The sequence below is a fragment of the Ureibacillus massiliensis 4400831 = CIP 108448 = CCUG 49529 genome (assembly GCF_000772965.1).
Lineage (GTDB): Bacteria > Bacillota > Bacilli > Bacillales_A > Planococcaceae > Ureibacillus > Ureibacillus massiliensis.
Window position 1 is genome coordinate 1 of record NZ_JPVQ01000018.1, and the last position, 57,671, is coordinate 57,671.

At 33.7% G+C, this 57,671-nt stretch carries 49 protein-coding genes, 1 other RNA gene and 1 pseudogene (1 of these 51 running past the window's edge); 19 read left to right on the plus strand and 32 right to left on the minus strand.

Translation table 11 applies throughout. The features are described from left to right. Positions 1–32: 32 nt before the first annotated feature. Positions 33–887: a helix-turn-helix transcriptional regulator gene (locus CD30_RS10695; RefSeq protein ID WP_036176593.1), complete on the minus strand. Its 855-nt coding sequence runs from the start codon at positions 885–887 to the stop codon at positions 33–35. 29 nt (positions 888–916) lie between these two features. Between CD30_RS10695 and CD30_RS20785 the strand changes: the two are divergent. Further along, a pseudogene (locus CD30_RS20785) lies at positions 917–1,465 on the plus strand (sigma factor-like helix-turn-helix DNA-binding protein); the annotation flags it as partial. On the opposite strand, the gene CD30_RS10700 reads toward CD30_RS20785, so the two are convergent. The 4 genes from CD30_RS10700 to CD30_RS10715 all read right to left on the minus strand — a co-directional run bounded on the left by CD30_RS10700 (position 1,460) and on the right by CD30_RS10715 (position 5,497). Continuing rightward, positions 1,460–1,840: an ATP-binding protein gene (locus CD30_RS10700; RefSeq protein WP_084077819.1), complete on the minus strand. Its 381-nt coding sequence runs from the start codon at positions 1,838–1,840 to the stop codon at positions 1,460–1,462. The pseudogene CD30_RS20785 and the gene CD30_RS10700 sit on opposite strands and share 6 nt — an antisense overlap. Then, entirely contained in the window at positions 1,833–3,263 is a 1,431-nt protein-coding gene (gene istA / locus CD30_RS10705; RefSeq protein ID WP_036176596.1) for an IS21 family transposase, read from the minus strand. The genes CD30_RS10700 and istA overlap by 8 nt, the downstream gene beginning before the upstream one ends. 182 nt (positions 3,264–3,445) lie before the next feature. Then, positions 3,446–4,624, minus strand: coding sequence for a site-specific integrase (locus CD30_RS10710; RefSeq protein ID WP_036176598.1), 1,179 nt, complete (start codon positions 4,622–4,624; stop codon positions 3,446–3,448). A gap of 33 nt (positions 4,625–4,657) precedes the next feature. Next, a complete protein-coding gene (locus CD30_RS10715; protein WP_036176601.1) occupies positions 4,658–5,497 on the minus strand; it encodes a tyrosine-type recombinase/integrase in 840 nt (279 codons plus the stop codon). Between the two features lie 293 nt (positions 5,498–5,790). Between CD30_RS10715 and CD30_RS10720 the strand changes: the two genes are divergently transcribed. Next, complete coding sequence (locus CD30_RS10720) at positions 5,791–7,971, plus strand: DNA topoisomerase III (protein WP_036176604.1); 2,181 nt, start codon at positions 5,791–5,793, stop codon at positions 7,969–7,971. A gap of 255 nt (positions 7,972–8,226) precedes the next feature. Here the strand turns inward: CD30_RS10720 and CD30_RS10725 are convergent, their stop codons facing one another. After that, a complete protein-coding gene (locus tag CD30_RS10725; RefSeq protein ID WP_052126155.1) occupies positions 8,227–9,183 on the minus strand; it encodes a DNA topoisomerase in 957 nt (318 codons plus the stop codon). 231 nt (positions 9,184–9,414) lie between these two features. Here CD30_RS10725 and CD30_RS10730 point away from each other — a divergent pair, with 231 nt between their 5' ends. After that, positions 9,415–9,813 carry a hypothetical protein gene (locus CD30_RS10730; protein WP_036176607.1) on the plus strand — a complete coding sequence of 133 codons (399 nt, stop codon included), beginning with the start codon at positions 9,415–9,417 and terminating at the stop codon, positions 9,811–9,813. A 140-nt stretch (positions 9,814–9,953) separates the two neighbouring features. On the opposite strand, the gene CD30_RS10735 is transcribed toward CD30_RS10730, so the two are convergent. Continuing rightward, positions 9,954–11,540, minus strand: coding sequence for a sensor domain-containing diguanylate cyclase (locus CD30_RS10735; protein WP_036176610.1), 1,587 nt, complete (start codon positions 11,538–11,540; stop codon positions 9,954–9,956). 340 nt (positions 11,541–11,880) lie between these two features. On the opposite strand from CD30_RS10735, the gene CD30_RS10740 reads away from it, so the two are divergent. Then, on the plus strand, positions 11,881–12,783 hold the full coding sequence (locus CD30_RS10740; protein ID WP_036176612.1) for a DMT family transporter: 903 nt from the start codon (positions 11,881–11,883) through the stop codon (positions 12,781–12,783). 42 nt (positions 12,784–12,825) lie between these two features. Here the strand turns inward: CD30_RS10740 and CD30_RS10745 are convergent, their stop codons facing one another. From CD30_RS10745 to CD30_RS10755, 3 genes are read right to left on the minus strand one after another with little or no spacing between them, the layout of a single operon-like run. Then, positions 12,826–13,938 carry a conserved virulence factor C family protein gene (locus CD30_RS10745; RefSeq protein ID WP_036176614.1) on the minus strand — a complete coding sequence of 371 codons (1,113 nt, stop codon included), beginning with the start codon at positions 13,936–13,938 and terminating at the stop codon, positions 12,826–12,828. A gap of 11 nt (positions 13,939–13,949) precedes the next feature. Then, positions 13,950–15,836: an ABC-F family ATP-binding cassette domain-containing protein gene (locus CD30_RS10750; RefSeq protein WP_036176616.1), complete on the minus strand. Its 1,887-nt coding sequence runs from the start codon at positions 15,834–15,836 to the stop codon at positions 13,950–13,952. Beyond that, positions 15,833–16,462, minus strand: coding sequence for an HD domain-containing protein (locus tag CD30_RS10755; protein ID WP_036176618.1), 630 nt, complete (start codon positions 16,460–16,462; stop codon positions 15,833–15,835). Before CD30_RS10755 ends, CD30_RS10750 begins: the two co-directional genes overlap by 4 nt. Before the next feature lie 135 nt (positions 16,463–16,597). Between CD30_RS10755 and CD30_RS19805 the strand changes: the two genes are divergently transcribed. The 4 genes from CD30_RS19805 (at position 16,598) to CD30_RS10775 (ending at position 18,710) form a co-directional block, all read left to right on the plus strand. Then, positions 16,598–16,966: a DoxX family protein gene (locus tag CD30_RS19805; RefSeq protein ID WP_235802050.1), complete on the plus strand. Its 369-nt coding sequence runs from the start codon at positions 16,598–16,600 to the stop codon at positions 16,964–16,966. A gap of 128 nt (positions 16,967–17,094) precedes the next feature. Then, complete coding sequence (locus tag CD30_RS10765) at positions 17,095–17,667, plus strand: hypothetical protein (protein ID WP_036176622.1); 573 nt, start codon at positions 17,095–17,097, stop codon at positions 17,665–17,667. A gap of 122 nt (positions 17,668–17,789) precedes the next feature. After that, a complete protein-coding gene (locus CD30_RS10770) occupies positions 17,790–18,302 on the plus strand; it encodes a GNAT family N-acetyltransferase (protein WP_052126157.1) in 513 nt (170 codons plus the stop codon). A 207-nt stretch (positions 18,303–18,509) separates the two neighbouring features. Then, positions 18,510–18,710 (plus strand): cold-shock protein, encoded by a 201-nt coding sequence (locus CD30_RS10775; protein WP_036176626.1) that lies wholly within the window; start codon positions 18,510–18,512, stop codon positions 18,708–18,710. Between the two features lie 25 nt (positions 18,711–18,735). Here CD30_RS10775 and CD30_RS10780 read toward each other — a convergent pair whose 3' ends face one another. The 4 genes from CD30_RS10780 to CD30_RS10795 all read right to left on the minus strand — a co-directional run bounded on the left by CD30_RS10780 (position 18,736) and on the right by CD30_RS10795 (position 21,752). Continuing rightward, a complete protein-coding gene (locus tag CD30_RS10780; protein ID WP_036176629.1) occupies positions 18,736–19,491 on the minus strand; it encodes a VOC family protein in 756 nt (251 codons plus the stop codon). A gap of 38 nt (positions 19,492–19,529) precedes the next feature. Next, the gene (locus CD30_RS10785; RefSeq protein WP_036176632.1) at positions 19,530–20,045 is read right to left on the minus strand and encodes a YbaK/EbsC family protein; all 516 of its coding nucleotides are present in this window, start codon (positions 20,043–20,045) and stop codon (positions 19,530–19,532) included. Positions 20,046–20,146: 101 nt separating this feature from the next. After that, positions 20,147–20,821, minus strand: a complete 675-nt coding sequence (locus CD30_RS10790) for a phosphopantothenoylcysteine decarboxylase domain-containing protein (RefSeq protein WP_036176634.1) — start codon at positions 20,819–20,821, stop codon at positions 20,147–20,149. A gap of 28 nt (positions 20,822–20,849) precedes the next feature. After that, positions 20,850–21,752: a LysR family transcriptional regulator gene (locus CD30_RS10795; RefSeq protein WP_036176636.1), complete on the minus strand. Its 903-nt coding sequence runs from the start codon at positions 21,750–21,752 to the stop codon at positions 20,850–20,852. Between the two features lie 122 nt (positions 21,753–21,874). Between CD30_RS10795 and CD30_RS10800 the strand changes: the two genes are divergently transcribed. Further along, positions 21,875–22,774, plus strand: coding sequence for a DMT family transporter (locus CD30_RS10800; protein WP_036176638.1), 900 nt, complete (start codon positions 21,875–21,877; stop codon positions 22,772–22,774). Between the two features lie 275 nt (positions 22,775–23,049). Here the strand turns inward: CD30_RS10800 and CD30_RS10805 are convergent, their stop codons facing one another. Then, positions 23,050–23,244, minus strand: coding sequence for a zinc-finger domain-containing protein (locus CD30_RS10805; RefSeq protein ID WP_036176640.1), 195 nt, complete (start codon positions 23,242–23,244; stop codon positions 23,050–23,052). 159 nt (positions 23,245–23,403) lie between these two features. On the opposite strand from CD30_RS10805, the gene CD30_RS10810 reads away from it, so the two are divergent. After that, positions 23,404–23,802, plus strand: coding sequence for a ribonuclease HI family protein (locus CD30_RS10810; protein ID WP_036176642.1), 399 nt, complete (start codon positions 23,404–23,406; stop codon positions 23,800–23,802). Positions 23,803–24,001: 199 nt separating this feature from the next. Here the strand turns inward: CD30_RS10810 and coaW are convergent, their stop codons facing one another. Further along, on the minus strand, positions 24,002–24,832 hold the full coding sequence (gene coaW, locus CD30_RS10815; protein ID WP_036176644.1) for a type II pantothenate kinase: 831 nt from the start codon (positions 24,830–24,832) through the stop codon (positions 24,002–24,004). A 133-nt stretch (positions 24,833–24,965) separates the two neighbouring features. Then, complete coding sequence (locus CD30_RS10820; RefSeq protein WP_036176647.1) at positions 24,966–26,027, minus strand: 3'-5' exonuclease; 1,062 nt, start codon at positions 26,025–26,027, stop codon at positions 24,966–24,968. 219 nt (positions 26,028–26,246) lie between these two features. Here CD30_RS10820 and CD30_RS10825 point away from each other — a divergent pair, with 219 nt between their 5' ends. Then, positions 26,247–27,074: a squalene/phytoene synthase family protein gene (locus CD30_RS10825; RefSeq protein ID WP_036176650.1), complete on the plus strand. Its 828-nt coding sequence runs from the start codon at positions 26,247–26,249 to the stop codon at positions 27,072–27,074. A 145-nt stretch (positions 27,075–27,219) separates the two neighbouring features. Here CD30_RS10825 and CD30_RS10830 read toward each other — a convergent pair whose 3' ends face one another. Together CD30_RS10830 and CD30_RS10835 are read right to left on the minus strand one after the other, a co-directional pair. Then, complete coding sequence (locus CD30_RS10830; RefSeq protein ID WP_036176653.1) at positions 27,220–28,551, minus strand: D-serine ammonia-lyase; 1,332 nt, start codon at positions 28,549–28,551, stop codon at positions 27,220–27,222. Further along, positions 28,544–29,014 carry a YaiI/YqxD family protein gene (locus CD30_RS10835; protein WP_036176656.1) on the minus strand — a complete coding sequence of 157 codons (471 nt, stop codon included), beginning with the start codon at positions 29,012–29,014 and terminating at the stop codon, positions 28,544–28,546. Before CD30_RS10835 ends, CD30_RS10830 begins: the two co-directional genes overlap by 8 nt. A 161-nt stretch (positions 29,015–29,175) precedes the next feature. On the opposite strand from CD30_RS10835, the gene gdhA reads away from it, so the two are divergent. Together gdhA and pepF are read left to right on the plus strand one after the other, a co-directional pair. After that, on the plus strand, positions 29,176–30,549 hold the full coding sequence (gene gdhA / locus CD30_RS10840) for an NADP-specific glutamate dehydrogenase (protein ID WP_036176659.1): 1,374 nt from the start codon (positions 29,176–29,178) through the stop codon (positions 30,547–30,549). A gap of 136 nt (positions 30,550–30,685) precedes the next feature. Continuing rightward, complete coding sequence (pepF, locus tag CD30_RS10845) at positions 30,686–32,476, plus strand: oligoendopeptidase F (RefSeq protein ID WP_235802049.1); 1,791 nt, start codon at positions 30,686–30,688, stop codon at positions 32,474–32,476. A gap of 701 nt (positions 32,477–33,177) precedes the next feature. Here the strand turns inward: pepF and CD30_RS10850 are convergent. From CD30_RS10850 to CD30_RS10865, 4 genes are all read right to left on the minus strand, one after another. After that, positions 33,178–34,389 (minus strand): NAD(P)-dependent malic enzyme, encoded by a 1,212-nt coding sequence (locus tag CD30_RS10850; RefSeq protein WP_036176665.1) that lies wholly within the window; start codon positions 34,387–34,389, stop codon positions 33,178–33,180. A 473-nt stretch (positions 34,390–34,862) separates the two neighbouring features. Beyond that, a complete protein-coding gene (locus tag CD30_RS10855) occupies positions 34,863–35,861 on the minus strand; it encodes a stalk domain-containing protein (RefSeq protein ID WP_036176668.1) in 999 nt (332 codons plus the stop codon). 132 nt (positions 35,862–35,993) lie between these two features. Then, entirely contained in the window at positions 35,994–36,803 is an 810-nt protein-coding gene (locus tag CD30_RS10860; protein ID WP_036176672.1) for a sulfurtransferase, read from the minus strand. Between the two features lie 2 nt (positions 36,804–36,805). Then, complete coding sequence (locus tag CD30_RS10865; protein ID WP_036176675.1) at positions 36,806–40,426, minus strand: dynamin family protein; 3,621 nt, start codon at positions 40,424–40,426, stop codon at positions 36,806–36,808. A 461-nt stretch (positions 40,427–40,887) separates the two neighbouring features. Here CD30_RS10865 and CD30_RS10870 point away from each other — a divergent pair, with 461 nt between their 5' ends. The 4 genes from CD30_RS10870 (at position 40,888) to CD30_RS10880 (ending at position 43,889) form a co-directional block, all read left to right on the plus strand. After that, on the plus strand, positions 40,888–41,343 hold the full coding sequence (locus tag CD30_RS10870; RefSeq protein WP_036176678.1) for a chemotaxis protein CheX: 456 nt from the start codon (positions 40,888–40,890) through the stop codon (positions 41,341–41,343). A 202-nt stretch (positions 41,344–41,545) separates the two neighbouring features. Beyond that, positions 41,546–41,668 carry a hypothetical protein gene (locus CD30_RS20640; RefSeq protein ID WP_256464887.1) on the plus strand — a complete coding sequence of 41 codons (123 nt, stop codon included), beginning with the start codon at positions 41,546–41,548 and terminating at the stop codon, positions 41,666–41,668. A 33-nt stretch (positions 41,669–41,701) separates the two neighbouring features. Beyond that, the gene (locus CD30_RS10875; RefSeq protein ID WP_036176681.1) at positions 41,702–42,178 is read left to right on the plus strand and encodes a cytochrome c oxidase subunit II; all 477 of its coding nucleotides are present in this window, start codon (positions 41,702–41,704) and stop codon (positions 42,176–42,178) included. 1 nt (position 42,179) lies between these two features. Then, entirely contained in the window at positions 42,180–43,889 is a 1,710-nt protein-coding gene (locus CD30_RS10880) for a b(o/a)3-type cytochrome-c oxidase subunit 1 (protein WP_036176684.1), read from the plus strand. A gap of 252 nt (positions 43,890–44,141) precedes the next feature. Here CD30_RS10880 and CD30_RS10885 read toward each other — a convergent pair whose 3' ends face one another. The 9 genes from CD30_RS10885 to CD30_RS10920 form a co-directional block, all read right to left on the minus strand. Beyond that, entirely contained in the window at positions 44,142–46,034 is a 1,893-nt protein-coding gene (locus CD30_RS10885; protein WP_036176687.1) for an ATP-dependent DNA helicase, read from the minus strand. 104 nt (positions 46,035–46,138) lie between these two features. Further along, positions 46,139–47,275 carry a THUMP domain-containing class I SAM-dependent RNA methyltransferase gene (locus CD30_RS10890; RefSeq protein WP_036176690.1) on the minus strand — a complete coding sequence of 379 codons (1,137 nt, stop codon included), beginning with the start codon at positions 47,273–47,275 and terminating at the stop codon, positions 46,139–46,141. After that, positions 47,272–49,026 carry a putative bifunctional diguanylate cyclase/phosphodiesterase gene (locus tag CD30_RS10895; RefSeq protein WP_052126158.1) on the minus strand — a complete coding sequence of 585 codons (1,755 nt, stop codon included), beginning with the start codon at positions 49,024–49,026 and terminating at the stop codon, positions 47,272–47,274. Before CD30_RS10895 ends, CD30_RS10890 begins: the two co-directional genes overlap by 4 nt. A gap of 183 nt (positions 49,027–49,209) precedes the next feature. Then, positions 49,210–49,590, minus strand: an RNA gene (gene rnpB, locus CD30_RS19810) — RNase P RNA component class B. 57 nt (positions 49,591–49,647) lie between these two features. Continuing rightward, positions 49,648–49,941: a cell division regulator GpsB gene (gpsB, locus tag CD30_RS10900; RefSeq protein WP_036176693.1), complete on the minus strand. Its 294-nt coding sequence runs from the start codon at positions 49,939–49,941 to the stop codon at positions 49,648–49,650. 222 nt (positions 49,942–50,163) lie between these two features. Next, positions 50,164–51,432: a ribonuclease H-like domain-containing protein gene (locus CD30_RS10905; protein WP_036176695.1), complete on the minus strand. Its 1,269-nt coding sequence runs from the start codon at positions 51,430–51,432 to the stop codon at positions 50,164–50,166. A 6-nt stretch (positions 51,433–51,438) separates the two neighbouring features. Next, positions 51,439–53,718, minus strand: a complete 2,280-nt coding sequence (locus tag CD30_RS10910) for a DEAD/DEAH box helicase (RefSeq protein WP_036176697.1) — start codon at positions 53,716–53,718, stop codon at positions 51,439–51,441. Continuing rightward, positions 53,708–54,076: a YppE family protein gene (locus CD30_RS10915; protein WP_036176700.1), complete on the minus strand. Its 369-nt coding sequence runs from the start codon at positions 54,074–54,076 to the stop codon at positions 53,708–53,710. The genes CD30_RS10910 and CD30_RS10915 overlap by 11 nt, the downstream gene beginning before the upstream one ends. A 66-nt stretch (positions 54,077–54,142) precedes the next feature. Then, entirely contained in the window at positions 54,143–54,325 is a 183-nt protein-coding gene (locus CD30_RS10920) for a hypothetical protein (RefSeq protein ID WP_036176702.1), read from the minus strand. A 310-nt stretch (positions 54,326–54,635) separates the two neighbouring features. Here CD30_RS10920 and recU point away from each other — a divergent pair, with 310 nt between their 5' ends. Next, positions 54,636–55,262, plus strand: coding sequence for a Holliday junction resolvase RecU (gene recU / locus CD30_RS10925; protein ID WP_036176704.1), 627 nt, complete (start codon positions 54,636–54,638; stop codon positions 55,260–55,262). 22 nt (positions 55,263–55,284) lie between these two features. After that, on the plus strand, positions 55,285–57,671 hold the 5' portion of the coding sequence (locus CD30_RS10930) for a PBP1A family penicillin-binding protein (RefSeq protein ID WP_036176706.1). The gene runs 268 nt beyond the window's last position; only the first 2,387 of its 2,655 coding nucleotides appear in the window; it begins with the start codon at positions 55,285–55,287; its stop codon lies off the right edge, out of view.

A 57,671-nucleotide genomic window follows, 5' to 3' on the forward strand; every position in this document is an offset into this window, starting at 1 on the left:
AACATTAACTGCACTTATATTGATTGTTCAATTTAGTGTTGACATTCCATTTCTTTTATACACTTTGGTAAATGATTAATTAGCACTTTTATAGTTTTTATATAATAAGCAGTTTTTTTTGAAAGTGTTTCTGACCTCGCCTCACTATTAGCTAATTTATGACGTGCATATTCCATATATATTTTAGCTGTTGTGGTTAAATTTAAGGGTATGGTGATCTTATCAACTTCAAACTTAAATTTGTTGACCGCATCAATTGTCGTAAATTCACCGGGGGTTTGAGGGAGAAATCTATCATTTTCTTGTTTTTGTTTGTATTCAATTACTTCTGATTCTAAGACAATCCAATATCCCATTTTGTTAAAACCGTTTGTAACCTTTTTTGCAGATTTCATATGCTTTTTTATCGTTTCTCTAGCACTTTGGAGACTTATATCCAGTAGTTCCATAACATCTTCAGGGAAAATATACCCTTTTGGTAATGGGATTCTTTCTTGTGAATAGATTTCTCTTATCCTATCTATTTCTGATCTATTGATGAAAAACTTACTCGTATTTGGTCCTTTAATATAATCATTAACAGTTCCATTTTTAATATAGATTCTTATTGTATCTTTACTACAACCTATTATTTGGGAAACTTCATCTATATTTGCGTACTTTTCATTTAATGTTAGCTTTTCTTCAAAGTACGCTTCTACTTCTGAAGCCAAAACTATATAAGAATCCCTAACATGTTTTTTATGGTTTTTTAATATATTTTTCCTAATTAATTCTCTTATCGATTCCGGATGAATATTGTACTTTTGTATTTGATAAGCTAAAACTGAGCCACCATCGCAGTTGAAAAGTGAGCCACTTTTATATGAAAATAATCCTAACTTCATAGAGTTAGGAGCGTATAGAGGTGATTTCTTTGGAGAAGAAACAAAAAGTTTTATTAGCCTTTCATCAAGAAAATAAGAGTCAACGTCAAATTGCGAAGGAGCTTGGGATTTCTCGGAATACTGTAAAAAAGTATATCGAAGAGGATCTTGAAAAAAGAAAGCAAGATATTCGAGAACTACCTATTACAGATAACTATGTAACGCCTCCGTCGTATAAAAAGCGAAAAGGCAATAAACGTGCATTAACACCTACGGTGATGAAACGTATTCGAAAAATGTTAAAAGATAATGAATTTAAACGGCAACATCAGATGCACAAGCAACAACTAAAAATGATTGATATTCATGAAAAGTTATTAGATGAAGGTTTTGAAATTAGTTATACCACTGTTAGAAATTTTGTAAATAGTGAGGAGAAACGTCAAAAAGAAGTGTTTATTCGTCAAAAGGCAACTGCTGGTCATGAGATTGTATTTGACTGGGGAGAAGTAAAATTAATCATTGATCAAACATTACGTTCTCTTTCAATGGCGGTCTTTACCCTACCATATAGTAATGAAAGAATTGCATATTTATATGGGAACCTCAAACCCCATCTCACAGGCTCTTCGGCCTAAAGCGGAGGCTAAATGAGTTTTACCGGTTCCAGGTGCTCCGACTAAAATTATGTTCTCATGGCGATGTATAAAATCTAGGTTCATCAATTCCTCTTTCGTTAAATGTGAGGGGAGACAAATATCTTTATGCCATTCATAGTTTTCTAGTACTTTGTAATCTAAAAATCGTGCTTTTTTAATGTTTCTAGATGCTTTCGCCTGTTCACGGCCATCTCGTTCTTTTAGTAATAATTTATAGACAAATTCATCTGGTGTTGTAAATGGAATTTCCTCGAACCCCTCAGCGATATGAGCTAATCTAAGTTGCTTACATAAATGTTCGATCGTTTCATTCATTTTCACTCACCCCCGATGTTACTGGCTGTAGAGCATCATACTGTGACCACTCTACATCATAAGGATGAGAAGAAAGCTTATCATTATTGGCTATTAACTCATAAAATTGGCTATCAATTTCCTTCATATCATGCTGAAGTAGTAGGGTAATAACTTCTTCGATTCTCCGTTTCCGTAAAGATAAGGATGGGACTAATAAATATTCCCTTATACGTACCGGTAGGTACTCTGTATATCTTGAATGGCCAACTACTCTCGGTTTAAGTAGCCAGTCTTTGAATATATCAATCCAAGGTATAAACCTACGCTTTTTCATATATGGTCTTGAATCACTTAAAATTACTTCACCATTATTTGTTATGACCTTAAACTGATCCCAAAAAGTAACGCAATATAACTGCGAATAGTTCTTCGCCTTTGGCACATGAATGAGATGTTGATCCAATTTGAATTCGTTATATTTATTAAATTTGATTGGCATTTGTTTAAAAACTGGATAATCATTTTCAGGTAACTTTAATAATTGCTTCTGTTCACTCTCCCATAAAATTTCTATCATTTCACCCTTGCGATAGTGCATGCGTTTACGGTCTTCTACTAATCTCTCAGATAACTGATTTTCTAAATCTTCAAAGTCCTTCATTACAGGAGGGACACTAAAGAAGTTGTATCGAATATAACCAACTTTCCGTTCCACATTTCCTTTTTCATGACCGCTTCGGGGATTACAAACTTGAACTTTAAAGCCATAATGATTTTGAAAAGCAATGAATTCATCAGTTAACTGTGCTTCTCCTTCGGAACCACGCACTTTTTTCACCGCAGGTGTTAGATTATCGATTCTAATACTAAGTGGTACGCCTTCAGCTTGTTTAAAAAGTTTCTTCAGCCCACTTAAAAAGCACTCTTGGTTTTCAGAAGGAAGGGGGATTCCTAATGCGACATTACTTGCTGGAAATGACATTACTAGTGCATGTACATCTACTATTTCCCCTTCATGAACAGCTTCCATTATCCCAAAATCAACTTGAGCTTCTCCTTCAGGATGTGTTAATCGTTCAAATCCCTTGGAAATTTCATCATCTCTATTAGCTCTCCATTCCTCTATAAAGTTACAGACTGTTCGATAAGAACCTTTGAAGTCCATTTTTCCCAAGGCTTCATACATTTGCTTATTAGTTCTTCTTAATTTCTTCTTTACTTTTGAGTCCTCTTCAAGCCAATCACTTACGATTTCTCCCCATTTTTCGTCATACATCATTCCTTTCTTTATTTGTGTTTTTACTTGAGGTAGTTGATCCTTATCACCATATTTTTTTGCTGTTCTCCAATTGATGGATAAAGTTTCCGCAATTGTAGATATCGATAATCCTTTTTCATTTCTTAATGTTTTGATACAATTAATTTCAGACATTGCTAGCATCCTTTCATTCCTCCACTGCTAAAATTCGACACTTTAACAGTAGAATGACTTGGGGTGGCTGGCAAGTCTATTTTTTTGCACTAAAAAAGTGCTAGACTCTGTACAAATTCTTTGCACAAGTCTGCACTTTTATTTTGCAATAAACAATATTGATTATTTGAGTCCATTCTTACACCCTTCTTCTACTTTTTCTTATATATTTCATCAATCTTTTTTTCTAGTTTTTCTTTAATTCTTTTTGTATTAGCTAGATATGGTTTTACTGATTCAAAGCTTTTATCCCCTCTTGGAAAACTAACATCATATAAATTATCAGCCTCTTCAGCTAATAAGTTTGAAAATATTCCCCTACCTATATGACTGGACCACAGTTCACTTTCAAGCACTAAAGCATTATTTCGATCCGCCATGTTGTCCGAATCTCTAAGACATTGCAGAAATATATCCTTAATTCTATTAAAGTGATAATAGTAATTGTTACCTGTCATAGCTAATCCTTTTTGATTAAGGAATAGTGGGGTTTCTCCACTTAATTTCATATCATCTCTAAAATTATTCATATGTTTCTCATAAAATATAGTTGACCAGTTCTTAAAACCAAAGACTATTTGTCTTCTTTTAGTTTTTATATAACTAGATCCTGAAGTATTAACAATATCCTTTCTCAAGTTTCGATCCTCAGACAGATCTACGATAAAACCGTATTCCCCTTTATCTCCTATTAACTGTAGGTCTCTTATTCTAAGATTACATAACTCTCCAGTTCGGAGGCCACCAAAGAATTGCAAATAAAGTCCAAACAAAATTTTGCTATCTGTTTGATATGCAATTTCTAAAAAGGTCAGTATATATTCTTCTGGTAATTTATGCATTCTCGGTTTAGAAGCTTTATAAAAGTATTGAACATTTTTAACTTCTAAACTATGATTTATGATCTTTTTTTTATTCAGAAATTCAAAAAACCTTTTTATATATTTCTCGTGTTTCTTAACTGTATTTTTAGAAGTCCTTTTATAAGATAACTCTGATAAAAAATTTATTGCATGTTCTGATTTTAATTCTGTCAGACTCTTAACCTTATTATCTTCGTCACTTATTAAAAAATTTAAGAACATAGCTAAGGTATCTGCGGGTGCTTTCATAGTATTAAACTGAGCATTTTTCCAATTATCTAATAAAAACTCTGTTGAAAGGGGATGAATTATGTCCACTTTTGTGTCTTCATTTTTAATTTTTATACATGCATATTTTTTTTCTATTGGATTACCTGTTGAATTTTCAGCATATTGGGCCATTATTGCACGTACAACAAACCTTACATTAGTTTTCATATTAACAATCTTACTCTGGATTTTGCCCATTGTTCTCCCAACCTTTATAAATGTATCTGGTCTTTAAATATTCCTTCTCAGATTCACTTTTATATCAGACCTTATTTCTCCGACAAACTTTGTTGTTCTAGTTTCAGCCAATTCATTTAGTTCACTTTGGGCAATTTCAGTCATATATAAGATCCGCATCTGTCTAATCATAGCGGGTGAAACTGTATACATAATATTTGCCATCAAACTATACTTTCGAAATAATTTATTAATTGCATCTCTTGTCAGTGGACCCTTTTGCCCAAGTAATAGTTTGTTAGTTTCAGAAACCGGTCTAACTTCTAAATAGTCCTTTATAATATTTATTAGAACTTCGTTTATAGTAATTTTCGAAATGGGCATACCTTTTGGACTTTTTAAAATTTTGAATTCTATATAACCTTCTGAGGAACTAACAATTTCTATATCGTCGAGTTTAATATTAATTAGTTCAGAAACCCTACAACCAGTTCCGAATAATAAGTGGAATATAAGAATATCCCTCTTATTTTGACCATCTATGATTACTTCTCGAATTTTTACTAAATCATTTAATTCCATTATTCTCTTAGTCCCCTTCCCTTGACTTATTCTGATAACTTCATTTGGTTTAATTATTTTTACAGATTCTCCAGTATGATATAAAAATTTGTTATATCGAATTACACTCTTAATCTTCCTTAAAACCGTGTTTTCACTGTATTTGGGGGTTAAAAATATTATGTATTCATTTAAAACTTCTTTTGTTATCTGGTTGTCTAGCTTTTTATTTTTTAACCATTCATAAAACTGAACTATATCAAATAAATACCCTTCTGTCGTACTCTTTGATAAGCCTTGTCTTTTTAATTCACAAAGAAATTTTTCAATCATTTATGAGAACCCACCCTATTATTCAACTTTTCCCAATATTACATAAATATACAAAATTTGTCTACATAATTTTCTCAATAATTAAAAAATACTAACTTCTGCTAGCCCATCTCTGTATGAATATAATTATATAAATGTATAATTATTTTATTGAACTGCTTTTTCAGACTATAATAGTTATGAGGAACTATTTAAAGATTAGTAGAAATAGAAAAGATTTTATTCATTAAATTAATCTACAATCTCACTCTCACTTATGCCAAATTATTAAAACCAATGAGGAGGTATTAAAAATGGGGCGATTTTTAGTTATTGCAGAAAAACCAGATCAAGCAGCAAAGTTGGCTTCTCCTTTTTCTTTTACTAAAAAAGGAGGTTATTTTGAAGTTAAGCCAAATTCATATTTTCCTGAGGGTGCACTTATCACATGGGCAATAGGACATCTATGTGAATTAAAAGCTCCTGAAGAATATAATCCAACCTGGAAAAAATGGACTTTAGAAACATTACCAATTATTCCAAATAGATTCGAATATAAAGTTTCAAAATCAAAATATAAACAATTCAATGTAATTAAAGGTTTAGTGAAAAGACCAGATATCCAAGAAATCATAATCGGTGGAGATGCTGGTCGTGAAGGTGAGCTAATTGTTCGTACCATCTTAAAAGTATGCGGTGTAAACAAGCCAATGAAACGTTTGTGGATATCGTCCTTAACTGAAAACGCAGTGAAAAACGGATTCTCAAACTTACTGCCAGAAGAAAAAACGAGAGATATTTATTTCGAAGCATTAAGCCGTTCATGTGCAGATTGGTTAATCGGAATCAATGCATCAAGACTATATACGGTTCTTCTCAAAAAAAACGGCGTAAAAGATGTTTTTTCAATAGGTAGAGTGCAAACACCCACGCTTGCACTAATAGTTAAAAGAGAACATGAAATTAGGGATTTTAAGCCGGAAACTTTTTGGGAAGTTGAAGCAGAATTTAATTTCGATGGAAAGATTTTAAAAGCAAAATGGCACAATAATAATAATTCAAAAGTGCAAGAAGAAAGACAAGCAATAGCTATCGCTAATTTCTGTATAAATAAAAATGTAGTAATTACAAGTATTAAAAAAGATACAAAGGAATACGTCCCACCCTTGTTATTCAATTTATCTACATTACAAGCAACAGCAAATAAGACATATAAGTTCTCACCACAAAGTACGCTGGATATTTTGCAAAAACTCTATTTGAAAGGCCTAGTTTCTTACCCAAGATCTGATTCACAATTTTTAACCAATGAAGAAGCAAAAACACTACCAAATATATTAGAAAGTTTGGGCCAAATTGATAGGTATAAAAAACTGCTCCCTCCCCCAACAATTTCAATTATGAATAATAAAAGATACGTGAATGAAAAAAAAGTAACAGATCACCATGCAATTATCATTACAGAGCAGTTGCCGAACTTTTCAAAACTTAGTTCGGAAGAAGAAAAAATTTATGACTTAGTAGTTAGACAAGTCATTGCAGCTCATTATAATAACGCTATTTTTTCTTACACAACAATTCATTCACTTGTAGACACACGTGCTGAATTCATTTCTAAGGGCAAAGTGATAATTGAAGAGGGGTGGCGTAAAGTCCTTTATCATTCTAAAGACAATACATCTGAAGATGAAGACGACCTGCTTCCTCTACTACATGAAAATGAGCAAGGGTTAGTATCTAAGTCAAATGTCAAAAGAAGCGAAACACAGCCACCAAATAGATATTCTGAAGGTAACTTAATTACCTTGATGAAAACAGCCGGAAAACACCTTGAGGATACAGAACTAGAAAAGGTTTTATCGAAAACTGAGGGATTAGGTACTGAAGCCACACGCGCCGGAATTATTGGTACACTTAAAGATCGAAATTATATTGAAGTTAAGAAAAATCAAGTCTTTGCAACGACTAAAGGCATGCTACTTATTGAAGCATTGGGTGAAAGCATTTTAACCTCCCCTTCAATGACGGCCAAATGGGAGCAACGACTAGCTGAAATTGGTTTAGGACAAGCGTCTCCTAAAACATTTATAGAGCAAGTAAAAAAGCTGGCATATAAATTAACTACAGATGCTAATGAACGCGAAAAGGAATGGGCATTCAATGAAAACGTAGTTGAAAAAATCAGCTCAAATAATCCATATAATAAGAAATATAAAAAAGAAAAAACTATTATCGGAAAATGTCTACTTTGCGGTGGTTCCATTTTAGATCATGGAACTTTTTACGGTTGTTCAAATTATAAATCCGCTAACTGTAAATTCTCGGTTTCTAAAAAAGTCCTCAGTAAAACCATTTCCCAAGCTAATATGAAAAAGCTATTAACTAACGGTGAAACAGACTTAATCAAAGGTTTTAAAAAAGGTGAAAAGATTTTTAATGCTCACCTAACTTGGGATATAAAAGCACAAAAGACTAACTTTAAATTTCCTCAGTAATTTGTCATAAACACTTAAATTCTGGATAAAAACAAACCTGGTATTTTGAACAAACTTTGATCAAAATACTAGGTTTTATCTGTATATCATCATTAATTTATATTATAAAAACTCGGAAAGGACTGTGAATTGATTTGATGTTCTCAGCCAAAAAGAAATTATGTAAGCAATAGTAATTTTTTCATTATGTCCAATTTAATATGTCCATAATATATGGACATATTAATAACGGCTATATATCGACCTTTTTGATGATCAGCTTATTATGTCCATACATTTTTTTGTATATAATGTTCTTGGATATGTAATTAGCTTTTTCTCATATAAGCTTTGGGCAATTTTCAACGTTTCTGATGAGGTAAAACCATAAAATTTATTTGCTTCTTTTTGTAATTCCAATAATGAATGAAGCGGTGGAGCATAAAATGATTTTCGCTCCGTTTTTATATCCAATACTTTTGCTTCAGATAATATCATTGATTGAATCTGTTCAGCCAATTCTATCGTCGGGATTTTGTTTTCCTTGGTTTTTGGATGAAACCAAAGCGCTTTAAAGCCATCAAGCTCGATTTCAATTTGAAAGTATGGAACCGGCTTAAATTGCTGTATTTCTAGCTCCCTTTTTACTACAATCGCTAAGGTCGGGGTCATCACACGACCAACTTTTATAATCCTACCTGACTTTACTGTTGCTGCTCTCGTTAAATTTAATCCAATTAGCCAATCAAAAACCGCTCGATACATAGCTGCATTTCGTAAGTTTTTAATTAAAAGATTGTTTTCGTCAATTAAATTGTTAAAGGCATCTCTTATGGCACGATCTGTTGTTTGTGAAGTCCAAAAACGTTTAACAGGTAACCTGCAGCCTACTTTTTTATAGAAGGAATAAAATATGTTTTCTCCTTCCATCCCAGCATCACACGCATTAATTATAAAATCGTATTGGTTCGTCTTTAACATTTGTTCAATATCTTTATACACTTTGTAAGCTGATCTTTTAATTCGAAATTCGTATTTATCCGGAATCATCGGTAATAGCTGAAGATCCCATTTTTTCCACTTAGGATTGTACTCATGGGGTTCTTTTAATTCCACAACATGTCCAACAAATGATGCAAAATCAACTTTAAAAGGTAGCTGCATCGTTTTATAAACTTTTTGTATATCACGCATAAGAGATGGCTTCTCTGCGATTAATAATGCTTTTTTCATAAGCCATTCCCTCCTTCTACTACACTAGTATATATTTAAGAGCATACAAATGTAAAAATCTCAAAAATAATAAATGATAGAATTTATATAGAAGAAAATTCATTTTTCAATATGTTAATATTTCTAATATCGACGTTAATCTTTACTAAAAACAGGATATTTTCAACAATTTCTAGCAAAATACAACATATGTTGATATAATAAATTTACTAGTTTTTGGGGGTGAATGTGATGCAAAATGTATCAAAAAGAACTATATTATGGATAGTTCCAATTATAATTATCGTAATATTCTGGTATTTTTACGGACCAAAAGATGAGATTACAGATAATGAATACATATCTTATATTAAAGAAATAAAATATAACGAAACTGAAGAAACGTTAGCGTCCGCCTTTGAAAATTATTGTGAAGAAGGAAAATGGGTGTATTTCCAAACACAGAAAAATCAACATGTCGTTGAATTTAAAGGAAGCTGTCCACAAGATAATTCTTCAAAAGAAGTAAACCTTCAATTTATTGTAGAAAATGAACAATCTGGATTTCAAGTGGGCGTATTATTAATGGATAGTGAACAACAATCTGAAGAGCAGCGAGATACTTTTTTAAATAATGTAATCACTAATTAATCGTTAAAAAATCGTTAAAAAATTAATGCAAGCCTTTTTGAAAAACTTATCAAAATGGCTTGCTTTTTTATTTCTAATTTATTTAATACAAAATAAAAAATGTTTTTCACATAAATCGAGAAACAAGGACATTTATAAAACTAATTAGATAAAAGCTCCTTATGCCAAATTGTTGTCTGATTTCTTCCATTGGATTTAGATACATATAGAGCTTTATCAGCAAATAAAAACAGGTCATCTAACGACTCTGTATGTTCAGGGAATTCAGAAATTCCTAGTGAAATAGTAATCGTTTTTCCTACTGGGCTTATACTACTAGCTACTTTAGTTCGAATCTTTTCGGTAATTATATAGGCTTCTTCGGAATTAGTATCTGGGAGCAATAGAACGAATTCCTCTCCCCCAAAACGAAAGAAAGCATCTTTTTCTTTCACTATTGTTTGAATGGTTTTAACTAAATACTTTATCACTTCATCACCCATTTGATGTCCATAGGTATCGTTAACTGATTTAAAATGATCAATATCTAGTGCAACTAAGGAGAATAAATTTTTTTTAGTTGCTAACCGCATCATAACTTCATTTAATTTTCTTCTATTCGGTAAATTTGTAAGTGAATCCGTCATAGCCTCTTCTACAAGCTTGTTGTTATTTTTTTCAACCGCATTTATGGCAATTATAAGACTCTTTGTTAAAAGATCTGCTTCCCGATTCCAATGTGATTGAAATTTTGGCGTTTTAATTTCATTATCAGAACCAAATTGATTAACAAAATCCGCTAAATGGATAAATGGTTTAGCAAGCCCTCTAGCTAAACCTATCGAAACAATAAGTAATATTAAAAAAGGAATCAATATTGTCAATAATAGATTTTGAATGTGTTTTTTTAAAAGCCCATCTACATAGGCTACAGGTGTCTGTTGCACTACTCCCCAACCTATTTCAGGAATAGAATTATAGGCCGCAAACATTTGCACACCAACCGTATTGGTCACACGTTGCATTCCACTTTCACCCTGCACAAGCTTCGAAATGATGGGATTGTCCTCAACTGTCTCACCGATACGTTTTGTATCTGGATGAAATAATAATACACCATTCTGTCCTACTACATAGTAATAGGAACCATTTTGATCAACTATATCGTTGCCCAGAATTTCATTCAATACATTTTGTTCATGTAAATAAATCGACCCACCGATGATCCCCCGATAGTTTCCATTATTATCATAAAAAGGTTCACTCATTAAAACAAGCATACGTCCAGTCGGTGCCTTATAAGGAGAAGTTAACATTGGCTTTTTCGAATTAACTACCTCCTTTGTAACCCCTGTAATATAATCCCCTTTAATGCCAACAGTAGCAGGTGCTATATTACGAACTAAACCCGTTTCATCTATCCATGCTAACGAATTGAAGTATCGACTATTACTTCTTAAAAGTTCAAGATGCTCTTGAATTTCTTCATCCTTCATGTCTGGATGGTCCTGAAGAAATTCAGTAGTTTCTTGTATGCTTATTCTCATCGATTTAAACAAAGAATTCACTGAATCCCCTATTTTATCGGACTTCGAATAATTAAGGAATAGGTATGTATCTGTCAAAGATCTCTTCTCTGATTGATAGGATGCGAACAATAAAATTACAGTAGTTAATAGAACGGATGTAATAATAAGAGTTATAAACAAAGTAGTAAGTTTTAATTTTCTTTTAAATAGTTTTTTCATAACAAGTATTCATCCTAATAAATTAAAAAGTTTTATTATTTTCGAATAACTAATTTAGTCTAACACACAAAATTATTAGAATCTATTTAAATAAAACCACTAATATTCATAGTACAAATCATTACCAGTATGCTCCAACTTATATAAATTAAAATCACTGTCTTTTTTAATTCTGAAGAGATAATTTTTAATTTTATTTATTTCAGACTTGATATATCCACCTTTTACAAACCTGAAAATCAACGATAAAATGAAATATAGTCTTAATTTTTAGACATATTTTATTCAATAAAAACAATTATACTAATGTATTTTACATAATTCGAAAGAGGCGTAATTCATGAATGTATCTTCTATGATTAAATTAACGATTTCCATGGCCATTTTTGGTTCTGTTGGTTTCTTTTCTACTAATAGTGGTATACCAGCTCTTGAACTAGTTTTTGTACGATGTATTTTTGCTACTTTATTTTTAGGTGGACTATGGTATTTAACCGGTGGACATAAAACAGAAAAATGGAATAAAAAAGAAGTTTGGCAAACCTTATTATGCGGAGTATTTCTTGTATTAAATTGGGTATTTTTATTTAAAGCATTTGAGGAAATGTCTATTTCCATTGCCATATCTATTTATAATTTAGCCCCTATCTTTGTATTAATTTTAGGAACTGTATTATTAAGAGAAAAAATGACAGTGAGTGGTGTTCTTGCGACAGTCATCTGTTTTATCGGTAGTATTTTAATTGTTGGGATTGAAAATTTTCATTCTATCGATCAATTCATTACTTCTGGCTTTGTATGGGCTTTGCTATCTGCCGTATGTTATGCATTAACGATGTTCACAAGTAAAACACTTAATAACTTATCTCCCTATGCAACAACCTTTTTACAGACGATTGTTGGAATTATAATGTTACTTCCATTTTGTCAGTTTGATGTATTCAATGGTTTAACTACAACAAATTGGCTTTATATTTTAGGAACAGGAATAATTCATACAGGCTTTGTTTATTATTTATTTTTTGATAGTATTAGAAATCTTTCTACAATCATTGTTTCAGTTCTTGTTTTTGTAGATCCAGTAGTTGCAATTTTATTAGATACATTGATTTTGAGCTTTAGACCAACCCTTTTCCAATCATTAGGTATCATCCTTATATTCGGTGGAATTCTTTTCACTATCTTTAAGCCGAAAAAAGGTGTTGCCCTTCCAATAGAAAATAAAGAAGAAATCGTCTCATAAAAATAAACCAGCGAAATCAATTATTTTCGCTGGTTTCTTACTTTATCTATCCGTCATTTGCTTCCAAACAGAGCCTTTTGCTTCTTCACCTTGTTCAATACGTGCAATCGCCATTTTAACTTGAAGCTTTACTTCAAATTCTGGATCATTTTCGGCCTCATGCAATGCTTCTAAGCATTTTTCTGTACCTGTTTCATATAAATACATTGCCGCGCGCCAACGAACAAGTTTATTTTTATCCTTAAGAGCGTCAATCATAGCTGGCTCAAATTCGACAAGTCCTAAATCACTCATACAGTCTCCTGCTGTTCTTCTTACAGCAGCACTTTTATCTTTTAAAGCTCGAGAAAGAGCGGGAACAACGGCAACATCCTCAATCATACCTAAATATACGGTAGCTAAACGGCGGATTGACATTTGATCGTCCTCTAAAGCTTTTTCAAGAAGAGGTAAATCTTCAACCTCTGGATCTGGTATTTGATCTAGCATTTGATAGCGTTTTTGCCAATCAGCTTCATTTTCAAATTGTTCAAGTGTGACTTTCTTACGCTCCACGGCTACTGTATTTTTTGAATTTGCTGCTTCTACTAATTTTTGTACCCGTTCAGAAGGATATGTTGCATCGATTTCCTTTAACACATTTTGTGCAATATCCTCTTTTTCACCATAGCGTACACCAAAGTCAACCCACTTGCGTTCTAATAAATAATTATCATCCATTTTATCGATTTCAACGGATTGGAACGCTTGTGCAAAACGTTCACCTGTTGAAATTCGATGCTCAGATGAAGAATCGAACACTTTAATTTGAAGTGGTATTCCTCTAAACATTTGAACATGAACAAACACTTCGCCATAGTGTTCTACCGCTTGTTCAGATTGTTCTACCTTGTCACTTTTTTCTCCTAGCGCATTACGAATACTTGATAAAATTGTTTCCCAATTATACTTTGCATTTCGTTCTACGGCTAAGAAATCTGCTACATGATAAACGCCCTTTACACCTTCAACCTTTAATATTGCCTGTACTTCTGAAGGAGCGTCTGCGACATTTTCTTTCGTATAATTATAGCTTTTTCCAAAAGGTAGCTCCTCATCAATGACAACCTTCATAGAGTTAGGACTTGGGGTTGGTTCAATTGTTACGATTTTCATTTACATCTCTCCTATCCTTTTACGATTTCTTCAAGGTACGACCATCTTTCAATTAATCTTTCGTATTCTTTATTTAATTGATCCAGCTTTTCTGTTAGTTGCTGTAATTTTGTATAGTCAGAACCTGCATTTGTTATTTCTTCTTCTGTTATCATTATGTCATTTTCTACTTGAGAAATGGAATCGCTTATTGTTTCCCATTCCTTTTGCTCTTTAAAAGACAATTTTTTCTTATCATTTTTTACTTTTTGTTGTTTTGGTTTCTCTACTTTTTCTTCTTTTATTTCAACTTTATCAAGGAGATTTTGTTTTTCTAAATAGTCACTATAAACCTCTAAGCTTTCATCTACATTGCCTTTTCCATCTAAAATCCACAGTTTTTTAGCAATTCGGTCTAAGAAGAAACGATCGTGGGAAATAGTTAGCACTACCCCAGGGAAATGTTCTATGAAATCTTCCAACACTCCTAAAGTTTCAATATCTAAATCATTTGTAGGCTCATCCAATAACAATACATTCGGTTGCTCCATTAACAATTTCAGTAAATGAAGTCTTTTTCTTTCTCCACCTGATAATTTTCCAATCGGCGTTCCGTGTGTATGTAATGGAAATAGAAATCGCTCTAACATTTGAGCTGCTGAATATCGAGTTCCTTCTGCATCCGTAATATCGTTGGATGCTTCACGAATATATTCTATCATTCTTTGATTTTCATTCATTACAGGTAGCACTTGTTTAAAATGTGCTCTTTTTACTGTTGCGCCAACAATAACTTCACCAAAATCCGGTTGAAGTTCACCTGCAAGGATATTCAGTAAAGTCGATTTACCATAACCGTTTGCACCAATAATGCCAATACGATCACCTTGCTGAAGTAAAAAGTTAAAATCCTTTATAATAACACGTTCACCATAAGCTTTAGTAAGTTTTTCACCTTCTAATACTTTCTTTCCTAATCGAGTAGTTGCAAGAGACATTTCTAAATTAGCCTCATTAGTTCCACGTTCAATTTTCGTATCAAGCTCTTCAAAACGTTGAATTCTTGCTTTTTGCTTTGTTGTACGTGCTTTAGCACCACGGCGAATCCATTTTAACTCTGAACGGTATCGGTTTCGTAATTTATCTTGTGTAGCCGCATTCATTTCTTCACGAATTGCCCGTGCTTCTAGATAATCGGCGTAATTCCCTACATGGCGATACAATGTTTGATCAGCAAGCTCATATATATGCGTTGATACTTCATCTAAAAAGTATCGATCATGGGTAATGAAAATGACCGCACCTTGCAAGCGAGTAACCATTTCCTGCAACCATTCTGTTGATTGGACATCAAGATGGTTTGTAGGCTCATCCAACAAATATAAATCAGCTGGCTCGATTAATACTTTTGCTAATGCAACACGTTTTTGCTGACCACCCGATAAATTCGAAACGATTTCATCATACATATCGATCCCAAGCTTGGTTAAAGACGACTTTGCAAGGGCATTAATGTCCCAAGCCTTTTCCATATCCATTTGTTGCTGTAATCGAAAAAGCTTATTTTGCAAATCTACCGAATTAGGGTTATTTGATAATTGGACAACCGTATCCTCATATTCGCGATTTAATTTCAATATTGGTGAATCACCCGAGAAAACAGCCTGTAAAACCGTTACTCCTTCTATGAAAGTTGGTTCTTGTGGCAAATATGCTACACGGTATTTATTTGGATGGTCCATGTTAATGACATCAGCATCTTGAACTCCAGCTAATATAGAGAGTAATGTTGACTTACCTGTCCCATTAATACCAATAAGGCCTGCCCGTTCTCCCTCGTAAATCGTAAATTCTATGTTTTCAAAGAGCGTTTTATCGCCTACTGTTTTCGTTAAATTCGAAACAATTAAATGACTCATGAGATTCCTTCTCTTTCCTTTTTAAGCTGTTGTAAAAAGGATAACATAAAAGCATGTCTTTCTTCAGCCATTTGCTTTCCTTTTTCTGTTGTCATTAAATCTTTTAATAATAATAGTTTTTCATAAAAATGAGTAACTGAAGCTGTGTTTTTACTTCTGTATTCTTCCTCAGTCATTTCCATCCGCGCTTCTTCTGCATCATCATATAGTTTTCTTCCTTTAGCTCCACCATAAGCAAACGTCCGTGCAATGCCAATTGCTCCTATGGCATCCAATCTATCCGCATCTCTAACAATTTTTGCTTCCAATGTTTTTGCAAGTTTTTCATTTCCACCGTTAAAGGACACACTTTCAATGATTTCACGAATTTGCTGCTGCTGTTCCAAACTTAAGGGAAGCTCATCTAATAGTTGATTTTCTAAATTTTTATTATCCGTATACTTTTTATCACTTACGTCATGTAACAGAACTGCTACTAGCACTGTTTCTCTATCAGCTGTCGGTTCACTTTCTAGAATCGCTTCAGCATTTTGTATAACACGTTCAATATGGGCAAAATCATGACTAGCATCGTATTGATTGTATATGTTCTCTACCTTTTCTTGTAATTGTTTAATAATAACCATTATTTCTCACTTGTCCTTTCAAAAAAGAAACTTCTTTTATTTGTATTATAGTTGGACTGGCATTAATAAACTAGTTTTAAGAGTGAAAAATGAAAGGGGATAATTCTGAAAAATAACGAATTTGGTGGATTTCTTATACGTGTTGTACTAGGTGTTACCTTCCTATTACATGGACTAGCTAAATATCAGGAAGGGATTGGGGTAATTCAGGATCGATTTATTAACTACAACATTCCGTATGCGGATTATGTTGCAATCGCTGTCATATTTTTTGAAGTCATTGGTGGTTTATTTATGGTTTTTGGTATTACAACTAGGTTTATTGCAACAGTATTTATTTTCATTATGATTGGTGCAATCACTTATGCAAAGTTCCCATTAGGATTTTTACAGGGATATGAAGTAGATGTTTTGCTAATAACGATGTCTTTATATTTATTGGTTGCAGGAAGTAAATTCCTTGCTCTTGATAACTTTTTTATTGAAAAAAAGAAAAAGAAATAAATAAATTTACATTTTTGTTACTTAGGCTTGTTGATTAGAAAATCACAAGCTTTTATTATTGAAATCAATGGGGAAATGAAACAATTTCAACATACAATACGACTAATGGGAAAAGGAGATGAAGTAAATTGAGAAATAAATGGTTATTTATTATCATCATTTTTATCGTTATTCTTTCGGGCTGTGGTACTAAAACGAATGGAACTGGTGTACCATCAAGTAATTACGAATACGAGAATATAGTTGAATCATCTGCAGAAAATGACGTGTTTCTATTTAAACTAACGAGCAAAAAGGCTGTATATCAAGTTGGAGAGCCTCTGGAAATAAAAGCTGAACTTACTTACAAGGGGGATGAAGAAACTATAAAAATCGCCCATGCCGCCTCCCCTATTTGGTTACTCACAACAAACTTAACTGAAGACTACCAATTCGAGGCTGCTATGAATGAACCTCTCATCATTACACCATTAATAAAAAATACACCGTATGTGGAACAATACCGTTTTTCAGGGGGAAGTTATTTTGAAGGGGCTCCTGGGAAGCCATATAGTGATGATTTAATAATGCAAATGGTTAAAGGAGAATTCCCTCCTGGTCAATATGAAATTAAAGGAAGAACAGATTTTGCTGTCGGTGAAGACATGATGGGCGATAAAATAAACCTTGAAACGTCCATTATATTTACAGTGATTGAATAATTAAGCCTGCTGATTTTCTTCCTAGATTTGTACTTTTCTCCTCACACAAATTATTTCTATACTATATAAATTATTATATACTAGATTTATATTTTAGTAGTATTTATTCGAGGGGGATACTGATGATTAAACAGGTTAAAGGAAAAAGAATTGAAATTAAAATTCTTTCGGCAGAAGATCGTATTGAAATCGAACAAATAAAAGAACTTTTTATTGAATATACAAAATCACTTGCTATAAACCTAGATTTTCAAAATATCCGATCTGAACTTGAAACACTACCAGGAAAATATGTAAAGCCCGATGGATTATTAATATTAGCACTTGTCGATGATCAAACTGCTGGTTGTATTGCCCTTCGAAAATTAGAAGGTAATATTTGTGAAATGAAACGTTTATTTGTAAGAGATACCTTTAGAGGTTACGGAATTGGAAGAAGTCTCATTTCATTTTTAATTAACGAAGCGAAACAAATGAATTATGAATTTATGCGACTTGATACTTTGGACACAATGAAAGCAGCTCAAAATCTATATGTTTCCTATGGCTTTTATGATATCGAGCCTTATACTTTTAACCCAATTAATGGTGCTCGATTCATGGAATTAAATTTACTTTCCAATAAAAAGAAATAACTCTATGTAACCTTCTTTATATTTTTTAGCACAACCTGATTGTTTTTCTTGGTTATAGGTTTAATTCATTTCGTTGATGTATATGATTATCAGTGAAAGCTTAAAAAGATTATATAAAAGGTTTGCATGGAAATCGCCATACAATAGTATTAAATGGTAAATTTATTGTATAATAATACGTATCATTTAAGAGAGAGGGATGTTAACATGCATCAAGGAAAGGTAAAATGGTTCAGTAATGATAAAGGATACGGTTTTATAGAGAGTAATGATGGTCAGGAGGTTTTTGTGCATTTTACAGGAATTATGGGAGAAGGATTTCGTACATTAGAAGATGGGCAAGAAGTGTCATTTTTAATTGTAGAAGGAAATCGTGGTCCACAAGCAACAAATGTGACGAAAATATAAAAAACTCCTCCTATAAGGAAGAGCTTTACTTCACAAAGATATATTTACCATTTTCGATTACAATTTCTTTCTCTTCATTTGAACCTGAAATTGTTACATGACTTATTTCTGAAGGTGAACTATCTTTTTTATTAAAGGTTAATTCGTATTCAGGAGCTATTAACTTCATACAAGTGTCACTTTTCTCAACTTTGTATTCAAATAACCCCGCCCATTTCTCAGCGATTTTTAAATTTGGTACTGAAAATGAAATTTCTTTTATTTTTAAATTTCCAAGTGGATGATTTTTAATCGTACCTAGCTGCTTTAATTCCTCGTAACGTTCTTGATCCTCACCTTCCCACTCTATTAGAAATGGCAAGTCCAAATCCTGCTCTTGGAATCCAAAATGAAGTAATTTCCATTTTACAACTGATCCATCAGGGCGTGTTCTTGAGAAATTCTGTGGACCAAATACAGATAAACCTAGTGCTCTCAATCTTTTCGCATCTTCTTCGATTGAATTAGTTCGAAGAGCAATTCGATTAAAACCGTTTCTTCTATTTCTTTTTAAATAGGTTTCATGCAAAGTAAACGGTTCCTTAGCAGAATCTAAATAGAGTTCCTCATCAAATATGCCGATATATTCTATGTATGAAAGACCAAAATAACATAATGAGTTATATGTCCCCCACATATCATGTTTTCCACCAGGAACTGTATAAAGTCCAATATTTTTTGTTTGTTCTATTAATTTCTCAGGACTTTCTACAAAATGCACAATATGATCAAGCTTATACACTTTTCATAACCCCCTTTTTCTAGAAAAGCCAACTTACATTATTTAGACAACGATTCATATTTTGATGAATCGTTTAATTGTTCATCCCAATCTTTACTTACATCAACCCATTTTGATGCACCAGAAAACTCCATTAATTCATCACAAGTAAGTTCAATTGCAGAGTTAATACTTCCACATGCCGGAAATACTGTTGAAAAGCGTTTCATCGATTTATCTAAATAAATCGGTAAATCATTGGCTAATCCAAAAGGACAGACGCCACCAATGACATGTCCAGTTTGTTCCACAACTTCGTCTGCATTTAACATTTTTGCTTTCACTTCAAATTCATCACGGAATTTTCGATTATCAACCTTTGCATCACCAGCAGTAACAACTAGAAATGCATTCCCTTCTTTATCTTTAAAGGATAAAGTTTTTGCAATGCGAGCAGGAATAACATTTAAGGCTACTGCAGCTTGTTCAACGGTTGCGCTTATTTGTTCATATTCAAGAATATCTTGTTCACGGTTAAATTTTTTCAGATGTTCACGGACACTTTGCAATGACATAACATCAATCCTTTCTTCTCCTATCTGCTTTCTGTTGAATACAGACTATTATACACAGAATTTTTAGAATTTAAAAAGAATGCAATCTAACTTAGGAGAAATTACCGTTTTGCAAGTATTTCAAATAATGTGTTCGCGGTTTTTTCCTTTCCTTCAACTCTTGTTACATCACCGTTAGAAGAAATGATAAAATGAGGCTCATCCTTTCCATATAAAGAATTAGAGCTATTGGCAACCATGTATTCCGCATTGGAGGATTCCATTCTTAGCTTCGCCCGTTTTATTAAAAAATCAATATCATCTGTAGCTTCTAGCTTAAAACCGATTAAAGTAAGTTTTGTATCCCATTGTTTAATTTGCCCCAATACTTTTGGAGCTTTTTTAAAATGAATGATCGGTGGTTCATCCGATGGCATTTTCCCCTTCTCGTCCATCAGGTTTCCAGACTGATCATACACTTTATCAATTACCCAATCCGATCCAGCAGCAGCCATAATAACAAAGTCAACTTGTTCTGATTGAATGATTTCCTTCATTTTATTAGCTAAATCTTCAATTCCTTCAAACATAACTGTTCGCATCGATTTTGCATTTTCAGGTAGTTTTGCAAAATAACCATGTAAATAAATAACTTCTGCCCCTTTTGTTAACGCTGCTTCTGCGAGAAAACATCCCATCGTTCCCTTAGATAAATTCGTATGTCCTCGAACACGATCCCATTTTTCAAGAGTTCCCCCACTTGTTATTAATACTTTTTTTCCCTGTAAGTCTTTCACGTTATCACCTGTCTCTTCAGTAAATTACTTATATTTCCTTAGTGTACTCAATTTGTGATGTTTTTTCATTAGAAGATAACCACTTCATCAGCACTTCTATAAAAATTTTCGTAGCTGGAGATAATTTTTGTTTTGTTGCTAAGCCAATCGTACGATAACAGTTTTGTTTTAGTGGTATTGCTCGTACCTTTGGAGGTAACGTTTTTAAAACGAGCTCAGGTAAAATAGAAATCCCTAATCCATGTTCCACCATCGAAACAATTCCCGTTTCATCGTATAATTCAAATCGAATAGTTGGTTTTACATTATTCAATTCCAAAATTGTCATTACATCATTCATACCACTATACGAAGTTAGTATAAATGGCTCTAATTCTACTTCCTCTATATCTATAGATTCTTTTAAATAAAGGGGGCTGCTACTTGATACGATACAAAGAAGTCGGTCTCGGAATAGAGGCTTGAAATGAAACTGATTCGAATAGGTTCCATTCAAAAAGCCACAATCAATTTCCCCATCAATTAGCATTTGTTCGATTTCATAATAATCCCCTTCACGCAATTCAATTCGTATTCCCGGATAGTTTTGTTCCATTTTTTTAATCAAGATGGGCATCCATTTAGAGGAGATACTTGAAAAAGTACCAATTTTCACTGTACCACTTGTAACTCCATTTATATTCGCTGCCTCTTGTTTAAGAAGCTCCTCTGCTTGTAACACTTGTCTCATGGCATTTAGTATGGTCTGTCCATCGTTCGTTAATTTTAAACCGCTTTTACTACGATGAATTAATGGGAATCCAAGTTCTTTTTCTAAACTCGAAACAGCATGACTAACTGCGGATTGGGTTAAACCGAGTATTTCACCAGCCCTAGTAAAGCTACCTATTTCAGCGACCTTATTAAATATTTCGTATTTTAATAAACTCATTCAATCCCTCCATTTTACATGAAAAAAATTCATCTATCCCATTATAAACATTCGTTTTACTAATCTATAAAACAATTATATATTAAATATTGTCAATAGAGATAGAAATCGGAGGAAATTTCATGCAATTAAAAGCAAATTTATTATTAGTAATCGTCACGATGTTTTGGGGAATGTCCTACATGTTTATGGTGATGGGACTTGAAACATTAGAAGTTTTTAATACGGTTGCCTTACGAAGTTTAATTGCATTTATTTTGGCAGGTCTTATTTTTTATAAAAAACTAATGAAACTTGATAAAAAAATTGTCTTATATGGTTTGATACAAGGTTTTTTCCTTGTTGGAGCTATTGGATTCCCTATGATTGGTGTTATGACAACACCTACTGCAAACGCAGGATTTTTAGTAAGCTTAACCGTTGTTCTCGTTCCAATTATGACTAGTATAATCGATAAAAAATTACCGACTCGTACAGTGTGTATCGCCATCATTTGTACAATGATCGGCATCATCATATTAACTTTTAATAGTTCTCTTACTTTGCAAATAGGAGATATTTTCTGTCTACTTACCGCATTTTCTTATTCGATTTATATTGTGTTGAATGGAAAATTTACTAAAAACGTAGATTCTTTAGCTTTTGGAATTTATCAAATGGGTTTTGCGGCTATTATTAGTGGGTGTATTTGTTTACTATTCGAAACACCTCAAATTCCATCCACTTCTAATTCATGGATAGCTGTCCTTGGCTTAGGTATACTTTGTAGTGCATTTGGCTTCATCGGTCAAACGGTAGCACAGCAATATACTACACCTACACATACTGGTTTAATTTTTTCACTAGAACCAATATTTGCAGCGATTTTTGCAATTATTTTTTTAGGAGAGAGTATAACAATCCAACTCATTATCGGCGGATTGTTTATATTTGGAGGTAATATTATCGCTCAATTAGAACATTTTAAAACTTTAAAAGTCGTTCAAAAATCAAATGACACACTCGTCAAAGAAACCATTTAGAAACGAAAAAACAACTCAACGAACTTAAGTAGTTTGAAATGCTAATCATTGAACAGCTAGGACGATTTTGTCCGTATACTAAAACAACTCAGGGGATAAAACTATCTCCCTGAGTTGTTTTTTATATGTAAGGCAGCTCTCGTTTGAGAAGCTGCATTTTTTCTATAGGTAACCAACCTTTGTAGCTTTGTACTAGTGCTACAAAAAGATAATACCAAATCTATAATCGAATGTCAATTATTTATTATATTAATTAATTATATATCAATATTTTATCATTTTCTTTCGTAAATTTTCATTAATTCATTCCCCAAAAACTGAAGCTTTTCACCAACAGAGCATTGTTCTATGCAAAAACGATGTGCACCTGACTTCCCCCGAGTATTTCTTAATTCACGTTTTATTGGGCACTCGTTACAATATGTGTCTGTCAGTTCATCTATATCTTTTATAACGGTATTTTTATTCACAAAGCTCCCCCTTTACATAACGTATTTCCATATTATAATTTAAAGTTTTTATTTGTCAAAAACGAAGTTACTTTATTAGCAGTTGTAAATTTTTATATGCAATAAGTTATAATATGCTTAAATTAATGAATTTTATTTCAAGAAAAAGTAGGGATATATATGTTAGAAGTGTATATAGATGGTGCAAGTTCAGGAAATCCTGGTCCAAGTGGAATAGGTATTTTTATAAAAGGTGAAGGCCACTTAATTCAAATTAGTGAATATATAGGTGAAACAAATAATCATATTGCCGAGTTCAAAGCTTTAATACGCGGCCTAGAGGAAGCCTTTAAGTTAAAAACTAGCCTTGTTTCAGTTCGTTCGGACTCAAAAATCGTTGTGTCTTCAATGGAGAAACAATATGTTAAAAGTGAAGAATATAAACCATTACTTGAAAAGGCCCTTCAGCTCTCAAATGAATTTGATTTGTTTTTTATTAAATGGATCCCGGATAACCAAAATAAAGCGGCAGATACTTTAGCTCGTCATGCCATATTAAAAGGCAAACAAAACAATTAGTTATTTATATGCTATGCAAGAATTTCAATATTGGTATAAACAAATTTTAGTAATTGTTATACTTAATTAAAACTATTTTCCCACAAATAAACAAGGTCATAACATGATAATAAAAAATAATATATTCCCAATACACGCATACTAATATAATAGAAATGGATACCTTTTGACATTAGTTCTGCCTTAAGGTATCCATTTGTTATTTTTGATTACTTTTATTTAATAAAGCACCTAATGCACCAGCATAACCACTATTACTTAAGAAAATTGGTTTATGTTTCTTTAAAATCGTATAATTCCCGATTACTTTTTTTAGGTATTCATTATTCATTAATGTCGAACCAATGTAAATAATATGTTCACATTCTTTTTGCTCAGCAAATTGTATACTTAATGTAGTAATTACTTCCCCAACGAGAGCTTGTATTGTCGCGAGCAAATTATTTGGTTCAAGTTTCGTATTATTCATAATACTAACATTACCAAAATTACTTGCAGTTAAATGACCTTCTATAGGAGCTTCCATTCCTTGGAAAATATCTTTGACAAATAAGTCAATGTTTTCTCTACTTCCTAACGAAGCTCTTTCAACGATTTCGGTAAAATTAGAGACGCCTGTCATGATGGTAGAAAGACCTGTTAAGGTTCCACCACCAACACCAGTTCCACCGACACGCGTATGGAAATTGCCCTCCATATAGTGGATTGATGTTCCAGTTCCGATATTCGTAATAATACTTTTATCTAATTGATGGCCTTCTTGTTCTAATAAATATTTTACCCCTTTAATTGTAGCTTCAAATTCAACTATGTATTCAATAGATTTCATCGTTTTAAGCACCTTTAATAATTGCTCTGTTCGCCCACCTGTTAAACCAATTTCCTCTATTTGTGGATTTGATTCAATCCAATCCTTCACCAAGGAAAAGTTATTTGATGGAAACACTTTATATTGAAGTTCATTTTGTTCGTTGATAAAAGCTAACTTTGTTAAGGTACCGCCTGCATCAATTCCTATGACTTTTTGCATTACTTACTTTCTCCTTTTGGTTACTCCCTCTCTAAAACTGTAACTTTCTTAGTTTATTATTGCAACCTTTACTACTTAATCGATGTAAACAATTCGGGAGAACTTACATTCCTATGGAAATTATCACTACAGTTTAGACATGTACTGCTTCTTTATAAAATAAGTTTCTTTTCATAAACTCGTCAATGATATTTTTCTGATAGCTATTTATTAAATACTGTAATTTCTTTTCGTAAGTAGCAATCGATTGCCCATCCATTGTAAATAAACTTATCAAGTCCTCATTTTTTAAAAGCTGCTGCAATGTCATTACCTCTGTTTTAGGAATTGAACAGTTATGTAAGCGGAAAATTTTTGATATTTGTTTTAAACCACTTCTTGTGATCAATACTTTACCGTGTAATTTATTTACTAAACTATTGAAAAATCTTTTTATGTCAGGATCCGGGATTATATCGTTTACCAGGACCTTTTGAAGTTCGCCTTCCTTTGAAATACGCTCAACTTCACGTGTATTGTAGTGTAACGATTTTGTTAATGATTTGATTGATAAATCAGAAACTCCTTCATTTGATACAATGCCTATTAAAAGAGTAATCGATACTTCATAAGCTGTTTCTTTTTGCTTCATTTCACTTAATAATAAAGCAAATTCATTTGTTCTTTGCTTTTCAATTAACGATATTCCATCAAGCGCTACGAAAATATTTAATAAACTATACGCATCAGCTAATGCACGATGTTGTGTTTTAATTTCTATATTTAATGAGCTCATCAAACCTGATAAACTTGGTTGATCTTTTAAATGATGATCAATCATATATTTTTGTTGAAAATCAATGATAGGATATAAAAAGTCATTATTTATGTGATAACGAGTCAATTCTTCTTCTAACACTTTTCGATCAAATTCGCCGAAAGTGACAAAAATTGTATTGCCCTGACACCAACGAATAAATTCTCGAATCACCGAATCAAATGAAGATGCACTCAAAATTTCATCTGTTGTAATTCCTGTTAACTTTTGAATGTGATGATTTAATTTTTTAAATTTCGATGGCTTTATTAATCGTTCAAACTTTTCAATTGTGCCATCAGGAAGCCATTTAATTGCCCCAATTTCAATAATATTTTGCCTACCATGTATTAACGTCGCTTCGATATCAATAAAAATGTACGTTTCATTACGACTCAATATCAGCACCTACAACTTTCTATTAAGCTTTGAGTCTTTTAATGCCCACAATACATTGTACAGAATTTTTAATGATATAGACATGGTTTTGTAAAATTATTAAAAATTCAATTTAATTTAAGCTCTTGAACTTGATTATATTTATGATAGTTTCTATTTTAATTTTAAGTAAAATTAATGTACGATAGTAAGGATAGTGACGAACGGAGGAATTTATAGATGAATGACAAAGCACTCCAAAAAGATGCAATGCGAGTTTTAAAAGATACAAGCCGTACTTTTTATATTCCTATTACATTTTTACAAAAAGAACTGAAAATTGCCGTTGCCACAGCATATTTAATGATGCGAGCAATTGACGAAATTGAAGATAATGAACATGTTGAGTTAACGAATGAAATAAAATATAAATTATTAAACGATACATGTGGTCTGTTAGAAGGCCAAGTATTCGATGAAGAAAAATATGCGGAACTAGTTGCACCCTATAAACAATTCTTACCAGAAGTAACATTACGTCTAGGTGATTGGATTCGTCTAATACCTGCCGGAGCTGAGCATATTCTTAAAAAATCAACTAGTGAAATGGCCTATGGTATGGCAAAATGGGCGAAAGCTAATTGGCAAATTGAAACAAAAGAAGACTTAGATGACTATACATATTATGTGGCTGGACTTGTTGGTGTTATGCTTTCTGACCTATGGGAGTGGAAAGAAGGAATTGTAACGAAGAAAGAATTAGCAGTTGGATTTGGACGAGGTCTTCAAGCTGTCAATATTCTACGGAATCAAACGGAAGATATGAAGGATCGCGGAGTTAGTTTTATTCCTGCTGGTTGGACTCGTGAACAGCTATTTGCTTATACAGAAGAAAACTTAATGCTGGCCGATCAATATATTAAAGACATTAATAAAAGATCGATTTCACTATTTTGTAAACTCCCTCTTGCCTTTGCCCATAAAACACTGAAGGCATTAAAAGAAGGGAAAGAAAAAATGTCCCGCGAGGAAGTAGAACAAACTGTACGGGAAATTCAAGGTGAATAAACCAGGTAAATTTTGTCCTCGAGGAACTTTATCGAGGACATTTTCTTCTTGCTTTAGTTGTGTTTCATCCTCGAGGAAAAACTATAAATATGAAAGTATAAGAACTATTTTAAAATCGTCATTCTAACTAACTTTGAAAGACTCATTAATTCTCTATTTCTTTCGATAAATAATATTGTCTTTGTTCTTCTGGCACCATATTCCCACCTGTAGACCAAATTAAATGTGTTGCATTTTGCATTTTATAATTCAAGTTATTATCACTTAAATATTTTGAACCTTTACTGAGTAAAATGATTGGTCCATAAACCCCTGCATGTGCGGATGGTTCCATAAAAATATGTTCCTGTTCATACATCGCTCTTAAACTTTTAAATAAAAACTTGTCTTCAACTGTGTAGCAACCACTTAAAATTTCCTCCATCAATTTCCCAACAAATTTCGAAGGTCTACCCACAGCAAGCCCATCAGCTTCTGTTATATTCGTCAATCCAATATCATTTACACTAATTTCATCATGAAGCCCTGTCATCATACCTAAAAGCATACATGGAGATTGAATTGGTTCACCAAAAAATATATGCACATGGCTCCCATAAATTTCTTTCAATCCATAGGCTACTCCACCAGGACCTCCTCCTACACCACAAGGTAAATAAACAAATAATGGATGTTCTTCATCCACTGCTATATTTTGCTCTTGAAGCTGTTCTTTAACTCTTAATGAACTGACTGCATAGCCAGCAAATAGATCCTTCGAATTTTCATCATCCACAAAATGGCACATCGGATCATTCGCAGCTTGTTTTCTTCCCTCTTCAACAGCTAAACTGTAATCATTTTCATATTCGATTACTTCTACACCTTTACTTCTAAGTAGTTTTTTCTTCCATTCCTTTGCATCCTGCGACATATGAACCGTTACCTTAAAACCTAATGATGCGCCCATAATCCCAATGCTTAATCCTAAATTCCCTGTTGAACCGACGGCAATTTTATATTTACTATAAAAATGTTTCATTTCCTCTGTAAACAATTTAGCGTAATTCTCATCTATACTTAAAAGTCCATGTTCAATCGCTAATTTTTCCGCATGTTTGAGTACTTCATAAATTCCGCCCCGAGCTTTAATTGATCCTGAAATTGGTAAAGCATAATCACATTTTTGCATTATTTTGCCGGGAATCGTAATACCACCTACCCCTTCCATAAATTTCTTCATCTCATGTATCTCTTTTAAATCAGATTCGATAATCCCCTTTGAATTCTTCGTTTCTGGAAAAGCTAGCTCAATGAATGGTGCAAATCTTTTCAATCTTTCCTCTGCTTCAATAACTTCATCAAAAGTAATACTAACATCATTACGTAAGTTTTTATTTAAATTAGGATTAATCCATAAAACATTAGTTGGTTCAATCATTTGTAAAATTAATGGAAATTTATGAATTAAATTGTTCAATTCCTTATTTTTATTCATTATTACCTGCCTCCTTTTTTGTAGAAATCGCTCGTTCACAAAGTTTTCTAAAATAATTTTCAAAATTTATATTATTTTCTACTGTTCTTTTTTTCGGTCCTTTTGTTCTTCCTCCAGCACGTCTGAACTTTGCACTTTCATATCGAAAACTAAGTAATTGATCTATATTTTCCGATGTCATTTCCCTTCCATTTTGATCCATAACAAATGCACCTTTTGCTAAACACATTGCAGCTAGCCCATAATCCTGCGTAATAACAATATCTCCCTTTTTAATCGTATTCACAAGTTTGAAATCAACGGAATCAGGCCCTTTAGGCACAGTAATTGTCATCGCATGCTCTCTTTCAATCCGATGGGAAGTATCACAAAACAACAGTGTTTTCATACCGTAGTCTGAGGAAATGGAAATTGCGATATCAATTACTGGACAAGCATCGGCATCAATTAATAATTGTAAAATAAGTCATCACCAACCTATAAAAAATTTTCGCACTTATAATTATTTCAAAATAATTATTTTCCTTTTTATCTAAAAACAGTATTAAAATCATCTTAAATCAAGATTGAATAGTTAGAAAAATCGTACTATTATACAATCATTAACAAATTGGAGGTTACATAATGACGTCACCACTAGTAAAAGCGAAATCAGAAGCTGAAATCTATATAAATACAGTATTCGAGCAAATGAAAAAGAAGTATTATCACCAAACTGAATTCTTACAAGCTGTGGAAGAAATATTTATTTCATTAGTCCCTGTATTCGAACAGCATCCTGAATATATAAAACATAACATTCTATCTCGTATTGTGGAACCGGATCGTATCATTTCATTCCGAGTAACATGGCTTGATGATCAAAATAATGTACAGGTGAACCGCGGATACCGTGTTCAATTTAATAATGTTGTTGGACCATATAAAGGAGGCTTACGTTTCCATCCTAGCGTAAATGAATCCATTATGAAGTTTCTTGCTTTTGAACAAATCTTCAAGAACTCTCTTACTGGTTTACCAATCGGCGGTGCTAAAGGTGGTGCAGATTTCGATCCAAAAGGGAAATCTGATGAAGAGATTATGCGATTCTGCCAGGCATTTATGACTGAATTATATCGTTATATTGGTCCTGATGTCGATGTTCCAGCAGGTGATATTGGTGTAGGTGGAAGAGAAATTGGCTATCTATTCGGACAATATAAACGCATATGCGCTGCACATGAGGCAGGTGTATTAACAGGGAAAAAACCAGGATACGGAGGCTCATTAGTACGAACAGAAGCGACTGGTTACGGTTTAGTATATTTCGTTGAAGAAATGCTGCATGATCATAAACAATCATTTTTAGACAAAACAGTTGTCGTTTCAGGTTCAGGAAATGTTGCCATCTATGCGATCGAAAAGGCTCAGCATTTTGGCGCTAAAGTTGTTGCTTGTTCTGATTCTAGCGGCTATATTTATGATCCAGATGGAATTGATTTAAACATATTAAAAGAGATAAAAGAAGTAAAACGTGATCGTATTAGAACATATATAGATTATCGACCAAATGCATCATATACAGAAGGATGTTCTGGAATCTGGTCAATTCCTTGTGAAATTGCATTACCATGTGCTACACAAAATGAAATTGATGGAGATGCTGCTCGTACATTGATTTCAAACGGGGTAAAAGTTGTTGCTGAAGGAGCGAATATGCCATCTAATTTAGAAGCAATTAATGAATTCCTTAACAATGGTATTTTATTTGGCCCAGCAAAGGCTGCAAATGCAGGTGGAGTTGCAACAAGTGCACTTGAAATGGCTCAAAATTCTAGTCGCACTTATTGGTCATTTAGTGAAGTCGATGAAAAGCTTCATAATATTATGAAGTCTATCTATTTAGAGTGTAAAAATGCTGCTAGCACTTATGGGTTCGAAGGAAATCTAGTTGTAGGTTCAAATATCGCTGGTTTTGTAAAGGTTGCAAATGGGATGATTAGCGAAGGGGTTTATTAAATATATAAATTGAAAGGCTTCTCAAAGGGGATGAGAAGCCTTTTTCGTTCCCTTTTATGATTTCTTCAATATTTTATACATTAACCATATTTATGCTACACTAACATTAATTACATTGATGAGGGGTTGGAAAGTCATGAAACGTAGTGAAGTAAAATTAGAAGAAACTTGGGATTTAACTCCCCTATTCGACTCAGAAGTAGAATTTGAAAAAGCAATAGATCAGGTAAAATTAGAATCAAAACATATCACCAAATATAAAGGGACAATCAATACCGCGGACTCCGTTATAGAAGTGATTGGGCGTTATGAAAAGCTAATGGAATTACTTGTTCCAATTGGTTCGTATGCAAATCTCTCCCTTAGTGTCGATCAAACAAATGAAGAAGCCCAATTACGTGCAGCAAAAGTAGGACAGCTTTTTTCTGAAATAAATGCTGAAACTTCTTTTATTACAAGTGAATTACTAGAGCTCGATAAAAGTGCGTTAGAGGAAGCAGAAAAAAATGAACCGAACTATTCTAATTATTTGCAAAAACTGATTCGTAAAAAACCATACCAATTGCACCCGGAGGTCGAAAAAGCACTAGCGGCATTGGGAACAACTTTTGATGCACCATATGAACTATATGACACTACAAAACTTGTAGACATTCAGTTTGAGGATTTTGAAGTGAACGGTAAAAGCTATCCTTTAAGCTATAACTTATTTGAAGGCGATTGGGAGTTAGAGCCAGATACGGCCATTCGAAGAACTGCTTTTGATGCTTTCTCTTCTAAATTAAAAGCCTATCAGCATACAACAGCCAAAACATACGATATGCATTTAAAAATCGAAAAAACAGAAGCTGATTTGAGAGGATTTAATTCAATTTTCGACTCCTTACTTTTCGAGCAAGAGGTGGATCAAAATTTATATCATCGTCAAATTGATATAATAATGAAAGAACTCGCTCCTCATATGCGACGATATGCAAAGCTTCTACAAAAAGTACACGGATTAGAAAAGATGACTTTTGCTGATCTTAAAATATCATTAGACCCAACTTACGAACCTAAAATATCGATCGAAGAATCACGTCAATATATGAAAGATGGTCTTTCGATTATGGGTGAAGACTATGTGAAAATGCTTGACCGCGCATTCGATGAGCGTTGGATTGATTTTGCACAAAATAACGGAAAGTCTACAGGTGCCTTTTGTGATAGTCCTTATGGTTCCCACCCATACATTTTAATTTCATGGACTAGTCGGATGAATGAAGTGTTTGTTTTATCGCACGAGCTCGGTCATGCAGGGCATTTCCATTTAGCAAATGCACATCAAAACATCTTTAATGCTGAGCCCTCTCTTTATTTTATCGAGGCTCCTTCTACGATGAATGAAATGTTAATGGCAAATTATCTACTTCAAAGTTCAAATGATGCTCGTTTTAAACGTTGGGTTATCTCAACAATAATTGCACGTACTTATTATCATAACTTTGTCACGCATTTACTAGAGGCTAGTTACCAACGAAAAGTATATGAAATTATTGATAATGGCGGTAGTGTAAATGCATCGATTTTAAATAACATAAAAAAATCCGTTCTTGAAGAGTTTTGGGGTGATTCAGTAGAAATAATAGATGGAGCAGAACTTACTTGGATGCGCCAACCACATTATTATATGGGCTTATATCCTTACACCTATTCCGCTGGATTGACTATTGCAACCCAAGTTTACAAACGAATTCAAAGTGAAGGTCAAAATGCAGTAGAAGATTGGATCAAAGTTTTAAAGACTGGTGGAACAAAAAGTCCAGTTGAACTTGCCCAAATGGCTGGTGTTGATATAACAACTGATGCCCCACTGAAAGATACTATCGCATTTATCGGTTCGTTGATTGATCAATTAGAACAATTAACGGATGAACTAGATAAATAACATAGGCGGTATTTAATATGGATTAAAAATGTAAACAAACTCGAAATGACATTTAAGTTTGTTTACATTTTTTTATTACCTCAGGTGAAATTAGTGTGGAAAGGGTTTATCGGGGACTTTTAGTTTGATTAAGGGCTGGATTTTGTCCTCGAGAGGGATTTTCGTGGACATTTCATTCGATCCTGAGCTGGATTTTGTCCTCGAGAGCAGTTCTCGTGGACATTTCACTCAATCCTGAGCTGGATTTTGTCCTCGAGAGCAGTTCTCGTGGACATTTCACTCGATCCTGAGCTGGATTTTGTCCTCGAGAGCAGTTCTCGTGGACATTTCACTCGATCCTGAGCTGGATTTTGTCCTCGAGAGCAGTTCTCGTGGACATTTCACTCGATCCTGAGCTGGATTTTGTCCTCGAGAGCAGTTCTCGTGGACATTTCACTCGATCCTGAGCTGGATTTTGTCCTCGAGAGCAGTTCTCGTGGACATTTCACTCGATCCTGAGCTGGATTTTGTCCTCGAGAGCAGTTCTCGTGGACATTTCACTCGACCCTCAACCAAATTCTGTCCTCGAAAGACTTAACAAATAAACTTTCGTCATCCCCTAACACTACATACATCCTACTTTTATGCCTGAAACTTTTGTTGTATACGTGCAACCCTAAACTCGACACCTTTGGCAAATGCTTAAACTACTTTCCTTTATTTTAAATCACTAAGTTCTTTGTTAACTCAGGTTGCTGACTTAAAATAGATACCCCTGATTTAATCGCGGCTTCACCTACCGCTTTTGCAACAACCTTTGCTACTCTTTCATCTAAAGCTTTTGGAATTATATAATCCTCTGTTAATTCTTCTTCAGATATTAAAGAGGCGATTGCTTTTACTGCTGCTAATTTCATTTCTTCATTTATATCCGTTGCCCTTACATCTAAAGCACCTCTGAAAATGCCCGGGAATGCCAACACGTTATTAACTTGATTTGGGTAATCGGAGCGACCTGTGCCAATAACTTTCACTCCCCATGCCTTCGCATTCTCATAAGTAATTTCTGGATTTGGGTTTGCTAATGCAAATACGATTGGATCTTCGTTCATTGCTTTAATATGATCTTCTGTTAATAAATTGGCTACAGATACTCCGATAAATACATCTGCTCCTTGTAAAGCATCAAATAAGTTTCCTCTTAAATTTTCAGGATTCGTACTTAGTGCTATTTTTTCTTTTATAGGATTCATCCCATCAGGTCTACCTTCATAGATAATACCTGTTGAATCACACATCAAGATTTCTTTATACCCTAATTGTAATAACAGTTTTAAGATGGCTATCCCTGCTGCCCCTGCTCCGTTTATCACTATTTTAATGTTATCCTTATTTTTACCAGTAAATTTCAACGCGTTAATTAAACCTGCACCAACTACAATTGCTGTACCATGTTGATCATCGTGAAAAACAGGAATATTGCATTCTTCACGTAAGCGATCTTCTATTTCAAAGCAACGAGGTGCTGAAATATCTTCCAAATTAATAGCGCCGAACGTCGGAGCAATGGCTTTTACTGCTTGCACAATTTCATCCACATTTTTTGTATTTAAACATATTGGAAATCCATCCACATCACTAAATTTCTTTAACAGCAATGCTTTCCCTTCCATTACTGGTAGTGCAGCTTCTGGACCAATGTCTCCAAGTCCTAGTACGGCAGTTCCATCCGTCACAACTGCCACTGAGTTCCCCTTCATTGTATAACCATAAACAGAAGATGGATCCTTCTCAATCTCTAAACATGGTGCTGCTACACCTGGAGAATAGGCTAAACTTAAATCATATGTATCTTCAATACGTACCTTTGATTTAATCTCCAATTTCCCTTTATTTAACGCATGCATTTCTAATGAATTTTTCATTATATCCATAAATCCCACCCCTTCAATAATAAATTAAACTGTTATATATTTTTGTATGATATTTCTTTACTGTGTTAAAGTCAATCACCAATGACGATATTTTCTAGAAAAACATCAATTTCCTTCATACAATACATCATTTTATTATTTGCATTATTTTTCACAATCAAACATTTCTTCAAAAAATTATTATTTTGAAATATTTTTTAAATTTCAAATAAGTTTATTTTTCCGTTTATATATGCTTCTTATCCTGTGAAATGATGCACGTATCACTTTGTTCAAAAAAATATGAAGAATTTCACAAACTCAATTTCTTCATTTTTATTCACCTCAATATTCCGTCACAATTTGTTCACATTTAAATAATCATCATTTTCGCACCAATTGCATAGAAAAGTCTCTATTAAAAAATAAAAAGACCAAAATGCTCAATACATTTTGGTCCGATTTATAAGGTTGGTAGCTTTTATGTTTTAGAATTATTTGTTAACGAGTATTTCTAAAAATTCATATGGAACATAAGTTTTACCTTTTTCAAGTAAAGCAGGTTCTTCTTCAAAGTACTGGATGGCTTTATTATAGCCATAAGACTTTGTGCCACGAGTTATCGTATAAGATAGAGCACCTTTTGAAACAATTGCTCCTTTACCATTTGAATCAACTGTGTATCCTAATTGCTCAGCAACTAATCGAAGTGGAATCATTTTAACATCATTTACAACATAGAAATCTTCTTCAGCAATTTTATAGGCTTTCTCTACGTTTGCTGATTCTGGATTCTCGGCAGGAGGATTACTTTCTTCTTCATCATATTTTAAAACAATAACCTTTGATGGAGATGTTTGACCAGGGTAACTTTTTAATACGATATCATAGAAAATCACTACATCTTCGTTCACGATATCATCTTTTGAAAGTTTTGTTCCTGATAAGTTTACAATTTCCGTTTCTTCATTTACATGAATAATCAAGTTTTTATTTTTGTTTAGGAAGTCTTTATCAAATTGATCATACTGAACAGTTCCTGCTTCTTCCGTCTGAACAATTACCACTTCCGGTGAATATCTAGGTGGATAAATCATAATCATTGGTTTTGAAGAATCTACATACGCTGTAAATTGCATACCTTCTTTTAAAGTAATCTCTTCTCCGACATTATTTAAAATCACCGTTTTATCATCGAAGTAGAAGTAGAATGGTTCTCCCTCAGTCTTTACTGATACGAAGGATAGCCCACTTGGTTCTTTTGTAATTTCTCCAATTACGCCTTCAATCTGAATGAAGTTCGGAACTTCAACGGGAGCTTCTTCTGAAATCGGTATTACTTCATCCTCAATAATCAATGTTTTATATTCCAACCCTTCTGTATCCTCAATAGGCTGCCCTTCTATATATTGAGCTGAAGCTGTTGGAACGACAACAATACTAGCTGCTAAAGCCGCTGTTGTTATCATAGTTAATGATTTTGATTTTTTCATCTGTTTTCCTCTCCTTTGTAATCGTTTCCTATGATTAGTCGCAACAGATTGGAAAAAGTTTCACGATTTTGGGCATTTTTCTAACAAAAACGTACAACCCATTACTTTAGTTTGGGTTGTACGCAAATAATTTTATTTATTTTCACCAGTTTCAATATCATATTGTGTAATCCAATCACTGAAGCTACCAACATATAATCGAATATTTTCATATCCTGATTCAGCTAAAACAGCATATAATGGCGAAGCTGTTACGCCAGAACCGCAATAAACGACAAGCTCCTCAACCTTTGGAAACTTATTTAGTAATTGTTCAGATGCTTTAAGTTTCGTGCCATCCTTTAATTGTTCCCAATCGAAATTTTTAGCCGTTGGAATATGTCCTGCTTTTACATCAATTGTTTCATTTTCTCCTCTATAACGAATCGCAGCACGTGCATCAACTAATGTTGCCTCATCCTTACCATCCACAATATTTTTTACATCCTGACGATTTGCATAAATCGAATCATTCCACTCTAATTCTAATATTGTAGGTTCATAAGTCTCGATTTCATTAGTTGCCGCAAATCCCACTTCTTTTAATGCATCATAGCCGCCATTCACAATAAACACATTAGGGAAATTTGCATATTTTAGCATCCACCATGCACGAGCTGCAAATGGTGCTGCCCCTTGATCATAAATATAAATCAAATCATGTAAAGAAAGTCCTGCTGTCTCAAACAATTGCTTTAAAGTTTCCTTTGAAGGCATTGGGTGTCGGCCTTCAGATTTTGATAAATCCGATAGGTGCTTTTCTAAATCCCAATATATTGCCCCTTCAATATGCTCTTCATTAAAGGCAAGCTGACCCCATTGCTTGTCTTGAAGATTAAAACGAGTATCGATAAAACGTCCTTCTTTTTTTACATCCCTAGCTTCAACAAAAACATTTCCCATCATTAAACCTCCGTTTTTTGTAAATCAGAATAAATTGCTTTCCATGCAGCTAAACGACTTTCTTCTTGTAGTAATAATCGTTCAGTGTCAATTTGTGCGATTGCTTCAGTCGAAATATGCTGACGTAAGCGTTCTGCCTCTTGTTCAATAAATTCTGTTGCCCAAACTAACAGCTGTTCTTTTTCTTTTTCTAAATAAGCTTCAGCATCTTGTTTTGTTAATTCTTCAAGCGCAATTTTTAGTAATTCTTTTTCATTTTTTTCAAAGAAAGACTTTGTATTTTTAAAGTAAGATTTTACTGAAGCATATTTTTCATAATTTTCAAATGGACCTTTAAAGTCTAATAAATTTGGCTCATCAGATTCATACGCAACAAAAGAGAAACTATTATTTAATTCTTTCAATGCTCGAACCTCTTCTTTGTACTTTTCTTGGAATTTCTTTTGAATAAATTGAGCCAATCTAAAATTCGTCACTCGCAATTCTTGAGCAAAATCAAATTTCAACGCATCCAATATTTCTTTTAATGCCTGTTGCAGTGCAACCTGAGCTGGTTTTGATGCAAATGTAGATGGGTTATAGCTCTCTCTAAAGAAATCAGGGAAACGATAGTAAACCCTTTGTAATACATAATATAAAAGTTCATCTAACTCATGTTTCATATCACTGATCAACATACTAGTTGATGTGTTCGTATACATTTTTTGAACTTTTTGCTCTAGTTGGGTTAATTCTACCAAACGCTCATCTTTACGTTTTAAATTTTCTTCAGTTTGTATGATTAAACTGTGTAATCGCTGATGCGTTTTTTCTACTTCTTCATGTAACGATTGAATTGCAATTGAAGTTAAATCTTCATTTAAGAAATGATAGAAGGACTCTTCAAATGGCAACATTCCAGATTGATAGTCATTCTTTTCAACCTTTTCCTTCAATGCATTTAAACTAGATACTCCATAGATTTTTGGGAAACGAATTCCGAATCTTTGTAATTCATTATGAACATAATTTTTTACGTCTTCTTCTTCATCTTTTGTTTCAGCTAAATCTATTGCGTTTACAATGAAGAACATTTTATCAAGTTCAAATGCGTCTTTTACACGTCCTAATTGAATTAAAAATTCACGGTCAGCTTTTGCAAAAGCGTGATTATAATATGTGATAAATAAAATCGCATCTGCATTTCGAATATAATCAAAGGCTACACCAGTATGTCTTGCATTAATAGAATCTGCTCCTGGAGTATCAACAAGTGTTACACCCATACGAGTTAAAGGACTGTCATAGTAAAAATCAATATTGTCCACAAAACACGAACGGCTTTCTTCAGCAACGAATAATTCAAATTCTGATCGGTTTACTCGAAGGGTTTGTCCAAGTTGCGCTTTATAAGTTAGATAGCCTTTTGCATAGGCACGAATAAATGATTTATGAACATTAAGTCGTTCATCTACTAATTCAACCTTCAATCCTTCTTCCGCTCTATCGTAAGCTTCCTCAAGAGAGCTAATGGATAAGCCTATTGCTTCATAAGAACCTTTAATATCTTCTAATAGCTGCTCAGCGGTTTTTAATTGTACATCTGCCGTTTCATGGGGATGCTCAATTGATGCTGGTCGGATTTTATTGATTGCTGCAGTCGTCGGATTTGGTGACACTGGAAGAACTTTTGATCCAAGTAATGCATTGGAAAAACTTGATTTTCCAGCACTGAAGGCACCGAAAAGTGCAATGGTAAAGTCTTTCTCTTTTAATCTTTCAACTTTTTTCATTAGGAATTGTGAAACTTCCTCAAAGCCTTCAATTTTACTTACTGCGTTTGCTGTAGTGATAGCAGTTTTAATTACTTCCTCACTGCTTACATTAATTTCTGAATCTGTCGCTTGTGCTTGGATAGTTTCGGTTTTCTCTACTTTTTTTGTTTCAAGCATGGAAGGTTCAAACAGTCGAATATCCTTTAATGATTGTTCAAAATCTTTAACCCATTGAGTACTTTGTTTATTTGCCTCTTCTCGTATATCTTTAGTTAATTTAATTAGTTGTTTTTCCGCAAATTGCTTTCTATCATCAAAAGATTGAATAGTGTTAATTACATTTACCTTAAATGCAATTTGACTCAACTTTTCAGATACAGGTGCTTGAGAGTTTTTTGCAACCTCATTTAATAAATCTGCCTGCTGATCCTTCCATTTATCTGTTTCCTGAATGAAGAATCTTTTTGTTGCTTCCGCTACACGATTTGCAAAGTTTAATACGGCATCACCAGTGACAAGAGAGCCCTTATGAATCTGATCTTCTATCACTGAAAAAGGTATTTCAAATGTAATATGATCGATTTTTGATGCAGTTTGTTCTGTTAAGGCCCCTACATCACGTAACGATTGTTTCATTAACCCTTTTAAATGCCCGATAATTTGGGAACTTACAATGGATAAATATTGATCGTACATCTCTTCTTTACGTCTTGAAATTTCTTCTTCTGTCTTTTTCTTTGCAGTGAATAGTCCTCCAACTTTAAATCCAGGTTGTTGGGATTCTAAAAATAAACGTAATTTATCTCTAAAATCAGCTGGAATAATCGCCGCATTGTCTAGCAAATCTTTTCGTTTTTCTTTAAGTGTATCATTCCAATTTTCAAATGAAAAAAGTTCAGTTTGTAATTTTAATTTTTCGTAGTCTTCTATAATTTCCTCACGATTTTGCCACTCTTCCTTAGAAAGAGTTTCTTCATAATCGATAAATAACTGCTTTTGCTCTTCTTCTAAAAATTGGATATGCTCATCATGCATTTTTTTCAATGTACTTTCAGCTGTCATAAGAAGCTGTTCCTGATAGTTTTCCATTGAATCCATGACGATTTTCTTCACTTTTAGAAAGTCATTATGAGGATGGTCTAATTTCTTTAATGATGTGAAGAAAATCCCTTTCGGTTCAACACCCCATGCTGCGAAAGACTGATAAACTGACTGCTTATATTCTTCAAATGGTAATTCATTTTCTTTATGCTTGTCGATTTGATTTACAATTAAATATACGTTCGGATTATATTTCATTAGTTGCTTTGTAAATTGAAAGTTTAATTCAGATTGTACATGATTATAATCCATTGTATAAAAAACAATATCAGCAAGATGAAGAGCTGATTCAGTAGACATTGCATGGGCATCATCTGTCGAATCTACCCCAGGTGTATCCATCACCGTAACCCCTTCTGGTAAAGAGGAGTTACTATGGCCAATTTCGATTTGAGATACAAGTTCTCCATTTTTACTAAGCTCTTTAACTGTTTTAAAATCGTAGCCTGCTTCAAACTTAATCGGTTGTTCATGATGCATATGAATAATGGCGTAGTCCACATCCGATTTATGAACTTTCACGATGTTCGCACTTGTCGGAATAGGACTTGCAGCTAAAATGTCTTCACCAGACAATGCGTTAATCATGCTTGATTTACCAGCAGAAAAATGCCCTGCAAAAGCTATCACATATTCTTTTTGTAGTAACTTGCGTGCAAATAATTGAAGCTTTTCTAAACGTTCTGTATCTTCATTTTTTTCATAAATTATGTATTGCACAGCAGTTTGGGAAAATAATTGCTGTAATTTTTCTTCAAAAGAACTCATCAAAATAATGCCCCTTTGTCTTCTTTTTGTCACAATTATATACTACCACGGTTTAAAAACAAAATCGGCTATTAAATGAGAAAAATTTTGATAAATTGAAAAATATTGTGGATGAAAGGAAATTAAAAATTATACGGAGGATGATTGGATATTGTACTAAGAGAAGTGAAAAATTAAAAAAATCGCAAATTTCATCATTTTTTACTAAAATGTTACATACTATTTCGCCTTTTCAAGTTATAATAAGTTAAAATCTTAGCTTTTGCTTGTCTTTTTAATGACATATGTTCCGATACAACCATACACAACAGCAGTTAAACCAATAAATACATAGATCATCATTACAGCTCCTTTAATTGATAATCATTTTCAATTAAATTTTAAAGATTTATCTTGCTAACGTCAAGAAAATTCTGAGCTTATTCAATCAAATATATAAATTTATAAAGGATGCGTATAGAATGGAAAATTCTAATAATATACAATTAATTTTAGATGGAACGATACACGCTATCAAAACCATTGTTCCCATGGATGTTAACATTCAACCTTATACTTTAATGAATGAACCTTACGTGCAGCAGGAGATCGGAGTGCTTATAGGACTAATAGGAGATTTTAAGGGAAGAATTATCATCGATAGCTCATTATCTACTTTTAGTGAAATTGGATCAAATATGTTCGGTATGCCACTGGAAGGAATCATGCTTGAATCTTTTACAGGCGAATTTGGAAATATGATCGCCGGTAATTTATGTACATACATAGAATCAAAATCTGTAAATATAGATATTACTCCCCCAACTGTCATGGTTGGAAATACAAAATTATATGGATTTGAAACAGCATACCGATTACCTATAACAATCGATGGCATTGGATCAATAACCATTTTATTTACTTTAGATGAAGAATAATCCTATAAAAATGAAAATAATGGCTCGAGTGGTTTTTATTATAAAACCTTACTCGAGCCATTTTTCTATTCTCTTTGTACTTTCACATTTAATTCACATTTCAACAGTTTTACTGTGATTTTTATCACATCTTGTGAAAAGTTTTTCTTATATGATGGGTTCGTAAGTAAGTTACGATTCTTAAAACCTAGGAGGGAGAGACATGGCAAACCATAAAAAGTCAGATGATAATTTAAAAGGTACTCTCTATGCAACATTTGGACTTGGAATTTTTATTATCATCATATGGGGTCTTTGCTTTAATTTATTTCTTGATCGCTTCTAATCGAAAAAACCTTAATTTAGGAGGGAAAACAACATGCACATACATAAGTATGAGAAATGGTGGCTTATATTCGGAACAGCTATGCTCGTTGCATTTTTAGCAATTGTCGGCGTGAGTGCTTTCCACGGTGGTACACATCCGAATAACTCCAAGTGGACAATTAATTATGAAGAAGTAGATACAATTGCTCCATTTAATAACCCTGGTGTTCACAAAGTTGAAGGTAAAGACTGGGACTATGAAGTTGTTTTAGTTGCTTCCGCGTTTATGTATAATCCAATGGAAATTGAAGTACCTGTTGGCTCAAAAGTAAGATTCATCGCTACAACAAAAGACGTTATTCACGGTTTTGAAGTTGCAGGAACTAACATTAATATGATGTTGGAGCCTGGCTATGTATCTGAAAAAATCACAACAGTCGATAAAGCTGGCGAATATTTAATCGTCTGTAACGAATATTGCGGTGTAGGTCACGCAATGATGTATTCTACTTTAAAGGTGGTGGAGTAAAATGACGACTGCAATTAAAGAAGAAAGAGTTGTCTCTACTCAAGTAAAAGCAAGTGTTGACAATTCCGCTAAAGTTGATAAAAAAGACGCAAAACTTGCATTAGCTCACATTTATGTCGCATTCATAGCATTATTTATAGGTGGTCTTTGTGGTCTATTGCAAGTATTAGTTCGTTCAGGTCAATTTGAATTACCTTTTGGAATTGGTTATTATCAAGTACTAACAGTTCACGGTGTTTTATTAGGTCTTGTTCTTACTACTTATTTTATTCTTGGATTCCAAACGGCCGCGGTTAGCCGAACAGCCGGTGCCCTTTCAAATGGTCAACGTAAATTAGGTTGGCTTGGATTCTGGGTAATGACAATCGGTACAGCTGCTGCTGCAGTAATGGTTTTATTAAATCAAGCATCTGTTTTATATACATTCTATGCACCATTACAAGCACACTGGATTTACTATGCTGGTTTAGCTCTAGTTGTTGTAGGTTCTTGGATTGTAAGCTTGGCTCAAGGTTTACGTTTTGTTCAATGGAAAAAAGAAAATAAAGGTCAAACTACCCCACTTTTATCATATATGGTTGTAGTAAACAATTTAATGTGGTTTGTTGCAACTCTTGGCGTTGCAGCTGAAGTTCTACTTCAATTACTTCCTTGGTCTATGGGCTTCGTAGAGCGTATTGATATTTTATTATCTCGTACATTGTTCTGGTATTTCGGTCATGCCCTCGTATACTTCTGGTTACTACCTGCATACATGATTTGGTATACTGTAGTTCCAAAAATTATTGGTGGTAAAATTTTCTCTGATGCATTAGCTCGTTTATCATTCATTTTATTCTTGTTACTCTCAGTTCCGGTTGGTATTCACCACCAATTAACTGAACCAGGTATCGACGGTTTCTGGAAGTTCCTTCAAGTAGTACTAACGTTGTTTGTTGTAGTTCCATCTTTAATGACAGCATTCTCAATGTTTGCAACCTTTGAATTACGTGGCCGTTCACTTGGATCTAAAGGGTTATTCGGATGGTTTAAAAATCTACCATGGAGCGATTGCCGATTTTTATTACCATTTATCGGTATGGTTGCTTTCATTCCTGGTGGTGCAGGCGGTATCGTAAACGCTTCATATCAAATGAACGAATTAATTCATAACACAATTTGGGTTACAGGTCACTTCCATTTAACTGTAGCAACTGCCGTAGTTTTAACTTACTTTGGTGCTGCATTCTGGTTAATTCCACATTTAAATGGTCGCAAATTAACGAAAAGAATCAACAACATGGCAAATACTGCTGGTATTTTATGGGCAATTGGTATGACAATCATGTCTGGAGCAATGCATATTGCTGGATTATTCGGTGCACCACGTCGTTCAGAATACTCAACTTATGGTGGTTCTGAGCTAGCATCTGAGTGGATTTCTTATCAAATAGCTCAAGCAGTTGGTGGAACAATTTTATTCCTAGCAATTTTAGTTATTTTAGGAGTTGTAATCAACCTACTTTGGTTCGCTCCAAAAGGAGATCAAGAATTCCCAGTTGCAGAAGTAGCTGAAGGTGCTTCTAAAACTCCTGCAATCTTAGATAATTTCAAAGTTTGGGGCGTTATCTTAGTTGCGCTAATCTTTATTGCTTACACTGTTCCAATCTTCGATATTATCAATTCATCTCCATTAGGTTCTGTGGGTTACCCACACTTAATCGGTAGATAATTAAATTCATAAGCCATTTTAATTTCTAAAATAAAAAGCCCTCCCCTACTAGTCAAAGCTAGATTGGGGAGGGTATTTTAATGGCTGAATTAATCTTAATATAAAATGAAAAACAGGCTGGGAAAAAAGTGAATTTCGAACAAGTAGACACAAGAAAGAATAGTAAATATTTGCTCGTTGTTTAATTTGAAAGCCGTTCGTTTTCATTTTAAGTGGATTGAACTTTTCTCTTCATGTCCCAGCCTGTTTTTTCTATTCAGGTTTCACAGGTAAAATATTCATAAATTGATTTTTTACTTTTGCTTCTTCTTGATTTAATAGTAAATGGATTTCCCCATGGTCATTAGAAGTTCGTATTAATCGTCCAATCCCTTGCTGTAATCGTAAAAGCATAAATGGCAAATCCACTTCTTCAAACGGATTTTGTGCAAAGGAACGTTTTGCATCAAATAGTGGATCGTTTGGTGGGAATGGTAAATCAAAAATCACAACCCTAGTTAAAGATTCCTCCGGTAAATCAAGTCCCTCCCATAAATGATAAGAGCATAAAGTATTAACTTCACCATGTTGAAATTGTTGTACTGTAGAGGATAATTCTTGATCACCTTCAAACGCTATAGATAAACGAGTCATTAGTGATAAATCCGATTTAAATTTCAACATTGAATGTTTCGATTTAAATAATATTAATGTTTTCTGTTTATCTTTAAGTAGATTCTCTACTACTTTAACTTTTTCAGATTGATTTACTTCATTTACATATATTTTCATTACTTCTTCATAATCAAATGGCGAAGGTACACTAAATGACATGTAGTTGGATATTCCTAAGCTTTTTGCAATGTAAGAGAAATCTTTATCTACAGAGAGAGTTGCAGATGAGAAAATAATGGGCAATTTTTTAGAGAAGAGTTTTTCTTCTAATACTTCTGTTATTAGCCTTGGCATAATAACTAAAGTTTCTTCGCCATCTGTTTCTTCTAACCAATCAACAGCATCGCCTTGGGCAATAAAGATTTTAATGGACGCCTGATAAAGCTCTAAAAACTCTTCTGCCATATTCAGCTCATACTCTGGAATCATGTAAAGCTCTGATTCAAATACAAACTCCTCCAGAAGCTTTTCAACATCCTGAACTAATTGTTTACCATAGGATAATAATTGCTTGGATTTGTTTATTTTTTTACGACTTTCTTCTGATTGAACAACATCATCTCGTAGTTGATCAAAAAATAAGTCATGATCATCCTGTAATTTTTCCATTGCATATAATGTCGTTTCTCGTACTCCATCAACCATTAAACGATCTAATAGGTTCACGATTGTATGACTTTGAACTTTATAAGTCATCGCTTTTTGAGCAGCGTATTCAAGTAAATGTCCTTCATCTAGAACAACCATCGATACATCTGGAAGAAGTGGTAAATGCCCTTCTCTTTCACGCGATTCTTTTGTAGCTAAATGTTCCATCAAAAAATCTTGAGAACAGATGATTAAATCTGTCGAGCTTCGATAATGTGCTCGATGCAAAGTTTGACCACAACGATTTCTTAATTCACAAACACCACATTGCATAAGAGAATTATAATTTACCTTACTCCAAGATTCATCACTTACAGCGGGATAATCACTTCGCGCTCCGTATGGTTGAATAGAACCTTTTCCATAAACATTCTCTGGGAGAGAGATAGCAATATCATCAATCCACTCATCAGTTTCAATTTTTTCTGCTTCCTCAAAACGTTTTAAACATAAATATTGATCACGCGATTTCGCTAGACGCACATCTACATTCAATTTAAGGAGTTCTCGTAATTTCTCAATATCTCCGCCTTCTTTTACTAACTGATCGATCAATGTTTCATCAGCACAAGCAATTAATGCGGGTCTTCCTGTATACCTTGCATAAGAAATAGCAGGCAATAAGTAGGCGATGGTTTTCCCTGTTCCAACACCAGCTTCAGCAAATAAAACGGTCTTTTCTTTCAATGCCTTTTCTATTTGGTATGCCATAAAAATTTGTTCATCACGACATTCAAGCCCTTTTTCTGGTAACTCATCATAAAGTACGTCTCCGATCCAATCACTTAATGAGTCAAAAAAGGATTTGTCTTTTGTTAATTGGAATGGTAAAGATTGTCTCATAAATAATATCTCCTTCATAAATGTCTACATTAGACATTGAAACGGAAGGAGTTGTTGATAGAACTCCTTCCGCTAAATCATATCAACCAAGGTACAAAAATTATTTAGTCACGCTTCGATTTTTGACCCCAGAATTGGTATAAATCTGTCCTAATAAAGCCATTGAATAATTTTCTTTTCTTCGTTGCTTTTTTACCGTATAACTCTTCAAAGTTTTCCATTGACGATAGCATATAAACGGACCAAGTTGGATAATTTTTCATTACATTTCCTAAATCTCTAATTACCCTCTCAATGGTTTCTATTTCACCAATACGCTCTCCGTAAGGTGGATTTGAAATAATGACTCCATCCGTTAATCTCGTCGTAAAATCTGTTGCCTGCATTTGTTTAAATGTTACTAAATCACTAAAACCCGCCTCTAATGCATTAGCTTCAGCAATGGATACCATTTTATGATCAATATCTGAACCGATTATTTCAAGCGGCTGATCATAATTAGCAAGAGAATCTGCTTCATCACGAGCTTCATCCCAAACCTTTGATTTAATCCAATTCCAGTGTTCTGATATAAATTCACGGTTATAGCCAGGTGCTATATTTTGGCCAATCATTGCTGCCTCTAAAGGAATCGTTCCTGACCCACAGAATAAATCAACAAACGGACGGTTGGGATTCCATTTTGAAACCTTTATTAAAGCTGCTGCTAAAGTCTCTTTTAAAGGTGCTTCACCTTGTGCTTGACGATACCCTCGTCTATGTAAGCCCGCTCCAGACGTATCAATAGTGATTGTTGCCACATCTTTTAAAATTGAAACTTCGATTTTAAAAGTAGCACCAGATTCATCCAAAAATCCTAAACGCTTATAGTGTTGTTTCATTCTTTCGACTATTGCCTTTTTCACAATGGCTTGGCAATCAGGTACACTAAAAAGCTTTGACTTTACTGATTTACCCGCAACAGGAAATGCCGCATCTACAGGTAAATATTTTTCCCATTCAATTGATTTTGTACTTTCAAATAATTGATCGAATGTAGTGGCAGGAAATTGAGCAACAACAATTTTGACACGATCTGCAACACGTAACCAAAGATTACATCTAGCAATTGCTAGTTCATCGCCCTCAAAATAAACCTTTCCATTATCTACTTTTGTTTCATAACCTAAATTTTGTACTTCTTCAGCTACAATGGATTCTAAGCCCATTGCACTTGTTGCTACTAACTGTAATTTTGTCATTCTTCTATCCTCTCTTGATGAACTACTTCCCATATTTGTAAGAATTCGATTAATTCATCCATTGGTACAGGTCTTGAATAGTAATATCCTTGTATATAATCACAACCCATTTCCTTTAAAAGGTTTAACTGTTGGACACTTTCCACTCCCTCAGCTACGACTTCCATTTTTAAACGATGGGCCATTTGAATGATTGCATCTACAACCGCCTGTTTATCATCAAGTGTAATAATATGCTGAATAAAACTGCGGTCAATTTTTAAATAATCAAGTGGAAATCGAACTAAGTAACTTAGTGAAGAATATCCCGTTCCAAAATCATCAATGGATAATTTAAATCCTAGCTGTTTTAAGCGAACAAGTTTACGTATTGTGTCAGAATCACTATTCATAACTGTCCGTTCCGTCACTTCGATTTCAAAGTTTTGAGCTGATGTATTATTTTTTTCTAATATATTCTTAATGGAATCTAAAAAAGAGTATTGATGGAAATGGATACTAGAGATATTTAGTGCAATCGTTAAATCATAAAAGCCTGCATTTCTCAATTTCCTAAGCTCCTCACAGGCCTTTTCTATAATTATTTCGCTTATTGGAATGATTAAACCCGTTTCTTCTGCAAAAGGAATAAATTCATTAGGAGAAACAAAACCAAGCTTTTCGTTTTTCCATCGTACTAATGCCTCAATCCCAACTATCTTATTGTCACCTATAGACACTTTAGGCTGAAAATAAAGCTCGAAATCTTTATTTTCTATTGCTTTTCGAATTTCAGTATCAAGCACTAATACACGCCTTGTATCGATATTTAAATCTTCAAAATAAAATGCAAAACCATTTCTTCCATTTTGCTTTGAAAAGTACATTGCTTTATCTGCACGGTTCACTAACTCGTCGGTAGTATGCCCGTCATGAGGATAAATACTAATACCTACACTTGTTGAAATATAGATTTCTTGATCATTGATAATGACCGGTTCTTCAATTATTTTTATGATTTTTTCAGCAAATTTTGCTGCCTCTCGGGGATGATGGATATTTGTTAACGTTAAAACAAATTCGTCTCCACCATATCTTGCAAGGATGTCCTTATTTTTTAATAGTCCTTTTAACCTTTTGGCTACTTCCACAAGCAAATGGTCACCAATGGTGTGGCCTAATGTATCATTTACCTGCTTAAAACGATCTAAATTTAAGAAAAAAACCGCATGCAATACTTGCATTGACATTTTCTTTGAAGACTCTAATAGTGTATTCATTCTTTCAAGAAAAGCGAATCGATTATTTACTTCTGTAAGAGAATCTGTCAATGCTCGTTTTTCTAATTCATTTTCAACGATTTTTCTTTCAGATAGATCTGTAAAGATGCCACAATAATTTGTGACTTCTCCTTTAGAATCTTTGATTTCCATAATCGTTAGAGACTCAGGATACAGATCACCAGTTTTTCGGCGATTCCAAATTTCCCCTTGCCAAATCCCATATTCTTTTAAATTTTTCCACATAGCTTGGTAAAAGGATTTGTCATGTACGCCAGATTGGAGAACTTTCGGAGTTTTCCCAATTACCTCAAATTGATCGTACCCTGTTACAAATTCAAAGGCAGGATTTACTGAAAGAATTTTTAAATATCGATCAGTAATCATAATACCTTCTGAAACGGTCTCAAAAATTTTATCCACACATTCAATCGGGTATTTCGATATAGGATGATTTATGTTTAAATCTGTAAGATTTTTATTATTTTCCATTTTTTATCACCTATCCCTAAAAGAAAGGCTCTCCAAAAAAATGGAGAGCCTTCTTTAATGAGCATCGAGCTCTTTCTTCACTTAACCATTGATAATATTAAAATGAATATTACCCTTCAAATGGTGTATTTAGTAAATGAAAATTTTCATTAATTTAATAATTATTTTATTTAATCATGGAAATTCAATAAGCCATGTTTTGTTCCCGTGTACTCAAACAGCATAAGCCTCGTACTTATCGGGTAGTAATCATCTATCTACGCGGAATTTCCGCGTCCCTCCATCCGTTCATTTCCTTCAGGAGAGTGCCCCTACCATAATTTGGGTTTCTCACTCGTGGGGTTTACCTCGTTCCACCTTCACCGTTTCCGATGAAGCTCCGTCACTGTGGCACTTTCAGGAAGTGTCAACCATATCAAAAGACTTAGGTTTTCCTTCCGCCGTCAAGGCTAGCCTTGCCTTACCTTATTTTTTCAGTAAGCACGAACACTACGGTCATCTCAGAGCCGTGTGAGCATGGACTTTCCTCTACAACGATATACGTTGCAGCGATTACTCGAATTTCACATGTAACTATTATACTAAAAATAAAATGAAATTACAATAAATGCGAAGAAATTATTATTCGGATAATTTGCTACCAAAAACATGCTTTTCTAAATTAGAAAGTCTTTTTAATATATCAAAATTAGTATTACCCAATGATTGACTTGTTACAGGTTTTCTAGGAGCGTTTTGTAACTCTTCTTTTAAACGTTTATTTTCAGCCTGAAGCTCTGCCACTATTTTATCAAAAGCGTCATAATCTTCCATAATTTGATCTAAAAATTGATCAACTTGGTCAACGCTATATCCATTCATCTTTTTTTTAAATTCTTTTTCTAAGATTATTTTTGAATTCAACTTAATTTCCATTCACATCGCCCTTCCATATGAAACATACGTAATTACATTATATCATATGCACTTAATGAAAAGTGAACGAAAAGACTATTTATACTAAATTTCTAACATATTAATCGAAATAGTAAAAGTTTGAATTTCGGGAAATATGTCAACATATAATAGTTTTTTCATTTAAATATGTCATATTATGCGCTTCCCCGGGAAATGATAATTTTATTTACAGGAAATATTTTATTTTCCATTGCTACTTATAATGATATTTCCCTTATTCTCGATACGTTGGTATCTCTTTTCCCAGCTTTGCAATAACTTTATTTTCTGTTCATTACTATAAGCATTTGTTTTCTCAATTAAATGTATTCCCTGAATTGTATAATCCAAAGCTTTATTAAAGGACTTGAATTGATGCTCGCAAATCATAGAAAGCTGTTCATAGGCTTTAATTTTCTTTTTTATATCAATATAAGGGATAGATTTTTCAAATGAAATGACAGCATCTTTATATTGTGCATTTTTCTTTAGTTCAAATCCTAAATAATAATTAGCAAGGCCTGAATCTTCTTCATTAAAATTGTTCGTCACACTTCTTAAAAACAATTCACTTTCATCTTTTTGTTTTAAATCCTTATACCATTTCCCTACATTTGTGATTGTCGTTGCTGCCTCTTCAATCTTGTTCTCTAGCAGAATATTTGTAGAGTGAATATATAGTGTTATTAAAGATAGTAAATCCCACTCATTATGCACGAGCACTTTCATTAGCGTCTCGGCATTTCCACTTTTAATCGCATCGGCATATATTATTGGAGCTAAAAACCCCGGAATATCTCCAATACGTTTAAAGCCTAATTTTTCTTCCTCTACTGAAGATAGCTTCATTTTTTCTAAATTATTTTTCCATATTCGCTTAGAACTATGAAGCAAATCTATTTGTCGATGCTCTTTTAACTTTGGGAGGTGTCGTTGATGTAATGTCCATCTTGTTTCAAGTTGTGGCCAATCAAAGCTTTTCCCATTGTATGTTACAATTGTTTGAGCTCTTTGCCAAAATTTAGATTCAAATAAAAAGGCGGCCTCATTTTCCGGATCTGCTAAAACAAATTGATTTAGAATAAATTTATCGTTCGAAATTTCAATTGAACCAATCAAAAAGATATGTGTGCCGACTCCCTTTAAACCAGTTGTTTCTGTGTCAAAAAAGAGGATATCTTCATCATAGGATAATGAAAATGGATGATTAACGTTAGAACTTTCCCACTTTTCAATTGCATCAAAAAATCCACCTAATTCATAATGACCATGTTTAAAATTTAGTGGATATTCCACCTGCCTTTTTAAAACAACACCAAAGTCATTTTCAATCGTCGTTAAACCACTCTTTTCCCACTCCAGAATGTATGTAGGCTTAACAGGCTTTTGAAATTGTGGTTTTAGTTCTTGTTTTTCTTTTTTGTCACCTAGCATTTTTTTCAGCTGCATTATTTTATTTTCATATGACATAAAAAATCACTTCATCTCATTTAACAATAAGGATAATATTTTTAATACTTTTTCTTTACCGTTCTGTAAACTATCTTGTGCACCGATACAAGATGGACATCCATTTTCACAAGGACATCCTTCCACATGGGAGATAGATTCTTCAAAAATGGCATCTAAAATATCATAAACCTTTTCACTTAAACCAATTCCTCCAGGATAACTATCATAAATAAAAAGTGTTGGCTTTTCATTATGAATGGATTTTACTTGAGGGACAACGGATAAATCATTGCGATCGCATTGTATAAATAATGGCACAAATGAACCGATTGCATATGCAGCTCCTGTTAATGCATCCGTTAGCATTTCCTCTGACCAGTTTTCCGGCATATCAAAAGAAAGCCACGTTGAATTTGTATGCATTTCTAATGGCGGAATATGAATTTTCCCAGAACCAATATTTTCATGCGTGTTAAAGCGAATTTTCTTAAAGATTGTTGGGATTGCTAGTAAACTAACATCACCAAAGCTTATCGTTGCATTTTTATATGTCTTACTTTTATCTTCGCTTAAAACTTTCAATTCAACAGCTAGGTTTGCATCGGTATAATAATCAACATCCACTTCCCGAACGAACGCTTTTTTCTCTTCCCAATCCAACTTCTCAACCTGATATTGAATCCCTTGATGTAAATAAATAGCTTCTTCATGAAGTAAAGTCATCGCACTATAAGTATCCATTTCACCAATTACTTTTGTTGATCCTTGGATTGACCAATCGATAATGACAACATTTTCCTGCGCCGCAGATCGTAAGCTAATTTCATGAGCTGGGAATCGATCACTCATCCAATACCAGCTCGAGCTTGTTTTAATGAGTACACCTTCTTCTTCTAAGAAAGCCAGTAGCTCTTGTACTTCAAACTCCCCATAGCTATCTGTCATTGTAAATGGCAATTCAAAAGCAGCACATTTTAAATGCTCCATTAATATTAGAATATTTTCTGGATTAATTAAAGCCTCTTCTGGTGAACTACCTAACAAATACATAGGGTTATTGACAACATATTGATCAAGAGCTGTTGCACCTGCAACATAAATGATAAGCGCAGAGTCTTGTCTTCTTCCTGCTCGTCCCGCCTGTTGCCAAGCACTCGCTATATTACCAGGATAACCAGTCATAATACATGCCTGTAATTGCCCAATATCTACACCTAATTCTAGAGCGTTCGTACTGACTACAATTTGAATAGAACCATCTCTTAATCCTTTTTCAATTGCGCGTCGTTCATTCGGTAAATAACCGCCACGATAGCCTCTAATTGATTCATTATTAATTTTCTTTTTAGTTAGTTCTTTTAAATAAGTAACAAGCATTTCAACTCTTACTCTCGATTTTGCAAAAACAATCGTTTGAATACCAGCTTGATAAAGCCTTGTTGCTAAATCTCTTACCTCTAAAACACTGCTCCTACGAACTCCAAATGTCGGATGAACGATTGGAGGGTTATAGAATAGAAAGGTTTTCTTGCCTACTGGAGCTCCTGATTCAGCTATTAGTTGGTGATTTGTATTTGTTAATTTTTCTGCTAGTTCTTTAGGATTTTTAATCGTTGCAGATGTACAAATAAAAATTGGATTACTGCCATAAAATTCGCAAATTCTTTTTAGCCTTCTGATCACATGGGCAACATGACTTCCGAAAACACCTTTATATGTATGCAATTCATCAATGACAATATACTTCAAATTCTCAAAAAGAGATACCCATTTTGTATGGTGAGGTAAAATACCTGAGTGTAGCATGTCGGGATTGGTCATAACGATATGTCCTGCTTTTCGGATTTTTTGCCGAATTGCTGGTGCTGTATCACCATCATATGTATAACTTAGGATTTCTTCTCCCATACTTTCTATTAAATTATTTAAATCTGTTTTTTGATCTTGTGCTAGAGCCTTCGTTGGAAATAAGTAGATTGCACGACTAGAAGAATCTTCGAGAATCTTTTGCAAAACAGGAAGATGGTAGCAAAGGGATTTACCCGATGCAGTGGGTGTAACTGCGGTAAAAGATTCTCCCTTCGTTGCATAATCAAAAGCTTGTCGCTGATGAGTATACAACTGTGATATACCTCTGTCTTCTAAAGCTTTCTTTATAGAAGGATGTAGTGTATCTGGAAATGGTGCATAGCTTGCTGGCTTTGCTTCAATTGTATCCCAATAAAGGATATTGTTTTTTAATTCTTCATCCCTTTTCCATAATTGAACAATTTCATCAATCGACTTCTTTTTGCTAAATTCCATCTTTGTCACCTACCTCTAAGTAACGCAAAAATGTTGTCAATGTATACTGCACTGATTGAACAGATTGAATAAATCTTTTTTTACTTGTTTGTTTATAAAAGGATTGCACTATAAATTGATTCATAGCATCAGCTGCGTTTGAAATTTGAATTTCGTGCATATATTTAGGGTTGTTTTCTTTAATCCATTGATTAGCTAGTTGTTGAAATTCTATTAAAAGTGCTTGAATTTTATCTGCATAAGGTTTTACTTCATCAAAAAATAGAGGTGTTGCATCCATCTCTCGCATTTTGTAAAAACGATTTATAGATGCTTCACACTCTAATATTAATTGTTTTGTTAATTTAACTAATTCCATTTTGGTTTACCTCAAACTTTTAGCATTCTTTGTTTTTAGTTTACCAAAAACGGTCGGGAATCACTACTAAGAAGGAGAACAAGTATTCTTTACATGAAAATGCTTTTCTGCTAAGCTTACTTTTTGATGAGTATTAACTAGTTTGGTAAAAAATTCATCATTCATCGCATTTCGTTCATTTTCTATTTTGACAGTAATCATTTGATCAATACAATCAATTTGCGATAGTAGCATTTGAATTCTATTCAAATTAACCGCCTCCTTTGTCCATTAACTATTCCGTACAAAGAGGGAAATCCCTTTCTGTATGTCAAAACTAGACAAGGGACGATAAAAGTATAAAAAATTCGCTAATATTTTATATCGTTAACTTTGAAATACCCCCCACTTTAAAAATTTCTTAGCAAGGAATATGAGCGGTGAGTTTCAACTATCCATCCGTAGAACCCAACAGATCTAATATACATCTAATATCAAATCAACCTCACTGACTGAATTTTTTATCTTTATGTTAAAATTAATATATTTATTGGTTATCATTTTAAAGAAGGGTGATTTCATGACAATCCGTTATCCAAATGGCAAAATATATAAGCCACAAGTAGAAAGTATTGCGAAAAAGGATACAGGACAAAAAAAGAATGACATTTCTTTTAGCAATCGTGGAAAAACTCTAGAAGATGAACTTAATGAAACAAATAACTTCTATCTAAATAGGCAAATAGCTGTTATTCATAAGAAACCTGTTCCTGTTCAAATCGTCAATGTAGAGTATCCGAAGAGAAGTGCAGCTGTTATTCGAGAAGCCTATTTTCGAACACCTTCGACCACGGATTATAATGGCGTATGGAATGGCTACTATATAGATTTTGAAGCAAAGGAAACTGAGAGTAAAACCTCTTTTCCGCTAAAAAATGTACATGCACATCAAATTAAACACATGGAGGATGTATCAAATCAAAAAGGTATTTCTTTTACAATTGTAAGATTCTCAAAGCTAGAAAGATATTTCGTTTTACCTTTTACGGTATTATTAGAAGCGTGGAATAATATGGAACGTGGTGGAGCTAAATCCATTCCATTAAAGGTCTTTGAATCAAGTACTTATGAAATATCTCCAGGTTATAACCCACGTATCGATTATTTATCTATTATTGAAAAGATGATTACAAACAAAGAATGCTAGTTTGTAAAGTGAGGAGATTATTTTGACAGAAAAAAGAACACGTGAGGATTTAAAACGTGAACGAGCAAAAGCACGTAAATCACAAAAATCCCCAGCAAAAATATGGATTAAACGAATTTTACTTTCAATTCTTGCTATTGGTTTAGCAGGATTTTTATTCGGTGTCGGTTTATTCATTTATTATGTAGCTTCTGCACCGCCACTGGATGAAGAGCTATTGAAGGATCCAATTTCAGCTGAGTTTTACGATATAAATCGCGAATTATTTGCTACAACAGGTGCTGTAGAAAGAAAATATGTTGCATATGACGATATTCCGCAACCAATGATTGACGCAATACTTGCAACTGAGGATGTGCGTTTCTTTAGCCATTTTGGTGTAGATATCTGGCGTACTATGGGTGCCGTTGTTGCCAATGTTCGAGGTGGATTTGGTTCTCAGGGTGGTAGTACGATTACACAACAAGTAGTAAAGAACTCATTCTTTACAAATGAGAAAAATTTAGAACGTAAAGCTCAGGAAGCATGGCTTGCTATTCAATTAGAGCAGCGATATTCAAAAAAAGAAATTTTCGAAATGTACTTCAACAAAATTTTAATGTCCGGTAGAATATATGGATTTGGTACAGCTGCCAACTATTTCTTCGGAAAAGAGTTAAATGAATTAGAATTGGATGAAATGGCGCTCCTTGCAGGTATGCCTCAAAGTCCTAATGCTTATAATCCATTTAAAAATCCAGAACGAGCGCAGCAACGCCGTGATTTAGTTCTTGATTTAATGGTACAGCATGAGAAAATTACTGAAGAACAAGCTGCTGCTGCAAAAGAAATAGACGTTACGACTCGATTATTACCTGAAGAAGAACGCCAAACAGTTGCTGGTTCGCAGTATGATGCTTTCCTTGATGTTGTTTTAAATGAACTTGAAGCAAATGGTGATGGAGACTTACTATCTGAAGGTATTAAAGTGTATACAACCCTTGATCCAAATGCTCAATCAGTTGTAGAAAGCGTGATGAATAATCCAGCTAACTTCCCTACCGAAACAATACAATCAGGGGTAGCAGTTGTAGATACAAAAACTGGGGCTATACGAGCAATAGGTGGCGGACGTAATTTTGGTGCTGACCGCGGATTTAACTATGCTGAAGATTTAACAAAACGAGCACCAGGATCTACGATGAAGCCTTTACTTGATTATGGTCCAGCTATTGAGTATTTAAAATGGTCAACAGGTCATACAACAGTTGATGAACCGATGACATACCAAAACTCAAATCAACAAATTGGAAACTGGGATGGAAAATATTTAGGAACAATGACAATTCGTGAAGCACTTTATACTTCACGTAACATACCTGCAGTAAAAACTTTAAATGAAGTAGGTCATGATCAAGCAAAACAATTCATTTCAAAATTAGGAATCGAAACAGAAGATGTATTTGAATCAGATGCTATAGGTGGCGGTAACATTAATATTTCCCCTATCCAAATGGCTGCATCCTATGCTGCATTTGGAAATAATGGGATATATAATGATCCACACGCTATTATTGAAATCGAGTATCGCGATGGTTCAAAGAAATCCTACGACCATGAATCTGTGGTAGCGATGAATGACTATACTGCATACATGATTACTGACATATTACGTGATGTTGTTGGAAATAAACCAAATGCATCTGGGACAGCAGCAAATGTTCCTGGCTTAGATCTAGCTGGTAAAACAGGGACTACAAACTATTCTGCTGATGACTTTGCAAACTTTAATTTACCAAATACGGCAGTACCTGATTCATGGTTTGCTGGATATACGACAAACTACTCGATTGCCATATGGAGTGGTTATCCAGAGCGTAAAGATCCAATTACCACATGGGATGAGCGTAGATTGCCACAGACATTATTTAAATCGATCATGTCTCAAATTTCGCAGAATGTTGATACACCAAGCTTTACAAAACCAAGTTCTGTCGTTGAAGCAACGATTGAAATTGGTTCTAACCCACTTAAACTCGCAAGTGAATTTACACCTAACGAGTTACGTGCGACAGAGCTATTTGTAAAAGGGACAGAACCAACAGAAGTTTCTGAGGAATATGAACAAATCGAATTGAATGCTCCAACCAATCTTAAAGCAAACTACAATAATTTATGGGGTGTTGTCGATTTAACATGGGAGTTTACTCCACCAGAGACCGATGAGGATGAAGGAGATATACCAATTTCCTTTGAAATTTCCATGGCTCAAGATGGTGAAGAACCAGTAGTTGTTGATACAACTGAAGATAAGAAAATAACAATACCAAATATTGAGGTCGATCGAAACTATACATTCACAGTTGTTGCTGTTTCGGATGACGTTCGAAGTGAGCCAGCTTCCGTTTCAATTACCATTGAAAATCCAAT

What these genes read in the sequence shown, in the direction of transcription:
- CD30_RS10695 (WP_036176593.1), bottom strand. Translation starts at nt 887, where the DNA reads ATGAAGTTAGGATTATTTTCATATAAAAGTGGCTCACTTTTCAACTGC.
- CD30_RS10700 (WP_084077819.1), bottom strand. Translation starts at nt 1,840, where the DNA reads ATGAATGAAACGATCGAACATTTATGTAAGCAACTTAGATTAGCTCAT.
- istA (WP_036176596.1), bottom strand. Translation starts at nt 3,263, where the DNA reads ATGCTAGCAATGTCTGAAATTAATTGTATCAAAACATTAAGAAATGAA.
- CD30_RS10710 (WP_036176598.1), bottom strand. Translation starts at nt 4,624, where the DNA reads ATGGGCAAAATCCAGAGTAAGATTGTTAATATGAAAACTAATGTAAGG.
- CD30_RS10715 (WP_036176601.1), bottom strand. Translation starts at nt 5,497, where the DNA reads ATGATTGAAAAATTTCTTTGTGAATTAAAAAGACAAGGCTTATCAAAG.
- CD30_RS10720 (WP_036176604.1), top strand. Translation starts at nt 5,791, where the DNA reads ATGGGGCGATTTTTAGTTATTGCAGAAAAACCAGATCAAGCAGCAAAG.
- CD30_RS10725 (WP_052126155.1), bottom strand. Translation starts at nt 9,183, where the DNA reads ATGAAAAAAGCATTATTAATCGCAGAGAAGCCATCTCTTATGCGTGAT.
- CD30_RS10730 (WP_036176607.1), top strand. Translation starts at nt 9,415, where the DNA reads ATGCAAAATGTATCAAAAAGAACTATATTATGGATAGTTCCAATTATA.
- CD30_RS10735 (WP_036176610.1), bottom strand. Translation starts at nt 11,540, where the DNA reads ATGAAAAAACTATTTAAAAGAAAATTAAAACTTACTACTTTGTTTATA.
- CD30_RS10740 (WP_036176612.1), top strand. Translation starts at nt 11,881, where the DNA reads ATGAATGTATCTTCTATGATTAAATTAACGATTTCCATGGCCATTTTT.
- CD30_RS10745 (WP_036176614.1), bottom strand. Translation starts at nt 13,938, where the DNA reads ATGAAAATCGTAACAATTGAACCAACCCCAAGTCCTAACTCTATGAAG.
- CD30_RS10750 (WP_036176616.1), bottom strand. Translation starts at nt 15,836, where the DNA reads ATGAGTCATTTAATTGTTTCGAATTTAACGAAAACAGTAGGCGATAAA.
- CD30_RS10755 (WP_036176618.1), bottom strand. Translation starts at nt 16,462, where the DNA reads ATGGTTATTATTAAACAATTACAAGAAAAGGTAGAGAACATATACAAT.
- CD30_RS10770 (WP_052126157.1), top strand. Translation starts at nt 17,790, where the DNA reads ATGATTAAACAGGTTAAAGGAAAAAGAATTGAAATTAAAATTCTTTCG.
- CD30_RS10775 (WP_036176626.1), top strand. Translation starts at nt 18,510, where the DNA reads ATGCATCAAGGAAAGGTAAAATGGTTCAGTAATGATAAAGGATACGGT.
- CD30_RS10785 (WP_036176632.1), bottom strand. Translation starts at nt 20,045, where the DNA reads ATGTCATTGCAAAGTGTCCGTGAACATCTGAAAAAATTTAACCGTGAA.
- CD30_RS10795 (WP_036176636.1), bottom strand. Translation starts at nt 21,752, where the DNA reads ATGAGTTTATTAAAATACGAAATATTTAATAAGGTCGCTGAAATAGGT.
- CD30_RS10800 (WP_036176638.1), top strand. Translation starts at nt 21,875, where the DNA reads ATGCAATTAAAAGCAAATTTATTATTAGTAATCGTCACGATGTTTTGG.
- CD30_RS10810 (WP_036176642.1), top strand. Translation starts at nt 23,404, where the DNA reads ATGTTAGAAGTGTATATAGATGGTGCAAGTTCAGGAAATCCTGGTCCA.
- coaW (WP_036176644.1), bottom strand. Translation starts at nt 24,832, where the DNA reads ATGCAAAAAGTCATAGGAATTGATGCAGGCGGTACCTTAACAAAGTTA.
- CD30_RS10825 (WP_036176650.1), top strand. Translation starts at nt 26,247, where the DNA reads ATGAATGACAAAGCACTCCAAAAAGATGCAATGCGAGTTTTAAAAGAT.
- CD30_RS10830 (WP_036176653.1), bottom strand. Translation starts at nt 28,551, where the DNA reads ATGAATAAAAATAAGGAATTGAACAATTTAATTCATAAATTTCCATTA.
- gdhA (WP_036176659.1), top strand. Translation starts at nt 29,176, where the DNA reads ATGACGTCACCACTAGTAAAAGCGAAATCAGAAGCTGAAATCTATATA.
- pepF (WP_235802049.1), top strand. Translation starts at nt 30,686, where the DNA reads ATGAAACGTAGTGAAGTAAAATTAGAAGAAACTTGGGATTTAACTCCC.
- CD30_RS10850 (WP_036176665.1), bottom strand. Translation starts at nt 34,389, where the DNA reads ATGGATATAATGAAAAATTCATTAGAAATGCATGCGTTAAATAAAGGG.
- CD30_RS10855 (WP_036176668.1), bottom strand. Translation starts at nt 35,861, where the DNA reads ATGAAAAAATCAAAATCATTAACTATGATAACAACAGCGGCTTTAGCA.
- CD30_RS10860 (WP_036176672.1), bottom strand. Translation starts at nt 36,803, where the DNA reads ATGGGAAATGTTTTTGTTGAAGCTAGGGATGTAAAAAAAGAAGGACGT.
- CD30_RS10865 (WP_036176675.1), bottom strand. Translation starts at nt 40,426, where the DNA reads ATGAGTTCTTTTGAAGAAAAATTACAGCAATTATTTTCCCAAACTGCT.
- CD30_RS10870 (WP_036176678.1), top strand. Translation starts at nt 40,888, where the DNA reads ATGGAAAATTCTAATAATATACAATTAATTTTAGATGGAACGATACAC.
- CD30_RS20640 (WP_256464887.1), top strand. Translation starts at nt 41,546, where the DNA reads ATGGCAAACCATAAAAAGTCAGATGATAATTTAAAAGGTACTCTCTAT.
- CD30_RS10875 (WP_036176681.1), top strand. Translation starts at nt 41,702, where the DNA reads ATGCACATACATAAGTATGAGAAATGGTGGCTTATATTCGGAACAGCT.
- CD30_RS10880 (WP_036176684.1), top strand. Translation starts at nt 42,180, where the DNA reads ATGACGACTGCAATTAAAGAAGAAAGAGTTGTCTCTACTCAAGTAAAA.
- CD30_RS10885 (WP_036176687.1), bottom strand. Translation starts at nt 46,034, where the DNA reads ATGAGACAATCTTTACCATTCCAATTAACAAAAGACAAATCCTTTTTT.
- CD30_RS10890 (WP_036176690.1), bottom strand. Translation starts at nt 47,275, where the DNA reads ATGACAAAATTACAGTTAGTAGCAACAAGTGCAATGGGCTTAGAATCC.
- CD30_RS10895 (WP_052126158.1), bottom strand. Translation starts at nt 49,026, where the DNA reads ATGGAAAATAATAAAAATCTTACAGATTTAAACATAAATCATCCTATA.
- gpsB (WP_036176693.1), bottom strand. Translation starts at nt 49,941, where the DNA reads ATGGAAATTAAGTTGAATTCAAAAATAATCTTAGAAAAAGAATTTAAA.
- CD30_RS10905 (WP_036176695.1), bottom strand. Translation starts at nt 51,432, where the DNA reads ATGTCATATGAAAATAAAATAATGCAGCTGAAAAAAATGCTAGGTGAC.
- CD30_RS10910 (WP_036176697.1), bottom strand. Translation starts at nt 53,718, where the DNA reads ATGGAATTTAGCAAAAAGAAGTCGATTGATGAAATTGTTCAATTATGG.
- CD30_RS10915 (WP_036176700.1), bottom strand. Translation starts at nt 54,076, where the DNA reads ATGGAATTAGTTAAATTAACAAAACAATTAATATTAGAGTGTGAAGCA.
- recU (WP_036176704.1), top strand. Translation starts at nt 54,636, where the DNA reads ATGACAATCCGTTATCCAAATGGCAAAATATATAAGCCACAAGTAGAA.